The following is a 57,671-nucleotide window of genomic DNA, read 5'->3' on the forward strand; positions in this document are numbered from 1 at the left end:
TCTATCAACAAACATTGAGTGATCACCGAATAAAACCGTCAATGACAGATGGTTACGACTGTTACCAAAACGCATTAGCAGAGCGAGTAAATGGGATATTAAAGCAAGAGTTCCTCTTGTATCAATGTAAGAACATCAGGGAGCTTACTAAGCTCGTCGATGAATCGATATATATCTACAATAATATGAGACCGCATCTGAGTTTGGGTATGCAAACGCCAAATGAAGTGCATGAAAAAGGCCAGCAGCTAGCGCTACTGGCCGATCAATAAACCGTCAACGTATTTTAGGACGTGACATGTTATACGTGGGTTAGTAACAGATATTAATTGGTAATAAGCCTTGATTAGTCATAACGTTGATTAGTAATAAAAACTGACTAGCAATAAACATTGCTTGGTAATAAACACTGGCTAGCAATAAACAAAAAGGAATGGATGCATGAAAAAGTGTGACCTCGATTACACACAGTCTATCTGTGATGCTTTAAATACGCTGCGCCAACAAAAGCCACTCGTGGTAAACATTACTAATTACGTCGTCATGAATAATACCGCCAATGCTCTGCTAGCGATTGGCGCCTCTCCTATCATGGCGCATAGCCAAGAAGAAATGGCAGAGATGATGAGCTTTGCGGGCAGTTTAGTGATCAATATTGGTACCCTAGACTCAGTCTGGATTCCTCGTATGATCTACGCAGTAGAACAAGCCAACGCCAATAATAAGCCAGTCATACTCGATCCTGTCGGTTGTGGGGCAAGTGCGCTACGTACTAATACCGCACGGCAGATTGTGGCATTAGCCGATCAATTGACTATTCGTGGTAATGCATCTGAAATTATTGCTCTTGCAGGCGAACAGGCTCAATCGAAAGGCGTAGATGCACTCGATAGCAGCGATAAAGCCGTTCACGCGGCACACCATCTTGTGACACAAAATAACTGTAGCGTCGTGATCTCTGGTGCAACAGATTATATTGTTACCACAACAGCAACCATTGCGCTTAACAACGGCCATGAAATGATGCCTTATGTGACAGGTATGGGCTGCTCTCACACTGCACTTACTGGCGCATTCGCTGCAATTGGAGAGCCTACAGGCTTAGCTGCAACCGCTGTACTGGGTATTGCTGGAGAGATAGCAGCTCGTGATGCAGCAGGACCAGGTAGCTTACAAGTAAACCTATTGGATACGCTCTACCATCTTGATGAGGCTGTATTACGAGAATACATTCGCATTAATCTTGTTGAAGACGGATGTCACTAAAAGGTCATGCCATTTTCCCGACGCCAACCAAAACCGACACCGTCTATGCGTGGGGAATCGATGGCTTAAGCAAAGCCGTTAAAACCAGTAAATTACCGCTTGTCGCCATTGGTGGTATTAACAAAGAGAACATTCAAACAGTCGCCAAAACACGCGAATACAAAAAAGGCCACCCATAATAGGTAGCCTTTTCTTTATCTGTACTTACTTATTTACTTTCTCTTTATTCAGCTGATTCTGGACGAATATCTAGCTGAATACCTTGTAAGAAGTTACGTAGAATTTGATCTTTACATTCACGGTAGTGCTTGTTGTCCGGCTTGCGGAAGAACGAGCTAAGCTCATGCTTACTTACATCAAACCCTGAAAGCTTTAAGATATCAACAATATCTTCAGCCTTAAGGTTCAAGGCAATACGCAGCTTCATGAAAACCATGTTATTCGATAAACGTTTTTCAGGTTCAACTTGAGGACCTTCTTTTTTACCACGCTTAACATTGATCAAACCATTTAAGAAAGTTGCTAATTCAATATCACGAATTTTTACAAAGTCTGAATCATCATCTTTCTTCAACCAATTGCTGACCTGCTCGCGCGTCACCTCAAGTTCAGCAGCGCCGAAGATTTCAATCATCTTGCTGTCGTTAAAATCAAAGGTAAAGCGAATACGGCGCAAGATATCGTTATTGGTCACAAATATGTCCTAGTTCAATGGCAGCAGCATCAAAACGATCCACTGCAAAGTTAGTAGCCGATTATTTTAACAGATTTCACCACAACCTCACCACTTTCTCGTCTTCCATCGATTAAATTATCAAATTAATAGATAAGAAAGACGCATTACAGCTTATTGATCGCGTCAATATCTGACTGAGGTAGCTCTATCGATGTAGGTACTTCAACCAGAATAATAATAGTAGCCCAAATGCCATACAGTGCAGTAAGAAGCTAAAACTGAAAAATAAACGCACAACTTGTAAATATAAAGTTAAACGTATGTTTGAATTTGTGCCAGAATAGTGAAGGGGAAATAAATTATAGAATGGAAGCTTACTATGTCTGACTTTATTAGCGTTCAACATGACCAACATATTTACACTATTTCAATTGATCGCCCTAATGCTAAAAACGCACTCAATATCGAAATGTACACAACCTTAGCGAATATACTCATTGAGGCTAATAACGATGATAGCGTACGGGCAATATTATTAACCCACACAACCGAGGTATTCTGTAGCGGCAATGACATGCATGATTTTTTACACATGTCTCAGGGTACTTTAAACAATAGCGACAGCCGCCAACAGGTTGAACGCTTTATGGTTGCCCTACTCAACTGCCGTAAGCCCATTGTAGCAGCCGTGAATGGCGCAGCTATCGGTATTGGAACTACCCTACTCCAATATTGCGATTTTGTGTTTTGCTCGCCTCACACTCGCTTTCAGACCCCATTTACCCCACTGGGCTTATGCCCTGAATTTGCTTCTAGCATTCAGCTCGAAAAAATCATTGGCACAAGAAAAGCAAAGGCAATGCTCATGATGGGTGAGCCAATGATGGCAAGCGAAGCTGAGAGCCTCGGTTTCGTTAATCAAGTGGTTGATAGCCCATTCAACAAAGCGCAAACCTACGTCAAACAATTAGCGAGTCTTCCACCTAATGCCATGCGCAATACGAAAGCCTTATTAAACGCATCGTCAATCGAGCCATTATTAGCCTGTATTGAAATAGAAAATCAGCTGTTGTTTGATTTATTAGCACAACCGGAGGCAAAAGAAGCCATTTCGGCATTCCTTGAAAAACGCGCGCCTGACTTCAGTCAATTCTGAGCCAACACTTCTCTAACAAGGCAATTTCAGGACAAGACGTGCTGAAAGCTTAGATGCTTAGATGCTTAGATGCTTAGATGCTTAGATGCTTAGAAATAGACAAGCCGACGAATCGTCGGCTTGTTTGAATGTTATAGAGAAATAATTTAAGCCGTTGTAGCTTGCGACTTCAGCGTTGAACTACGCTGGGTTGCTGACGGTATTTTATTTGGCTCATCTTCATCTTTCACGAAAACAACCAACATACCTGCAAATACCATTGATGCCCCACCTAAGACGATTGCCATCATGGTGTCACCGTTAAATGCCCAGCGAGTAAAGAAGCCCAGAATACCTGCAGCTAGAATTTGAGGTAATACGATAAAGAAGTTAAATACCCCCATGTAGAACCCCATTTTCTTTGCAGGTAACGCACCAGCAAGGATCGCATAAGGCATACATAGAATACTTGCCCACGCTAACCCTATACCCACCATATTCAGCATTAACATGTTAGGTGATTCGACTAAAGACACCGTTGCTAAGCTGATGCCACCAATAATTAAGCTCAGGCTATGTACAAATTTACGGCTTGTACGTCTTGCAAGCCATGGCAGTGCAAAGGCAGCCAGCGCAGAAATACCGTTATAAGCCGCGAAACATAAACCCACCCAGTCAGCACCTTCGTTATAAAGTGCAGAGCTGCTATCTGTCGCACCAAAAATTTGAGAGGTTACCGCAGAGGTGGTGTAAATCCACATTGCAAATAAAGCAAACCAAGAGAAGAATTGCACCATGGCTAGTTGCATCATGGTTTTAGGCATAGCACGGAGATCAGTCAGAATCTCTTTCATACTTGCTTTTTCTTCGGGTTCAGATGCCATTTTCACATCCGAAATATCTTCACCGTTGAATACTGCTAATTCTTTCGGTGAATATTCTTTGGTGCGATAAACCGTCCATAAGATAGAACCTAGGAATACCACAGCGCCACAAAGAAACGAGATTTTAACAGACGGTGGTACTTCACCAACAGGTGCTGTATTTGCAACATTGAATACGTTACTCAGCACATATGGCATTGCAGAAGCAATAACAGAACCCACACCAATAAAGAAGGTTTGAACCGCAAAGCCTTCTGTACGTTGATCGGATGGTAGATTATCAGCAACTAACGCTCGGAACGGTTCCATCGACACGTTAATTGAGGCATCTAAGATCCACAACATACCAGCCGCGACCCAAAGATAAGGTGAATACGGCATAACGACTAGCGCTAGCGATGATGCTATTGCACCAAATAAAAAATATGGACGTCGACGCCCTAACGGCGTCCAGGTTCGATCACTAAAGTAACCAATAATAGGTTGTACAAGTAAGCCTGTAAGTGGTGCTGCAATCCATAAGATAGGGATTTGATCAATACTCGCACCAAGGGTTTCGAAAATTCGACTGACATTGGCATTTTGTAAACCAAAACCGAATTGAATCCCCATGAATCCAAAGCTCATATTCCATATTTGCCAAAAAGATAGGCGTGGCTTTTCCATTTCTCTTTCCCAAAGTAATTCCAATTCTATTAAATGATCGTCTTTTACTTTTCGAAAATCACTTAGGAGAATTGGAGCATTCCTTTCAATCTAATCACTCTTAATATTCACTTAAGTAATGATCTAACAGTAAACAAAGCTTTTTTATACTTTGGATACATAACCTGATAAAAATCATTGTATTAGAACGATTTCTTTCGGGATGCAATCCTATGACAGACACTACCCTACCAACCGTGATCAGACTCACATCAACAAGTTGCAGTTGTAATTATTTTGGTTAAATAACTACATTTATAGTAATTATTCGGCGAATTGAACGTTAAATATCCATTTGAGTGGTAAAGTTTCAACAAGGAAAGCGAGGGGAAATATTGATGATATGTAGTAAAAGTTAAGCAAACGTTCTAACTAAGGCGTGCTACAGATTTTTTTACCGCCAAATTGTTACAATTTCTTGTCAACAATCCACTGCAAAGGGTATAAATAGACTACTAAACAAATTATTTCTTAGCATGGATGACCACTAATGTTTGAAAAAATCACTGCAGCGCCTGCCGACCCTATTCTTGGCTTAACTGATGAGTTTAAAAATGATACTCGCCCAGAGAAAATTAACTTGGGTGTCGGTATCTATAAAGACGAGTCAGGAAACACGCCAGTACTTGCTACAGTAAAAAAAGCAGAAGCTATTTTGCTGGAAAAAGAAACGACTAAGTCATACTTAGGCATTCCAGGTACAGCAGAGTACGGTCTTGCCGTTCAGCAGTTATTATTTGGTGCTAACGCTACTATTATTTCAGACAAACGAGCTCAAACAGCACAAGCTCCAGGTGGTACAGGCGCACTACGTGTTGCTGCCGAGTTTATTAAACGCCAACTAGGCGATGTGAAAGTATGGATCAGTAACCCAACATGGGCTAACCACAACGGTGTATTCGCGGCTGCAGGTTTAGAAACGGCTTCTTACTCTTATTACAATGCAGAAACTAAAGACATCGATTTTGATGCCGCTTTAGCTGATCTTGCAAACGCAAATGAAGGCGATATCGTTTTACTACACGGTTGCTGCCACAACCCAACAGGTATCGACCCTGTTGAAACTCAGTGGCACCAGCTAGCGGCGTTGTGTGTAGAGAAAAAGTTACTGCCAATGTTCGACTTTGCATATCAAGGTTTCGCCGTGGGCGTTGAAGAAGATGCACAAGGTTTACGTATTTTCGCCGAGCAGTGTTCTGAATTATTGGTGGCGAGCTCTTTCTCTAAAAACTTTGGTCTATACAACGAACGTGTTGGCGCGTTCACTCTTGTAGGTACGAATGCAGAGCAAGCTGCAACAGCATTTAGCCAAGTGAAAAGTATTGCTCGTGTTATTTACTCGAACCCGCCAGCACACGGTGCAGCAATCGTTACCCTGATTCTAAATGATGAGGCATTGCGTAATGAGTGGGAACAAGAAGTCGCCGATATGCGTGATCGCATTCAAGAAATGCGCACACTTTTCGTTCAAACACTAAAAGACTGTGGTGTTGATGCTGACTTCAGCTTTATTGAACGTCAAAATGGTATGTTTTCGTTTTCTGGCCTAAACAAAGACCAAGTAAATCGCCTAAAAGAAGAGTTCGGCATTTACATTGTTGGTTCTGGCCGCATTAGTGTTGCTGGTATGACAAAGAACAACATGCTGCCATTATGTAAAGGTATTGCAGCAGTACTTTAAGAGCTCGCTATTACTCTAAATAATCGGCAAATAAAAAGGCGCTAATCAGCGCCTTTTTTACATTTTTACGAATAACCTAACTGCTTTATTATAATCGTTTTGTTGATGCGACTGCTGCGCACATTAGCCAGATTTACCTAAAGGTAGCACATTACAAAAAAGTTCCCTTTCATACTGAGTCTCTAATTGTGCTCGCCAAGGTTTTGTTGATATAGGTACTAAATAAAAAGTTTCACGTGTTGTATCTGTAACAAACGCCATGCCATGTCTCATTAACTCGTAATGAATATCATGAACAAATCCAAGCGAGAAGCTCTGCCTTCCCGTCAATTGATTAATATCATCGCGCGTTAAACATACCCCTTGCTCATCTTCAGCAAAACGATTACGAAGCCAGTCAGAAAATTCTCTAGCACTTATCATTGTCATAAAAGATTGCCTCCGAGTGTCATGGCTAGGTACCTGATAAATTTCACTTCGTTATCAATAGTTATAGCAGAGAGACAAAAAATAGTCATATTTGTGACACAGCTAAAGGTATCAATCAATAAAACAAGGAAATGAATAGAATTCTTATTCGTAAGAAATGACGAGGTAAACCGCATGATAGAAGGGACTAATAAGGATAACAAGCACAGGGATTATGCCAAAGTCTTATAAGTAAGAATAATGAAAAAAAATTGGAATTTAGACGTTAAAAAAGAGTGGGGACACCCGCTTCTTAAAATTAAGAAGCGGGGTTAGCTATAATTAAGCCGCTTTATAAAGCACTTTATTACCTGCTAATTGGATACGCTCAACTAAGCCTTCTTCAGCTAGTTTTTTAAGCGCACCAGTGGCCCATGAAGCCGCTTTCGCATCTTCTTGGCCAGCCTGAAGACCAATACCTTTCGGATTTAGACCTTCTGGATTGCTAACAACAATATCCAGCACTTGTTGCTGCTTTGGAGTTAAAGACACTTGAGCCGCAGCAGGTGCTGTAGCTTCAACTGGCTTTTGCTCTTCAACAACTTTTGACGCTGGTACAGCAGCTTTAACTGTTTCTGCAGTTGATGCTTTTTTTACAACAACTTTCTCAGCTGTTGGCTTTGCTACCGCTACAGTCGCTTTAATACGCTTTTGTAACTTAAGCTGAACTTTACGTTTGTGAGAGATTCTCATTAAATTTCCTACTCCGTTGCACTACTTTCAGTCACCACTGTTCCAGCGGGAAAAAGTAAGCGCGTGTTATACCAAGTATGTTAGAGGAATGCCAGCAAACGGTTATTTAACATGCAACAAAGCCTGACTTTACTCAAAAATAGAAGAGAAGTTCTCACTTTTAACAAAAAGATCGCTCAATTAGTGACAAAATCATTCCTACTGCTGTGATGTTTTTCTGTTGTAAAAATGATAATAAAATAGGGTAAACCATTGTGAAATGGTTAATTAATACGATAAGAATGAAGATGAATAGCCTATTAATCGACCTGTTGCATAGTTTACTTGCTTTAGAGGTTATTTCTCGAAATATTTCATCTGTAATTGAGGTTCGATTAAGCAGATATGCCAAGATTACACCATACTATTTAAAGTAGTTATTTTAATCGTATAACCATCATTAATCTCCTAAACACATGCTATCGGCTACTTTAAAAACGCTGATTCAAAGACAAGAGAACACTATTGAATACGGTATATATAAAACCACCAGTACCTAAATCAGGGGCATACTTGATGATATTTAGCCTTGTGGCATTAATGCTGCTTGGTGTTGGTGTGTTTTTATTTCCACAAGCCAATGGTGCCGCTATAGCCATTATTCTTATCATCTGCATCACACTTCTTATCGTCGCGATCAAACAATCCAATGATACCGAACTGTCTTTCACCCTTACTTTTATGCATTTGCAATACCATAGCCCAACGGGGGGATGGGTAACAAGGTGGCAGAATATTAGCGAAATTGGCCCTGCAACTATTTCAAAAGAAGGTTGGCATCAAGCCTTGCCATGGGCGGGGGTGAAGATTAAGGATTACGACGAATTTTTAAATACAATTTGCCCTCGGATCGCCAGTGAAATACTGATAGAGCAGCGAGGGCTATTGATATTGGCGTACAAGCAATTAACGCCCCCACCCCATGAAATCGAAGACATGCTTTTTGATGATACCCATTACATTACTTCCAGCGGTAAAAGAATGAAGGGGTTGTTAGCCATGCTGGCAAATAGAATGCGATACAACCGTGAATTACTCGGTTACGATTTTTTTATTTCAGAAGACGTACTCGATAGGCCAATAAATGATTTTATTGGCCTGACGCGACGGTATATTGCAGACTCTCGCTAACTAACGACTACATTTACATCTGACGTTTGTGCTTTTAAAAACGGTAACAACAGTAGCCCTACCACTGCAGCGGCACATGAAATAACCGTAAAGAAGCCAGCCCAATGGTATTGCTCCATAACTAACGCCAGAGGATACCCAGCTAAAGCCGCCCCCATGTAAGCAAAAAGGCCAACAAAGCCTGTAGCAGCGCCTACAGAGTCTTTATGCGAGCATTCTGCAGCAGCCATACCGATCAACATCTGAGGTCCGAAAACAAAAAAGCCAATCGCAAAGAAACATCCCGCTTGAAGCACAAAACCAGTCAGAGGCATTAACCACAAAGCCGCAACCGATAAAAAGATCCCAATTGCAAAGATCAGGTTCATGGGACCACGGTTTCCATCAAATAATTTATCTGAGCCCCAGCCTGCAACTAAAGAACCAACAAAACCACCAACTTCGAATAACGACAAAGCAGCATTCGCGGTGATTAGACTGTAATGATGTTGTTCAGTCAGGTAGAGATTACCCCAATCATTGATGGCGGTTCGCACGATATAAACAAGAACATAGCTAAAAGCCAGTAGCCAAATGTACTTATTATTTAAGACGTATTTCCTTAATATTTCTGTGTTAGTTAAGCCTAATCCTTCATTTTCTTGCGCTAACTCTAGCGTATCGTTACGCCAATGCCCGACAGTCGGCAACCCCAATGTCACAGGTTTATCACGCAAGCGCCAACAAAGAAATAGTCCCACAAAAACCGCTAAAATACCGGGAATAATAAACCCATATCGCCAGCCGTAATGCAGCGTTACAACACCCACAAGTAAAGGGATCAACGCCCCTCCTACATTATGTGCTGTATTCCATAAAGACCACCAAAAGCCACGTTCTGAACGGGAATACCAAGTTGTCAGCAATTTAGAACAAGAGGGCCAGCCCCACCCTTGAAACCACGCATTAACCATCCACAATAAGGTGAATATAACGATAGAGCTAGAAAAGCCAAAAAGAATATTCACGATACCCGTCATGACCAATCCTATTCCCATAAAATAGCGGGGGTTTGACCGATCAGACACGATGCCAGATAGAAACTTAGAAACACCGTAAGTAATATAAAAGAATGTACCCATTAAGCCAATATCTGACTTATCGAGCCCTAAATCAGCAATCATTGCTGGCATCGCGTAATTAAAGCTTTTGCGAGTGAAGTAAAATAAAGCATAACCCGCATACATGGTAAACATAATATGAAAGCGCCAGTACTTATAAAGCTCATCGATTTGCTTTGGATCTTTCACTGGCTGTACATGCTGTTCCGACTTTAAAAAACCGATCATATATTTAGGTCTTCATTTGAAAAATAAATAATGGTGTCGTAAGAAACGTATTGAACGTTCATGATTTAGAGCTTGGGTAATACAACATGTAATGCTGTACCGGGCTGTTGGGTGCCAGAATCACTACTAAGGGTAAATTCCCCTCCTAAGGCTTGCACCCTTTCTTTCATTCCACGTAAACCAAAACCACGTAACGTCTCTTCAGGTTTAAACCCCACACCATTATCTTTTACGGTTAAGTAGACATCTTGCTCGAAGGTTACTGTGATTCTGGCTTCAGTCGCTTGTGCATATTTCACCATATTATTTAACGCTTCTTGGCAAATTCGATAGAGTGTTACGCTGGTCGCATCGCTTAAATCTAAATCAACATCCGTCGGTTCATTCCAAATAATGGTTGTCGAAATCCCATTTGCTTCGCACTCTAACTCGCGCACTAGCTGGTGAATTGCCTCTTCTAAACCAAGGTCGTCTAACGTTTTAGGCCGTAGCTGCGTTAATAACCCTTTCGTGGTGTCATAAATATTCAATGACAGGCTTTCAATGGTTGATGCGCAACTCTCACCCATCGGGGTATTTTCAACCCGCTTTAAAATGCTGGCTTGAGTACGAATAGCGGTAATATTTTGCCCTATTTCATCATGTAGCTCTCGGGCGATATCTCGACGCACGGATTCTTCAGCTTTTACTAATTGACGGGATAAATTGTGATTGCGATTTAACTCATGCCTGAGCTTTTGATTCAATTCACGTTGGCGTTGAATACCCATACCCAGCAATATTCCCGTTAAACTTTGTGCAGACAGCGACAGTAATAAGTCTGTAATTTCCATATTACTCACGCCACTACGGGCGGCAATTAAGGCCACGCTGTTAAGCAATGTACCTAATAGTGCCCCTTGCCATCCGTAACGAAAAGCGAGCAAAATAATAGGAATGGCTAAACAAAATGGCGCAAAGCGACGTAACTCTTCAGGTAACCCAACTTGAGCTGCAATACTTAAGGCAAACAACACAACATAGATAACCACGTGTCTGCTTCTTAGCTCAATGGGTTTAGATACAAGATTAACCGTTAAGGGGATCCACGATTTCTGGAACAAATAACTCCAGATTAAATAGCAGCTTGGCACCAACATTAAACCGCCAGTCACACTCACAAGAAACACCATCCATAATGAATACAGTGGTGCTGTGATCAATGCGGCGTCTTGTGCACCCTGCATCTGTAAGCTAAGTATTTGAGAACTTAGTATTTGCGAACTAAGCATTTGTGAACTAAAGACTAATACATTCAGTAGCGCAGTTGAAAAAATGACGACGCCCATAACGCACAACCGACGCCATTGAGAACCATAATAATATTTTTGTGCAAACCAAATAATCGGCACACTTATCAAGCTGGCAGCTATCACTGACAACCATTGCGGCTGATCGAGTAAAATTGCCAATGACACCATTAACCACCATTCAGCACCGTAAACCGCAAGCCAATAACGTTTGGGGGTATGTAATACGGTGCCAAGACGCAGAGCAAAAGGGAAAAGTAAAATCGCGAGCTCTGGTTCCATGATGAAATAATAGGAAAGCACCCATAAGCAAAACCAGCTACAAGATATCAGTAACCAACCACATAAAGATGTTATGCCGTAATTTCGCATTACACTGTTTCACTCTCGAAGCATTTCGCAAGCTCTACATTGTTTTTGACATTCAACTTATCCATGGCATTAGCACGATGTACATGCACCGTTTTATGACTTAAACCAAGGCGAACAGCGACGGTTTTAACATCTAAACCTAGTGCTAGCATTTCACCTATCTGACGTTCACGTTTGGTCAGTTGCTCTATGGGTTGTCGACTGCGGTTGGGGGTCACCAATTTCATTGTAAGATCGGGCGTTAAATAACACCCCCCGCTCGCCACAGTTCGAACCGCTTGTACGAGCTCATCAGGGCTACATCGCTTGGTTAAATACCCACGCGCACCCGACTCTAGCGCTTTTTCTACAATTGCCGCTGAATCATGCACGCTTAACATAATGCAAGATATACCAGAAGGAAGATCGGCTAATAATGAAAGGCCACTTTCATCAGGCATAGAGATATCAAGAATACACACATTAGCGTCTGAACCCGGTAATCCTTTGCGTGCTTCTAAAGCAGAGCCAAACTCGCCGACAACATCAATATCTGCTTCCAGTGACAATAGTTGAGCAAACCCAGAACGGACAATAATGTGATCATCAACCAGTGCAACTTTGATCATCTGTAAATACCCAAGAAAGTGTAAAAAGGAGGCTAAACTACATCCATCCTACGTCGCAAGCAAGGTAGAAAAAATGCTAAAGAACAACCAACATGATATTTCACGGTTTTATTTATGATTGCACTTTACTGTCACGAGGGGCAGTTTATCTTTCGTAGTTACATTTTACTCAAGATAAAAAATACCCTCATACAAAAAAGCCACCCTCATAGGTGGCTTCTTTCTACGTATTATTCAAATTATGCAGCGTCTGTTACTAGCTGTTTTTGTATGCGTTTTTCACGTCGGATTTTTTTCTCTTCGGCGATGGCTACGAAAAGTAATAACACTATACAAATCGCAGCTGACGCATCTAATGCAGCAAATGTACCCTTCCAACCTGTTAGGCCAAAAATAGGCGTACCATCAGCAATCATACCTAAGCCCAATTTCGCAAAGCTATCACCAATAAGGTAAGCAAACGTACCTTTTACGCCATCAGCAACACTGATCGCTTTTTTCGGTACAAAGCCAACGGCTGCAACACCAATTAATAACTGAGGACCAAAAACCAAGAAACCAAGGGCGAATAATGAACCAAGGTACATGTATTCATTCGTTGCATGCTGGTAAAACTCAAGAGTGAAAATAATAAGCACTAATGAAACACAGGCAACGATTGCACGGCGACCGTTCGCCAAATCAGATAGGTAACCCCACATTAACGTACCGACTAATGCGCCTACTTCAAATAAGGTAAAGCCCGTAATTGCCGTTTCTTTCGATAGACCCAGTTCTTGATAAGCATAAACCGTAGACCATTGATCGATACCAATACGTACCACGTACAAGAAGATATTCGCGAAACAAAGTAGCCAAATCACTTTATTTTTCAGCACGTATTCCATGAATATTTCGCGCTTCGTCATCTGGTTTTCTTCGGCTTCTAGATCTTCAGCGCTCGCTTCTTCACCAAATAATTCTTCAGCAGTACCTAAACCATAAGCTTCAGGTGAATCGTTACCATAGCGTAAACCAATAAAACCAAGGACAATTGCAATAATGGACGGGAAGACGAACATACCCACCACGTGACCGCCGAACAGGTAGTTCGAACCAAACAGTGCAACACCAGCAGCTGCCGCGCCACCCACGTTGTGAGACATATTCCACAAACCAAGATACGAGCCACGCTTGTTACGCGGTGTCCACTTAGTGATTGTAGAATAACTTGAAGGACCACCCGTACTTTGGAAAAAGCCGCTTAAGCCATAGAAGGCAATCATCAAGAATAAGCTAACACCTGAGCCGCCCATGCTGACACTGAAGCCCAGCATTGCGATACCTGACAGAATCAACATGAATGGAAGAAATTGTTTTGTATTCTTTCCGTCAGCGTAATAAGAAACAGCGGTTTTACCAATGCCGTAAGTAATTGAGAAGCCAAGACCAATTAAACCAAGCTCTGTCATCGACAGGCCATAGGTAGAGATCATGTCATTTTGGGCAACGTTAAAGTTCTTACGAATTAAATACATTGCCATGTAGCCAATAAATACAACCAAGTATGATTGAATAAATGGTTTAAACCACATTTTACGGCGTTCTTCTACAGGCAGATCTAAGGTCGGTTTTCTGACCTGTTCCAACAATTTTAACATGTGAAACCCTCTACAAATTTGTTCAAAATAAGCCTGCTTACTGAATGTTATGAACATTACGTAGCATTCAGTAAGCAGAATCGCTGGATATCATCAGGGCAAGAAGAGTTATTATTTTGTCCAGCGATGACCAATTAAAGACAAAACACATATCGGGGGGGAAAGTGTTTCATTGTAAAAAGCCAAAAGCGATGATGAACCAGATTTGTAGAGAATTTTAAAGACTACCAAGAAGGCTGGCTTGAGAAGGCGACCTAAAACAATTAGGAATAATTCCTAGTTCTAGGTGTTTTGTCAGAAAAGCGTGAAAGTAATCACACTTTCATTAAGGATAAGTACAACAGCTACACAAATGATAAATAAGATTGATGTGAAAATAAGGAGACTCTACTGCTATCCCCTTATTCTTAGATACTTACCTAGATTGGTATTAATACAATGGCATCTCATCAGCAACAAACGGGTTAGATACACGCTCATTACCAAAAGTAGACAACGGACCATGACCCGGAACAAAAGTCACATCATTGCCAAGCGGCCACAGTTTGCCTTTGATGGAATCGATCAATGTTTGGTAATCACCTTGAGGGAAATCTGTACGCCCTACGCCACCTTTAAACAGCACATCACCCACAAATGCCACTTTTGCATCATCATTAAACAAAATAACATGACCTGGGGTATGGCCTGGTGTGTGAATAACCTGAAGCTTCTGATTACCAATAGTAATTTCATCGCCTTCAGATAGCCATTGAGTCGGCGCAAAAGCTTCTGTTAACGGGAAACCAAACATTTCACTCTGGCGAGGTAAACCTTCAAGCCAGAATGCATCATCTTTATGAGGACCAATAATAGGAACATCTAATTCAGCGGCTAATGGCGCAGTACCACCAACATGATCAAGGTGACCATGGGTCAACAACAGTTGTGTCACATTCAAACCAAGCTGCTGAGCTTTTGCTTTAAGAAGGTGGATATCGCCACCTGGATCCACAATCGCCGCTTCTTTAGTTTCATCGCACCAAACAATAGAACAATTCTGTTGGAATGGGGTAACAGGAACAATTTCAAACTGGAGACTCATACGTCCTCTTTTCCTAAACTGATGCCATTCTTGATAAGTAGATGATCAGTACTTGTCGAGATTGGCATAACATTAAAACTAGAGGCAAGAATGCCATGCTTGCTGCCAAAAGGGAATGAAGAGTGGCTATATCGAAGGCTTAAAAGTCCGAAGAAATAATAGGAGAATTAAGAGTAAAAGAAGAGTTTCAAAATAAAAAATGTATTTAAAGCGAGAGAATCCCCTCGCAATCAAGCATAAATAGGCCATATTACCAGCGGCGAACAGGGCCTGTATCAATATGAACAAAATTACTTTTAGGGTAATAACCAACACCACCGAGTTGCAAATCGATGGCTGCTTTGCGCACTTTAGATAAAGACACACCTTCTAGGTTAAAATCTATCGCTTGACCTTTCATGTGATAGCTCTTGGTTGCCACGCCACCTTTCTTTTGTAACATCTTATTGGTTGCCGGAGAGCGATAACCTGAAATAATACGAACTTGGCCTTTATGACCTAAGTTTGCTTGAATTTCAGTAATGGCATCAAAAAGACGTTTATCCATTTTAGCCACTTCATTTTGTCGGAAATCACGGCAAATATTATCAATGCGTTTTAACTCAGTTTTAATGTAGCTTTCACCGTTAAAAAACTCACTGTCTATATCTTCACCAGTGTGAATATTACACAGTGAAATCTTACGTGGATTGGTAGCTTTAAAAGGACTCGCAATCGCCATACCTGGCACTAGACATGCACCTAACGTGAGTCCACCAGCAATCAAAAGCTGACGGCGCATGTAATTAAAATCAGACATCGAAACAAAACCAAAATCAAACGAATAAAAAGGTGTACTACTTTAGTAGCTCAAGCAAGATAACGTTCAGGTAATGTTCAGTCAAATAGCAAAATGACAAAAAAACACTGCTTTTTTATCAAAGCAGTGTCTAATTATTGAGAAATAAGTAATTTAATGATTGTAAGCTGATGTATATTTTTGATCGCTTTGCGAACCACCGCTCACTTTATCGTATAAATACACATCATCACGGAAGTTTACAAGCCCACCGTCATCAACCCAAGCAGTCTGATAAATGAGGTGTACTTGCACCTTATTCCGAAGGCCTATTGTCTTGGTTTGCTTACGTCCCGAGAGCTCATAAAAACGCTGCTCTGTAACGCCAGAATAATTGAGTAGGATTAATGCCAAAACATCAGCATTCTCGACCCTTACGCACCCTGAACTAAATGCCCGGTCATCTTTATTAAATAAGCTTTTTGCTGGGGTATCATGTAAATAAATCGAATTATCGTTCGGTATAATAAATTTATACAAACCCAACGCATTCTTATTGCCAGGCTTTTGACGTAATCGATACGGAAACGTTTTTGCATACAACATGCTTGGATGAATCGTATGTATTGGAATTTGCTCTGAACTGTTCCAGCTTCGAATTACCGCATAGTTATGGCGGTACAAGTAACTTCTATCTCGACGAGCTTTAGGTAAAATGTCTTTTCGCATAATCGACTTAGGTACATTCCAATAAGGATTAAATACCACTGAATTCACCTTCGATGATATTAAAGGTGTGCGACGACTTGGACGACCTACTATCACTTTACTATCGAATACATGTTTATTATCAAGCCATAAATTAAGCTCATAACCCGGAATATTGACAATTAACACTGAATTATATTCTGCAGGCCATAAACGTACTCGTTGAGCGTTTAACGCCAAAACACGAATACGTTCTTTTGGGGTTATGGCTAGCCAATATCGCGTTTTAGGTCCAATAACGCCATCGACCTTTAATCCATGTCGTTTTTGAAATGTTTTAACCCCTAGTGAAAGTGGAATAGTCAGTGAGCGGAGTTGAGACGTCCGCATTCTATCAGCATCGTATTCTGTTATATCTCCCATTCTTTCAAGAATAGTGATGAGGCTGTCAGGATCTTTAAGGCGATCGCCTAGTCGGATAATCCCCTGCTGATAGAACCCAGGCCAATGTTCAGATTCTGATACTTCTAGTGTCTGCATTGCCAGTATCATTTTATTGTAATTGTCATTTACAGGCTTAAGCGAGGTAACAAAATAACGCATACGATTATTGTCAATCGCATCAAGCAAGCGCCCTGTTTGCATCTCGGTAGGCAACGGTAATGGTACATCGACGCCAGTTCCAAATAGCCAACCACGACCAAATTCAGGCAAATTTTCGATATAACTCATATACGCTAACAATGTATCTGTCGCCAATAAATCATACTGGCGCCAATCATTCGCTAATTTGTAATGTTTAAGTTGAGAGTAGCGGCGAGACAAATCAGAACTAACACCCGAAAGAGTGACAATACGTAATTGCTCTTCAAGTTCAGTAGCTGCAAATGCATCTTGCCAGATGGGAGTGTAAGCAATAGAGGCATAAAGCTGTGCGAGTTTATCAATATATTGAATAGATGAGAGATCATCGGCAACTTCTTTCACCCAAAGTAGCGACTTTTGCTGTTGCAATGCGGTTTCGGGTGACACCACAGGCTCAGATATAAATTGTTGCTGTGTGTTAATGCTTTGCTCAGATAGAAGAGCTGGTGTTGGCGTTAACACCGGCTCATTTGCTGACACACTTACGCTGATGATTGAGCTAAGCAGTAAAGAAATACATGATTGCCGTATCATTGCCATTACTATTTCCCCAAGGAGCACCACATAAGTATGGCAAATACGCTTGCCTTTGGGCTTAAATGTAGCTTGTACTGGCAATTTAACTTGTTTCAAAAATACAACAACGCCTGAGTGCTTACACGTTATTCTCAAGCTTAAAAGCTATCATACTGATAGATAAAGGCTCGTTTCAGCGAAAATTCTGCATCTTGAAGTATCTTGGGTATATATTAAAAACGAGGCATAAAAAACGCCCCTGCATCAGTAAAACATTTGCATATTTAAGCATTTTCTCTTCAAATAAACACCGAAAAATACATGCTGTATATATCATTGAGATGAAAATCGTTTAGTGCACTAAACTTTTTATATCAAACGAATATCGTGAAATGCATCAATATAATGGTTCTTAGCATGTCGCTATTTTAATCAAGTATATCTGAGTTATGAAAAATGTCGTCCAGAGCAAAAACTAAAGCTTCCATGTTAGTTCAGTTTGTTGTATTTTCGCGGAAATTATCTTTGGAGAGTTAAATGGACAAGCACGAAGAAGTTCTCATTGCCCTTCGACAAATCATCCGAGCAATCGACCTGCACTCAAGAAAATTGAATAAAGACGCAGGATTAACTGGGCCGCAACTTGTTTTGATGCGTGCTATCCGTGATTCCGGAGAAAAAGTCACTATTCGCCAGCTTTCAAATAACACCAATATGAGCCAGGCGACGGCAACCACCATTCTAGATCGTCTTGAAAAACGAGAATTAGTGGTACGAGAAAGAAGTAAGCTAGATAAACGAAAAGTACACGCACACCTAACTGAAAAAGGTATCGAGGTTATTGCGAAAGCCCCTCTTCCTTTACAAGACAGTTTTGTCTCTCAATATCAAGATCTTGATGATTGGGAACAATCTTTGTTGTTGTCATCAGTTCAGCGTATCTCTTCGATGATGAATGCAGAACATTTAAATGTTGCACCACTTTTAGAAGTAGGCAGCATTACGCAGCAAGAAACAACGACAGAACAATAATTAAGCCACTTAGCTTATTCCTTTTGTTCATTGTTATTGCTCAATAAAGAAGGCTGGTTATATCGGCTTTCTTTATTAACACATTTTTATACGCCAACAGTGAACGCATTACTCCCTTCAATCACAACCTCTTAAATAATAAATGCCCAAACCCTAGCTTTCAGCCTAAAGCATGATTATATTGATTCCAATAATTCAATGATTGGATAACAGTGTGCTACTTGAAGGAATCGAAACATTACTGGTGTTGGCTAAAGAAGGCACCATGAGTAAAACAGGTAGCCGTTTATATATAAGCCAATCAGCCGTCAGTAAACGTATTGCAAGACTAGAGAAGAGATTAGGAAAGAAATTAATCGAACCTGCTGGTCGCCATATCAAACTAACAGCCGATGCCATTACGCTTATTGACAATGTCGGACCAAGCTATAAAGAAATAAAAGGGCTGATTTTTGATCAACAACCTTATCAAGACCATACTCCCATTTATCTCGCCTGTTCCGAAACCTTAGTCGCTGGCTATCTGGGTAATATGATGGGGGCTTACATTCAGCACGACCCGTACATTAGCATTACGACTCACCATACCCCGTTCATCATCGAGAGAGTGCAATCTGGCGATGCAACAATTGGCTTTTGTGCCGGGCATTTAACCCCCCAGCATGGCCTGTCGACCCGTCACCTATTCAATGAGCCTTTCTCTGTTATTAGTCACCAACCATTGCGACAGCAGCCCCAGCAACTACTTGTTAATGACTTCAATAATCCATCAAATGCCAACCAAGCCAGTTTGCTTCAAAAAGCAGGCATTATTCCGTTAATGGAGATGGACTCTTATACGGCTGCAGCACAACTGGCATTAGGTGGTGTTGCACCTGCATTAGTACCTGTTTCGATCATCAAAACCTTAAAAATCGAACCAATTTACTGCCATCATTTTGAGTTTCTTGATGAGCTCACCCGTCCGGTTCATTTATGCTACCGCCCGAAGAGCTATCAATCAGAGCGTGTTAGTAAGCTTATTGAAACCATTGCGGATTCTGTTCCCAAAGCAATTTAATCGCCATTACCATCGAGATAATCACGACCATAGGTCGGATAAGTTTCTGCCCTTTAGAAATGACTACCTTGGCCCCCATACGTGCACCAATAAAGCCACCAACCGCCATCAACAACCCTATTTCCCAAATCGGTAGCCCTGCCATTATAAAGAATAATAATGCGGCAAAGTTCGACGTGAAATTAAGAATCTTGGTTCTTGCCGTTGCTTCCACCAATCCAAATTGAGCAAGAGCAACAAAACAAACCGTAAACAAAGAGCCCGCACCTGGTCCAAAAAATCCATCGTAAAATCCGATACTAGTACCAACAGTGAAAGCAAAGGCATTCTCTGACAGCTTTGGTGTGCCACCTCCCTTACCCGTTTGAGGGGCAAATAGAAAATACAACGAAATACACACCAGTAAAGCAGGGATCAAACTTGTTAGCACACCCGCATCAATGCGCTGAACAAGCACGGCACCAATGGCAGAGCCAATAAACGTAAACACAATCGCGTTACGCATTTCCTTCAAACTGACAAAACCATTTCGAACAAAATATAACGAAGCAGAAAAGCTACCAAACGAACCTTGAAGTTTATTGGTGGCCAATGCTTGAGCAGGCGGCACACCGACAGCAAGTAAAGCGGGTACGGTTATCATTCCACCACCGCCAGCGATCGCATCAATAAAACCCGCCAAACCTGCCACTAAAAAAAGTAACCCAAGAATTTCAAACGACAAGTCCATTTAATAATGTCTCTTTTAACAACCAGTAAGAGCGATGACGGTAACACTACGCACGAATAACGAATAGCGAAAGATAGGACGACAACCTATTCCACCTAGGAATTGGTAGTGGAATGTAACCAATGAAATGAAGTCACATCTTTTCCCGAAATTTAAGAGTTCGTAAACTCACCGGTATAATTGCGTCGATTCATTCACCGTTCAAGTTGCGCAATGTTTGCCATACTTGCTCACCTGCTGGGTGTAAACGAGCCTGATAGCGATAAGCATAATAGGTGATCGGTAATCGAAGATAGGGTTCACCGACAACCGCCACTTTCCCGCTCGCCAATTCTTCCTGTATAGCATAATCCGGTAACCAAGCGACTCCCTGCCCTTTGAGTACCAGTACTTTAAGTAAATCTGTCATCGATGATAAAAATACTGCCTTCAGGTTAACCTGATCACGAATAGCTTCAATTTGACGCCCCATATAAGAACTCGGACTGTATGCCAACCATGGCACTTCTTTGTCTTTGGTGAGCTGATAAAGTGGTTTCCCCTCACTATTACACGCACAAACGGGCAACAGCTCCGCCTGTCCAATTTGTAGTGATTGATAGGGTGGTAACCGAAGCAACTCATCATCAAATGCTAATAACAAATCGCAACTACCTTCTTGCAGCTCCTCAATCGCCTGATCGACATCGATCGCTTCAACACTCAATAAGGGGCTATGCTTACCTGCCAATAACTTAGGTTGAATAGACGGTACAAGGCTGGTTGCTAACGAGTGGGCTGCCGCCACCCGAACCATATTACCGCCAAGTTTTGATAAATCAGACAGCTGACCAATTCCATCCACCATTTGGTTCATCAGGCTACGGGCTGTTATCCGAAATAGTCGACCACTGGGCGTAAGAGAAACAGGTGTCTTGCTTCTGTCTACCAATTCTGTGCCCACCATATGCTCCAATGCTTTAATCCGGCGACTAAATGCTGGCTGGGTCACATTACGTATTTTTGCTGCCATAGAAAAATTTCTAACATCCGCGAGCGCCAGAAAATCTTCTAACCACTTACTTTCTATATTCATAAGATTTGAGCTAAAGATAAAAAAGTAGTATATCGAAACGAGTAAGCTATCCAGATATATTTCAAGCACTCATGATCACAGTTTTATTATTTAGTCATACGGATTCGGCATAATAGCCTCAGCAACGGCATTTCAAATCAAACCACCGTCACCTTATAGTGATTGCAGTTAATAATACTGTAGGAACAATAACATGAGCAGAAAATTAGGAATTCTTGGCGGTATGGGTCCATTAGCGACTGTTGAATTTATGCAGAAAATTATTTCACGTACCCCTGCTCATAATGATCAACAGCATATTCCGATGCTTGTTAGTAATAATCCGCAGATTCCAGATAGAACCGCGTATCTTATCAGCAACGGTGAAGATCCATATCCAGCACTAAAAGAAGGGATGGAGCAGCTACAGCAGGCAGGCGCCGAATGTATAGTCATGCCCTGTAATACTGCCCATTATTGGTACACCCGCCTAACCAATAGCTGTAACGTGCACACCATCAGCATTATTGATAGCGTTGTTGACGAAGCAAAACACCGTCGCTACCGCACCGTCGGTCTACTCGCGACCACAGCAACAATGATGGCAGGTATGTACCAAACAAAACTGGCTCAACAGCAAATCGATGCTATCGAAACAACCGATTCAGAGCAGCAAGCAATAATGAACGGGATCTATGCGGTCAAAGCGGGGAATGTGGAGCATGGTAAGCAACTTATGCAACCCGTCTTTGAAGCAATGCTTAACCGTGGTGCTGAAGCCGTTATTTTTGGTTGTACCGAAATACCTGTCGCGCTCGCAGAGCAGACAATTTCTCAACCGCAGCACTGTTTAGATTCTCTCGACATTTTAGCTGAGCAGTGTGTTCATTGGGCCCAAGCAGATGCACCAGAGCTCGTCGCATAATCTTGTCTTAGAATCGTAAATATCTAGAGAAAGTTTACAACAAGAAATTCATCAATCCCCATGTAATGTCGTAATTTTACGACATTACATTTTCCCTTCGTCATTCCCATTTTTAATCATTCAGTAAAAACACCCTAATCCGCTATTAAACACACACTTCTATTGGTGCATTGCTACAAAATTATTGTTTCCAATACTGCTCTAATCAGTTCTCAGCAAAAAGACCAGAAAAAAAGTAAGTGTTTGAAAGGTACTGAATTAATGATACAGGGTTGATTTAACATCTAAACATCAATCACAAATTGATGATTTGTCTGATGAAACCATCAATAAAAAAACATAGCGCCAATCCTCTTGATACTTAAAATATTCTACTCACGACGTCGTCATTGCAATTTCGTTAAACAAAATTACAAAACAGAAAAGACCATTCCAGCCTTCATTGCTGAGAAATGGCGTTCTATAACAATAAGATTCACGATGGAGTGAAAGTACCCATGTTAAACCTGATTATTTCGGTAGTCCCTATTTTGCTACTGATCTGGATGATGACCAAGCGTAATGCTTTACCATCCCACATTGCTTTACCCACAACAGCTGCATTTATTGGTTTACTACAACTTTTTTATTTTGGTTCAGATTTCACCCTTCTTGGTGCCAATATTATTGCTGGAACCCTGTCAGCCATTACGCCAATATCCATTATTACTGGCGCTATTTTGCTTAATCGTACTATTGCATTATCAGGTGCAGAAGACGTTATCCGTCAATGGTTGGAAACAATCAGCCGAAATCAAGTCGCCCAATTAATGATCATTGGCTGGGCTTTTGCCTTCATGATTGAAGGAGCATCTGGTTTTGGTACCCCGGCTGCGATTGCAGCACCTATTTTAGTCGGGCTTGGATTCAACCCATTAAAAGTCGCTATGCTTGCCTTGGTTATGAACTCTGTACCTGTTTCTTTCGGTGCGGTGGGTACGCCTACATGGTTTGGCTTTGGCAATCTTGGACTTACGGAAGCCGAGCTGTTAATTACAGGCCGTAATTCTGCGCTGATGCATGCTATTGCTGCTTTTGTTATTCCCGTTATTGCGCTTCGCTTTGTCGTAAGCTGGCAGCAAATTCGCCGTAATATACTGTTTATCCAATTAAGTGTGTTGGCTTGTACTATTCCGTACTTTCTACTCGCACAGTGGAACTATGAGTTCCCTGCACTCATTGGTGGTGCCATTGGTATGGCGGGTTCCATTTTACTTGCGCGTTCTAATATCGGCTTAGAAACCCAAAACGAGAGCAATCTTAATAAAATTAAGCATGTTTCACGGTCTCAAATTATCAAAGCCATGAGCCCAACACTGATTCTAATCAGTATTTTGATTGTCACCCGCATTCAACAGCTGGGTATCAAATCCATGCTGAACGATGCCACGCCATTATTCAATTTCCAGCTAGGCGCATTCGGTGACCTATCTATCAGCCAAGCCCTGATCATCAAGCTAACCAATATTTTAGGTACAGATACGGCATGGGCCTATAAGACCCTGTATGTGCCCGCCCTGATCCCTTTCTTATTGGTTGTACTGATTTCAATTCCAGTATTAAGCCTAACCAAGCCAATGGTTAAGCAAGTCTTCACCGAAACGGCAAGCCGAATAAAAATGCCATTAATCGCCCTTATTGGTGCTTTGATTATGGTCAAACTCATGATGATGGGTGGCGACAATTCACCAATAATGACAACGGGTCGCGCTTTCTCCGAACTAACGGGTGCTAACTGGCAGTATTTCGCCTCATTCTTGGGCGCACTCGGTGCCTTTTTCTCTGGTTCGGCAACCGTGTCTAACCTCACCTTTGGTGGGATCCAACAAACCATCGCTCACACTGTCGATCTACCACAAACCACCATTTTGGCACTTCAGTCAGTGGGGGGAGCGATGGGTAATATGGTCTGTATCAACAATATTATTGCCGTCTCAACCATTTTGGGAATCGCCAACAAAGAAGGTTACATCATTAAACGCACAGTCATTCCGATGATGCTTTATGGGGCGATTGTCGCGGTGGTGAGTGTGTTTATCTAACCCTACAAAATACGCACCGCTATAACAATAAATCCGGCAGCAATGACTGCCGGATAACCTACGGCCCCGAGAGTTAATCGACAAGGGCGAGTACAGCAACTTCGGTTGCCAAAACGAAACACATGGCGGATCACCGTCAACTGGAGCAATTATGAAGGTAAACTTTTTCGTCACCTGCTTATGCGATACCGTGAAAGCCGAAGTGGCTAAAAAAACGGTCATGCTACTTGAACAGCTTGGCTGCGAAGTCATTTTTCCCGAGCAACAAGGATGCTGTGGCCAACCTTCGCTAAACAGCGGGTATATCGAAAGCAGCAAGCCGGCCATGAAAAATTTAATCAAGGCATTTGAATGCAATGACCTGCCAATTGTTACGCCAGCTGGATCGTGTGCGGCATCGATCAAACGCTACCCTGAATACCTCGCCGATGAACCCGAATGGGCAGAACGAGCACAACATGTTGCCGACCGTCTGTTCGAGTTAACGCAATTTATTGTCAACCAGCTAGGAACAGTCAATGTAGGCGCTCGTCTTGAAGGCCGAGCTGTCTACCACCCATCATGCAGTTTGATCCGCAAACTCAATGTACGAGAAGAACCATTAGCCCTACTTGCTAACGTTGAAGGATTAGAGATGCTACCCATCGAAAATCAGGAAACCTGCTGCGGTTTCGGCGGCACGTTCTCCGTCAAAATGGCTGATATCTCCGCAGAAATGGTGAAAGAAAAGGTCCATCACATTTCAGCGGTTGAGCCTGATTACTTAATCGGTGCTGACATTAGCTGTTTGGTTAATATTGGTGGACGTATTAGCCGTGAAGGCAAACCTATAAAAGTATTGCACATTGTCGATGTGCTGATGAGCCGCTAAGGAGATCACACTATGTCAATGAAAACCAGCAAACTAAAATTCAAAGAACGCATCAAAGTTCAAATGAAAGATGACTTTATGCGTGAATCTGTCGCCAATGCCCAAACCCGCATGTATACCAATCGCCAGATAGCGGCTGATAAATTGGGTAACTGGGAGCAGTGGCGAGAAATGGGCATGGATATTCGCGACCATGTGCTAGAAAACCTTGATTACTACCTACACCAGCTTAGCGAGAACGTAAAAAACAATGGCGGACAAGTTTTCTTCGCCCGTACAGCCAGTGATGCTACCAACTATGTAGAAAGCATTATCAAAGCGAAAAATGCTAAAAAGGTGGTGAAGTCCAAATCAATGGTCACAGAGGAAATTAACCTTAATCAGATCATTGAACGTAATGGCTGTGAGGTCATTGAAACAGACTTGGGAGAATACATTCTACAAGTTGATGATTGCGATCCTCCATCGCACATTGTCGTACCCGCTTTACACAAAAACCGTTACCAGATCCGCGATATCTTTAAAGAAAAAATTGGCTATCAAGGCAGTGAAGACCCTGAAGAGCTGACTCGATATGTCCGTGATTATATTCGCCACGACTTCTTGCAAGCCGACATAGGGATCACTGGGTGTAACTTTGCGGTTGCCGAATCAGGCACTGTTACACTGGTGACCAACGAAGGTAATGCGCGATTAGCGACAAGCCTACCCAAAACCCATATCGCTGTTATGGGGATGGAGCGTATTGTTCCTACCTTTGAAGAACTCGATATTGTCATCAGCCTACTATGTCGTAGTGCGGTTGGTATTCCGCTCACGGGCTATGTAACTGCACTAACCGGTCCTCGTGAGGAAGAGCACCTTGATGGCCCAGAAGAGTTTCACCTTGTCATCGTCGATAATGGACGCTCTGATATTCTAGGCTCAGAATTTCGCGACATTCTACGTTGTGTACGTTGTGCAGCTTGCGTTAACACTTGCCCTGCTTATCGCCATATCGGTGGTCAGTCATATGGGTCTATATACTCAGGTCCCATTGGTGCAGTGCTGTCACCCCTATTAGGTGGCTACGATGACTTTAAAGATCTGCCCTACGCCTGTAGCTTGTGCCGAGCCTGTCATGATGTATGTCCGGTCAAAATCCCTCTTTCCGATCTGCTACTCAAACACCGCCAGAAAATGGGAGAGGAAAAAATCACCCCGCTTGCCGAGCGAGCTGCAGTAGGCGCCTTTAACATCATAAATGCTCACCCACTCTTGTGGGATAAGACGGTAAAAATAGGGGCAACCGTAGCAAGTGGTTTGATCCGAAACGGTAAACTGCCTTTGCAAATGGGGGCTATTAGCGAATGGACTGAAGCGCGTGATCTACCGCAGCCTGATGGTCAATCTTTCCGTAGCTGGTTCAAAAACCGTAACTAATTTTAGGAGTGGTAACCATGAGTCAAATTCATAACCGCGACAGCTTTCTCGATAATATAGCGAACAAACTAGGGCGCCCACGCCAAACTGAACCAGTTGAGCGTCCTAAGCTAAAGCATACTTGCCACCATGAAGTAATGGCTGAGTTTAGTACTGATGAGCTCAAAGACGTGCTCGTTAATTACACCCGCACGGCTTTAGGTTCGCAGGCTATTGAAACAACAAAAGCAGCACTTACCGCTACCCTTGCAGACGTCTGTAAAAAGTACTGTACTGATGAGGATAACAGTACTGATACCACTCAGGCACCTTGCGAGACAATAGTCTCTGCAGACTCTCGTCTGCTGGCCATATTTGACCCAGAACAACTTGATACTCCTGAGCATATTGTTCATATTTGGGATACAAAACTTGGCTATGGTCCGAATATTGAGGTTGCCGAGCGTGCAAAAGTGGGGATTGTTTTCGCCGAACAGGCTTTAGCCGAATCTGGCACCATGGTGCTATACAGCCAGCCAGCGCAAGGTCGTGCCATTAGTCTATTACCGGAAGCATCTATCTTTGTCGTGCCCAAAAGCCACCTCGTTGCACGACTCACTCAGGCCACTGCGGTTTTACATGAAAAAGCCAAGAAAGGTGAACGCCTACCTTCTTGCGTTAACTTTATTTCTGGTCCAAGCTCAACCGCCGACATTGAGCTAATCAAAGTTATTGGTGTACACGGCCCTATTTACGCAACCTACGTCATCATTGACGACATGTAAGTACGAAACTTAATCGCCTAGAACCATCAAAGACCAGACTCTTAGTTATTCATATCATAACTAGGAGCCTGACCTTTTCCTCTTTATACTTATATCAACCCCGTACTTATACAAACCCAACGACGAGAAACATCCAAATGCCTCAAATCGATGATCTGGTTCTTTTTACCCAAGTTATAGAACATGCCTCTTTTAGCAAAGTGGCTGAACTAAACAAAATCACTAAATCAGTCGTCAGCAAGCGGATCAGTAAGCTTGAAAACCAACTTGGGGTACAGTTGATTTACCGCACCACTCGTAAACTCACGCTCACCGAACCAGGCTCGATACTTTATCACCGTTCAAAAGATATTAACCAAGTTGCCCAGTCCGCCTTTGATGCCATCACCGGTTATAATGAAGCCCTATCCGGTAATATAAGAGTATCTGTTCCAACCATTTCAGGAGAACTCTTACTTGCTGAAGCTCTTTCTGATTTCTGCCAGAAGCACCCAGGGCTAACAGTTGAAATGTCGATGGATAATCACTTTGTCGATTTAGTCGCGCAAAACTATGACTTAGTAATACGCACAGGCTACCTTGAAGACTCAAGCTTAATTGCCCGCCACATATTCAATTCTCGTTGGGTTATCTGTGCTTCAGCCGATTACCTAGAAAAACATGGCGTACCGGAAACACCCAAAGCCCTGCATCACCATAACTGCTTGGGGTATACCCAGCAAAGTACTGGTCCGTTTGATTGGCTATTCGTTCGCAATAACACTGAAACTTATACGCTGAAAGTAAACGGTAACTTTTCTTCGGATAACGCCGTCGCCCTTCGTAAAGCAACATTAGCGAATAACGGGATCGCCTACTTGCCAACTTGTCTGGTATTCGATGATCTTAAATCAGGAAAGCTGATTGAAATATTACCGGAGCATTCCGGCAAAGTGGTGGGGATTTACGCTGTATATCCATATACAAAAAAGCCATCAAAGCGAATTCAAGCGCTCATTGAACATATCCGCGAGCGCTATATAACGATGAAAGAACGGTTTTAGTGCCTTGTACTACACGTGCTAAAGAAAAGATTAACTTCGGTTACGACACATTTCAGCAGGGAAAGAAAGTTGTACCATAACGTAACGTTTAAAAACATCATCATAACCTTGGTCATCAAGTGCTTTTTGCATACACAATAGCCACGCTTCTTTTTCTGCAATACCAATGGAAAGATGACGATGAGCACCAGGGATATTCATGCTGCCATATTTTTCAGCATAACGAGATGGCCCCCCCATCCAACCGGTTAAAAACGTAGTGAGCTTTTCACGAGAATCCGTAAGATCGGGCTTATGCATCGCACGTACAACCTCAGCTTCCGGCAATGTGTCCATGTAATCATAGAAAGCATCAACCAGTTTTTTAACCCCCACTTCACCGCCAGCGGCTAGCAAAGTAGCGTCTCCCATACCATAAACCGGTGCCGATTTTTGGGTTGGTGCAACACTCTCTTCTTGAGTAGAGTTTTTTGTTTCACTGATTTGTGGGCTGCTTGATTGCTCTGTTTTCATCATGGTTTCTTTTATGTTTCCGATAATATGCTCTTTATACCAAAGCATAGCGTGTTTTATTAAATACTTATTCGATTGGCATTAAAATAAAAAGAGCTGTCGAAGCAACTCTTAAGATCGTTAGAAAAATCGCTTAACTTTCAAATATTGGACCGCCAAATGCTGTTACCGGTGGCACTTCCCCTTTGAACTTCTCAATCTCTACGATAACGGTATTGGCGCTGGTTGCCTGAGCAAGCTCTGATGATCCTATATCTTGCGTAACCGTATTAGGGTCGCCATAGGTATCAATCGCACCAATTTTTTCATTTAGCGGGCCATACCAAGCGCCTTCATGAATACGAATAACACCTATTGGGTAGTTATCAGATACTTTTGCACCCGCTAACAGTTGCCCTCGATCATTAAATACGCGTACCAGATCCCCATCTTTAATGCCACGAGCTTTCGCATCTTCAGGGCTGATATAAACAGGCTCTCGACCTTGTACCGTATAGGTCGCTCGGTATTCGTCTGACTCACACATTTGCGAGTGTAAACGCTGATCAGGGTGACAAGATTGTAACCACAATGGGAATTTATCTGAATGTGGCCCACCATGAGATCGTTCTGATTTTTCAAACCACATCGGGTGGCCTTGGCAGTGCTCGTAACCATAGCGATCAATCTTACGACTGAAAATTTCGATAAAACCAGAAGGCGTACCTAATGGATTTATTTCAGGGTCTTCACGGAATCCGGCATGTTGAATGAAGGGTTTTCCGGGGCCAAATTCAACAATGCCATCAGCCCAAAACTGTTCAAACTCTGGCATTGGGAAGTTGGCTTTGTTCGCTTTTTTGCAGTCGGCGTACAACATACGCACCCACTCCATTTCACTCATACCACGTGTATATTCTTTCTGACGATCAAATCGTTGTGCTAACTCAGTGAAAATATCAAAGTCCGTTTTCGACTGGTACAGTGGATCAACCAGCTTATGCATCGCCAATATACCACTCGCCGAATACGCACCATATAAATCTATATCGTTACGTTCAAACTGCGTACAAGCAGGCAAAACGATGTCAGAAAATCGGCATGTTGCTGTCCATGCAAATTCAATCGTCACTACCGTTTGTAGCTTTTGAAATGCTTTCTTCATCCGATTACGATCTTGGTGATGATGCCAAGGGTTACAGCCGCTCACCACCAGCATCTTAGTATCCGGCAGGATCACCTTGCTGCCGTTATATTTAATTTCTTTGCCCGGCTCTAAAATCGCATCAAGCCACCGTGCGACAGGAATGGTTTTACTGTAACCATTAAAATCATCGTTATCCCATTTGGGCTTTTGACCTTCATCCACATTACGTGGAAAACCACCCGGCCCAGCAGCGCCAGTAGGAGGAATCCCTACACCACTATAATGGTGAGAATAAGACACGCCGCCCCCCGGTAAACCAATTTGCCCCAACATGGCAGCAATAACGGCCCCCATCCAGTAAGGTTGCTCACCATGTTGCTGACGTTGAATCGACCAACCGAACATTATCTGTGTACGATCTTTTGCCATGAGGCGTGCCAGTTCACGAGTCTGATCAGCCTTCACGCCACAAATTTTTTCGGCCCACTCTGGTGTTTTTTCTATGTTATCTTTCGCTTTACCAAGCACATACGGCAAGAAATCATCAAAGCCTAATGCGTAAGTCTCTAAAAACTTTTTATCATAAAGATCTTCTTTATAAAGCGTATGGGCGATGGCTAACATGAATGCCACGTCAGTTTGGGGATTCACATAAACCTGATCACAATTCAAATAGTTCTGCGTTTTTGATTTAACCGGATCAATAGAGATCACTTTGATCTCACCTTTTGCCACTTTCTCTTTTAACTGCTCATAATATTCATACGAGCCATGTGTTTCGGCTTGCCACCCTACCTGCGTATTTTTGAAGGGATCGTTCGCCCATAACACAATCGTTTTACTGTTCGATAAAATCTCTGGCCATGATGTGGCTTGCGCGTAAACCTCTGTCGAACCTAGTACATAGGGCAAAACCGTTTGACCAGCGCCGGTGGAATAATCACCGACTTTCGTCATGAAATTACCATGCATACCAACAGCACGTTGCATGTGTGATGTACAACTGTGGAACTGCCCTGTTTGTCGCCAGCCCGTCATACCCGCATGTAACGCCCAAGGGCCATAATCTTTCTGCACGCGTTCTAATTCTTGATAAAACAGGTCTAATGCTTCATCCCATGTCACCCGAATAAAGCGATTATTACCTCGTGTTTCACCGCTGTATTTGTGCTTCTTCAACCAATCAAGCCGTACCATCGGATACCGAACACGCGATGGACTGTAGATAATACCTTTAATGCCTTTCAGCATATCAGTAGGATACTTATCTATTTCTAAGGCCTTAATTTCTTGCACTTTACCGTTATAAATACGGGCGCGAAAAGCCCCCCAATGAGAACCTGATACCTTCCAGATCCCATCGGCAGTATTGGTTGTAGCTTCTGTTGCAGCGTTGGCAGCTTGCACCAAAAGGCTTGGTCCTATCACAGACACAGCGCTTGTCGTTGCTAGCCCTTTTAAAAATTTACGTCGACTCAGAGACATAAAAAATCCCTCTCTCTATTACACCACCCTAGACAAGTAACTGATTATCGACTTATCCAGAATGGTATTATTTAGTGACCAGAATCAGAAAAATCTGATGAATGTTTTTGTAGGTATTTAAGCACTAACGCTTCACTATCACGGTCGAGGTTAACGAACGCTAGCATGCCGTTAAACATACTTGGCCACGTATTGGCGTCGAAGTGGTTTTCTGCTGGCTGAGTATGACAAACACTACAGTTGGTTGTGTAAGCAGACTTAGTTTCACTCCAGATCATATCTACATTGTCTACTAACGATTCTTTTGGCATCCACAATTTCACTGTTACGCGCTGCCAAGGAAGACCGGTTAAATCATCTTCTTTTTCTTCAAATTTCTGTACTAACGTGTCATTTTTCGCAGCATCTTTGCTTAAAGCGGCAGTCGGAATATTTATCCCAAAGTCTTCAGATATAACGCGTCCAAATCCTTTCATTTTACGCCAGCCATTAATTTCAATTTGTATCGCATTGCCTTTCACTGCCACGACTTTTACTTCAGAAGCAGGATTCAGTTCTCCGCCACTTTGGGTTAATGCTTCATCTTCATACATAGGTAAGTAACGAACGCTGAAATAATTACTCCCTTCGGTGTAGCTGGTATTATGAGATTTCGACACTAACTGCGATACCATGCCACCAGAAGTATCCATATTGTCGGGTAAGCTGTGAGCAATACCTTTATGACAATCCAAACAACTTTGATCTTTCTCGGCCGCTTGCTTCATTTGCGATTGCGCCAGAGTCGACATTTCTTCCCACTTCATACTTTCGTACTGGTGGCAGTTTTTACATTCGAGAGAACCATTAGACGCAAAACGTTTCCATTCATGCTGTGCCAATTCACCCCGTTTAGCTAAGAACTTTTCGCGGGTATCAATCGTGCCAAAAATAGCGCCAAACACTTCCTTACTAGCCTGCATCTTCCTTGCAATTTTATCCGTCCAGTTATGAGGGACATGACAATCGGGGCATGTTGCTCTTACACCGGCATTATTCGACCAATGCACCGTTGTTTGTAATTCTTCGTACACGTTATCTTTCATCTCATGACAGCCAATACAAAACTTTTCTGTATTGGTAATTTCTAGTGCTGTATTAAAGCCACCCCAGAAAATCACACCTGCAACAAAGCCGCCTAACGTGAGTATGCCTAAACTAATATGCACCGCAGGACGCCAAAAAGTGCCCCACAGCTTTTTAATAAAACTCATCATAATCTTAACCTGTCTGTTTATTGACTGTGATTTGAATTAGCCGTGGCCGGGAGGACCGAGGAAGAAGATTTGTAGTGCCCAGACAATGAAGCCATAACCACCAACAAGCGCTACAGACAAAATGGGGAAGAGAAAAACAGTGATGAAAATAAATGATCGCCACTCATATTTTGATTTATCTTTATCGGCAACATTATCGACGCTACTCATTGCTAATATCCTATTCTAAATATGCCACCCACCTCACCTTACGACTCATGAGGTAACCGTTAAAAAAGTATAGTTAACAATGTTACAAACACACATATTTTGAAGCACATCCGAGCTGCATTACAGTTTTAAGCATTGTCGATTATCGTGAAAACTAACAGAAAACAAACCCTCTGAAGTTGCTTGTAAAATTCAAATCATTAATTGTTTATAAATTAACCTCTCGAAACGTCAGTTCATTTACCGTTCAGAAATGCTGTGCTTTTATGGTGAAATTTTGTGCCTATTTGGCGCAAATACAACACAAAAAAATAATAATGATGAGCACTTCTATTTATGTCGACGTTTAAAATGACAGTATTAAGTAAGTTTATTAACTATAAATTACTAAGCATTGCGGGATTATCTTTGGTCACTGTTGCGACAGTTTTATCTTTTCGTTCTAGTCCTATTCAAGACATCGAATTAGATATCGCATCATTCACATCAGTAAACCCAGCCCCCGCTTCGGGCCCTCACAACGACTCAATAAAAGACATTGTAAACCCGCCTAGCTATGAATATCAGATTCAATCAGGTGATACGCTAAGTGAGATTTTTGCAAAACTCGGCATCCCCTTATCTGATATGCAACAGGTGATGGAAGCTGACTTAGACAATTTACGTATTGATACGTTGCGACCAGGCCACCTTTTACGGTTCTGGTTAGATGACTCGGGGCAGCGCCTAGACAAATTAGAATTAGAATTTAATGCCGCTCAGCGCGTTGACTATCAACGAGTGAATGAGGGTGGGTTTGAGTTTGTTGAAATTACGTTACCAGGTACATGGAAGTCATCTGTTGCTGCCGGCAGTATTTATGGCAGCTTCTCGGTATCGGCTCAAAAAGCAGGACTGGATTTTAGTGAAATTAACGAAATCATAAACTTATTAAAAGATAAGGTTAATTTTTCGCGGGATCTTAAGGCTGGCGATACCTTTGAAGTTGTCGTTGCTAATCAATATATCGAAGGCAAAGCCACCGGATTGCACGACATTAAGGCTATTCGGCTTGAAAACCGAGGCCGAATAATATCAGCCTATCTACATGAAGACGGTAATTATTACGATGCTAACGGTGAAAGCCTGCAACGTGCCTTTTTACCTTACCCTTCCGCTAAGCGCTGGCGTATTAGTTCGAATTTTAATGCGAACCGTCGTCATCCCGTTACTGGTCGCCGGGCACCACACAATGGTGTCGATTTTGCGGCACCAAGTGGAACACCAGTATTAGCAACTGGTGATGGTTTCGTGGTAATGACCACCAACCACCCTTATGCTGGCCGTTATATTGTTATTCAACACGGGGCAAATTACCGAACCCGATATTTGCACAACAGTAAAATCTTAGTGAAAAAAGGGCAAAAAGTATCTCGTGGACAAAAAATTGCACTCTCAGGGCAAACTGGCCGAGTTACCGGTCCACATATTCATTATGAATTTTTGATTAGAAATAAACCCGTAAACCCAATGACGGCTAAGATTCCAATGGCGTCATCGGTTCCGACCAAAGAAAAAGTCCAATTTGAACAGACGGTAGCAAAGTATAATAAATTAATGCAAGTAGAAGACACAAACCCCATCGAGATTGCTAAGCAATAACGATGAATTTATATCTTTTTAAAAGTCGCTAGTCATTTTTCATAGGCTTCTTGTCACGAAAATAAGCTGTGATCAAAAAGGGCTGACTTCCATAACTCGTTAGAGTATTAGAAGTCAGCCCTTTTATGAGGAATCTATTTATCAGCGATTAAATCATGATTAAAGTGAAGCGCTATAAAGTGTTTGGCTTTGCTTATAAAGCTGTAAACGTTGCTCGAACTTAGCAATACGCTGTGTATTTACTAGCTCAGCTTTATTACTCGGCACGTCTTTTTCTAACTTACCAATTGCTGCTTTTTGTGCATTTACTGCCTTTGAAAATTCACCACATGCTGCATACGCGGCTGCAAGATTATCATAATCACCTGCATCACCTGTTCCAGTGCGACTTAAGACTTGCTTTGCTAACTTAAGAGCGCGTTCACCATCACGCATACGTTCGTCGGTGCAGGTTGCATATAACCATACTAGATTACGCTTAGATTCTAACGACCCACCATTTGATGCATCATTGAACCATTTAATCGCATTAGCACAATCAACTGAGCCCGTAGCCCCTGACGCATAATATGAGCCTAGCTCAATCATTGCTGGTACAGAACCCTCTTTTGCAGCTTCTGTATACCAATATAAAGCTTGCGACGCATCTTTAGGTACAACCTGACCTGCTTTAAATAAATCAGCAATCATAGTTTTGACTTCAGGCATATCAACAGCTGCTTTCTGTAACCAATACATACCTTTTAGTCGGTCAACCTTAAGACCATTAGTTCCTTCTAAATAAGCACGCCCGAGAAAAAGCTGCATATTTGTATCACCCTGATCAGCTTCAAGCTCAACATACTTCAATGTAGAAAGTAGGTGATTAGCTGGAGACGTGGTAACTGACGCATTGGCAGTTGAAATACCATATCCAGTTACAGCAAAGCCGAACATTGCACTGATAACAACTTTTTTTAGGGTCATAACTGCTGGCATAAAAATGTCTCTTTCAAATGACTGGGTGACGTTGAGAAGAGAAGTTATAGAACTAGCGGTCAAAAAACAACCACAAAAATACAGCATAAGTGACCACTTACCACGACATTATCGTTTAATTACAGCTTGGTCAGGAGGTTAAGCTAGCTAGTATTTTATTCTAGAATTTTAATAATGAGAGATCGATCGAATTAAATTGGACTATAATGACCCACCTTACCTGAATAACCGCTGAATAAATCACCAACAAAAAACGATATAAAAACTAAAAAGTCGAGAAACCTTAAAAGGTTTCTCGACTTTTATCTCATACAACAAATGCTCAGTTAGAAAGGCTTATAGTATTCTTGCCCACCACTAACAGATTGGTCATCATGCATAGAATCTTCATCTAGATCGATATCTAAATCAATCTGATTAGGTAAATCTGCCAACGCATTACACGCTAACATAACATCGTATGTTCCTTCTGGCACATAGCCCATTGAATACTGGCTATCAACCACTTTCGCCGTGTGAACTGGTGGGTTATCAGACCCTAAATCACCATAACCAGAGTCATCACTGTCATAAAGATACACATACGCATTATCTGCAGAATCACATGTTGCCGGATCAACATCACCATAAATAGTTGCGGCCATTAAATTATCGACTAAACGTAATCCTTTATTTTTCAAGTAATACGCATTTTCGAGCATCTGCAACATGCTTCTAAGATCAAATGTCATGGTATAAGTCGTTGGCACATCGATATTAATATCTAGCCCATCAAAAGACAGCTCATCCACCACTTCCATATATTGTTTATTTAAAGCATCACCAACATAAGAGTAATATTGTGGCTGACCAAGAGTGTCTCCTATTAGTGAATCATACGTACCCTGAATAACAGACAACGACATACCAGTATATTCGCCAGCTGCCACTAACTGATCAGAAATTAACTGAATGATATCCACATCAGTTAAGTCATGAAGATCGATCACAATAAATTTTGGGTAACCATCATTATCAACCGGAATAGAGGAATCAGCAGGAATACATTGCTTATTACTGATTTCATCTGGGTTGTTCATGCTTTTGGTTGTCCACTCTGTAATCGTGCCGGCTAAATCCGTCACACTTACAGCATCGATAGCAACACAAGCTTGCAATTCATCACCATCAGGTACTTCTGTTGGCGGTACGACGACATCAACAGAGATTGGCACATCTGCTTTCGCACCGTCACTGCTTGTTGCTGTTCCGCCACCAGAATCACCTGAATCACTATCAGAAGCCGATGTTGTACTAGAATCACCGCCGCCACCACCGCACCCAACCACCACAAACATGGTGAGCACCATTAAAATTATTTTTTTCATGTCATCACCCCTACGAGATTACAGAAATTGTTATGTTGGATGGCCGAACCCAACATTAATACCCACCTAGCAAATCAGATTGGTAATGAAATTTTAGGAGTAATTTGAGGTGTGATAAATTTATCGGGGCCGTTATTAAACATTGAGAAAATGATCTTACAAACAAGACAATACTAGGGGGAGAAAAAAGGAATTACGTGGCAGGGAGAAAGCCGAGAATATATTTGAAATATAAAAAAGGCCAGATTTCTCTGGCCTTTTCAATATATAAGCTATTATGCAGGATTCAAATCTAACATCTCTTGTATGTTTGTTTCGCTCTTTGGTTCTTGTCCAAAACCACGAAGACCCACCACATGTACGTGCTCTCGATCTTTGAAAATCTTACGCACTAACTTGTAGGTAGTTCCCTTTTCAGGGCTAATGTTTTCTGGTGCTGCAATTAATAATTGCATATCCAAACGCTCACAAAGTTCGAATAATGTCGCGATGGATTTACCATCTAAACGTGCGGCTTCATCCAAGAACAATAAGCGACATGGGATAAGATCTTTACCGCGTAAACGGCGTGATTCTTCTTCCCAGCTTTGAATCACCATCAGTAGAATTGCCTGGCCCGTACCAATGGCTTCACCCGTTGATAACGCGCCAGATTCAGCCTGTAACCAACCGTCTGTACCACGGTTTACTTCAATACTTAATTCTAGGTAGTTTCGATAATCCAGTAACTCTTCACCTAAGATTTGTGGTGAACGCTGACCCATATCAATATGAGGATTTAGGCGCTGGAACAACTTCGCAATAGCTTCAGAGAAGGTTAGGCGGTTATTACCAAATAAATCTTGGTGTTGATCTTGCTGTTCAGCCAAGCCACTCAGTAATGATTCGTGCGTCTCGCGTACTTTAACGTTTAGACGTACACCATTAACCTGACCAAAACCGATATTTTGCAACCCTTGGTTTAGCATACGAATACGGTTTTGCTCACGCTGAATCGTTTTACGAATAATATTCGCAACAGAATCAGAGCTGATAGCTAAACGTTGTTCACGTGCTGTTAGCTCTTCAGTAAGGCGCGCAAGTTCAACTTCCATCTCTTCAATCGCTTCAACCGGATCGTCGGTACGAATGATATCGTGACGAATACGTTCACGAAGGTGTTGATAAACAGCAATGTAGAACAGTACTTTTCGCTCTGGACGCGAGATATCTTCGGATGAACGTAAAGCATCACGCAAGTTTTCGTTGTCTGCTACCGCAAGACGTAAAGCACCTAATGATTTATCTGATAATGAACGTAATTCATCAGCTGACATGTACGCCATTTCACGACGGTGTAGACGGCGTTCAACATCATTTTCGCGCGCTAAACGCAATACTGCACACCAGCCAGCTTTCGCATTCACTACTAACTTACGAATATCTTGGTAGTCTTTACCGACTTTACGCAGGCGTTTCACCAGCGATTTCATTTCGAGTTCAATGGATGTAATTGCTTTTTCTAACTCGCTGCGACGGTTACGCGAACTGTGTAGACGTTCGTTAAGCTCATCACGGCGAATGCGTGCACGTTCTTCTGATTCAATATCAGCACGAACACCCAACTCTTGCAATTCACGTTCGAACTCTAGCACTGTTTCACGTTTAGCTTGATGCGAACTTTTTAACGATGCCATTAACTGGTTGTACTGATTCGCTTGTGCACGTGCTTGTTTCAGGGCATCACGGCAACGTGTACGTTCATGCTCTGCTGCTACCAATTTCGCTTTAAGCTGCTCATTAAGCTCTGAGCTTTTATTCACTAACTCAACAGAGTCGATATACGTGAAGTGATGGCGACGCTCTACCAAATCTGCCACAGCAAAAATCTGTGTCTTCAGAGCCTGTAGGCGGCTATCTGCATCAACATAACTTGTTTGTAGCGCATCAAATTGCTCAGGATCCGCATCCAGAGCAGACACTAGGCCTTCAAGCTCTGTAATGGCTTTGCCATGGCGGTCTAAGTAATTACGCGCTTCATCAAGCTGTAAAAGCTGTTGCTCTACATCTGTAAAGCGAGCTGTTAATGTCTCATCTTCTAACAGATTAACAAGCGGATTCAATTTACCTAATAATGCTAACCCTTCACGCGCAGCGACAAGCTGACTGCGTTGCTGTTGCTCTTTAGCAGCGGCATCAGCTAATTGACGGGTCGCTTGATTACGTTTTTCTCTTGCAAGCTTTAATTCTGCTTCAGGATCGGCATTGAATGCTAGCGACATGTGTGTCGCAACAAAGCTATTAAAGCTCTGATATAAACGCTGTAGCTTTTGCGAATCAAATGCCGATTTCGCGTGGTCTTCAATCAGCTGATCACGTTCTTCACGTAACTGCTCTAGACGTTGCTCACGAGCTGCTCGTCCAAACAGTGGCACCTTCGGATAGCGAGAGTAGCGCAATTGGCGATCATTCAAGTGAACGCATATCGCACCGTCTAATTCATCAACATCAAAGCCGCTATCATCAAATGAATCAACATCGCCTTCAATAATGTAAAGATCGTCTGGGCAATCCTCTAATGCGGCGAGCTTATCTTTAACATCTTTGAGGTCTGGTACAACAATAGCGTGGCGAGCAGGGCCGTACATTGCGCTGAAATATGGGGCGTCCGCTAAAGTGATGTCATCATAAATTTCAGACAACAAGCTACCACCAAGTGTCTCGGCTAAGCCACGTAAACGCGTATCATCGCTACCACCAGGTTGAGCAAGACGTTCAATATTCAACTCAAGTTGCTGCTTACGCTGGGCAAGTTGATCACGATGAGCAGAGACTTCACGTTCATTATCTAACGTTTGTTGCATATTATTCATAACAGACTGACTGTCTGTTAATTCTGCATCGACCTGATCAGACAGTTTTTCAAGTGCATCAGATGCGGCAATCCATGCGGGTGCCGATGCTTCTAAAGACTTAATTTGAGTGCCTAGTTGCTGCTCTTGACGACGTAAATCATTACGTTGTTCAACTAATGTATCTTGTTCTTGCTCAAGGCTTTCGAACGTTGCTTCATGACGAGCTTGCTCTTCAGCTAACACTAACTCGCTATCTATAACAGTTGCAAAACGCTTGCTGTAACTTTCTGCCAGCTCAACCGCTTGACGTTGATTACGCACACTACGTTCAAGATCACGATACTGACCTTTTAGCTGATCGCCTCGTTCTGAAACCGCACGAAGGCGGCGAGCATGAATGATTAATTCACGGGCTTTTTGACCAGCAGTTGCACGATCAATCGCACCCGCAATGGTCTGGACAATTTTCAGGCCTTTCTCAAATTGTTCAGCTGCCGCAGACGACATATCCAACTTGTGTTTAAGCGCCAATAAAGCGGTGGTTTGTAATTCTTGGTCACGCTTTAGTTGCGACAAATATGCAGGTGCGTTATCAGCCAATAAATCATTAGCATTAGACAGTTCACGCGCTTTTTCTAAAGCATGAACCGCTTGTTGATATTGTAAGGCACGGGTTTGCTGCATATTCAATGCTTGCTGGTAATCAGCAAGCTGCGTCTTCAAGCTATCAACTTCTTCTTCAGTTAATACGGCTTGTTCTTCAGCCATTGCAAGTTGTTCTGCCGCTTCTTCAACGACCATTACCTGCTCTTCAAGACGCTCGGTTAATTCTTCTAGATCTTCCTTATAACGTTCGATCTTTTCTTGCTGACGTACTGCATTTTGTACAAGTTGCAGATGATCAGACGCTGCTTGATGATCTTGCTCTAAAGCACTTTCACGATCATTTAATTCGTCTAGCTCGCCTGACATGTTAGTCAGTGAGTTATTTTGATCGCCCAGTATCTTGCGTGAACCTAATAATTCGCCACGTAATTTCAGCGTTATTTCTAACTTATTACGACGTTCATTAGCATGACGCATATAATCAGCCGCAACATAGTGTGTTGCTTCAGAGATCAAATGCTTAAATAAATCACGATCGCTTTGAGTCAGCTTAATCGCTTCTAATGTCATGCGGTTTTCACGCAATGCCGCTTCCATATCTTGGAAAGCTTTTTTCACACCGGAGTTATGTGGTAATAAGTAGTCACGTAACGAACGGGTAATAGCACTTGAAATACCACCGTAAAGTGATGCTTCAATTAAACGATAGAATTTAGAACGGTCTTGGGTATTACGCAATTTCTTTGGTAATACACCAAATTCAAACATTTGCGTGTGATAATCCGTAACAGAATTAAAGGCTTTAAATTGCACACCTTCATATTCACCCGCAATTTCTTTCACTTCATTAATTTGACGAACACGAGCCTGATTTTCAGACAAGGTTTCAATCAATAATTCAGTCGGTTTTACGTGTGATGGCAAACCTTGAATAAGGAACGGTTTAATATCGACTTTTTTATCGCGACCCGCTACTTGCTGCAGTTTTACACCAAAAATAATACGCTGCTTTTTCGAGTTAACAACATCCAATGCCGCATAACACGCACCCGGTTTTAACTTACCGTGCAAGCCTTTATCACGAGATGCGTTTGAACTACCCGCTTCTGTGGTATTACGAAAATGCAGAAGACTTTGATCAGGAATTAACGTCGTGATGAATGCAGCCATGGTGGTGGATTTACCCGCACCATTACCGCCAGATAATGTGGTAACCAAATTATCGATATCAAAAGTGCGAGCGAAAAAGCCGTTCCAATTGACCATTGTGAGTGATTGATACTTACCGCGTTCCATCAGATTTCACCCTCTTGCATTGTCGGCTCTGAATCATGATGTTCAGTGTCATCCGCATCAAACCCATCAAGTAAGCTTGATTGACTTGGTTCTTGTTGGTGCACAACGGCTTCACCATCACGAATTAGGCGTAATTGCGCTTCGCGCACATCATCACCCGTTCGTACATCTGCACCAAAACGGAATACCGACTCACTGATACGGAATTTACCATTTTCACCAATTGGGATAAGCATACCGATACGACGTAAACGACGAAGCGACGTTTTCACTTTGTCGTACAGTTTTTCACGATCAAGATCGGAACCCGAGGCACGGTGTGTAACAAACTTCATTAGTTTTTTTTCATCAGCTAACACTAACAGTTCATCAAACAACTCTTGATTGGTAAAAATACCTTCATGGGCAAGGCGCTCAGGGCTAAGGTATAAGAAACACAGCACTTTACCGACCAGCATGTCGATTTCAGACAAGACTGAACGACCAATCAATGACGTAGAACGTGGTCGCAGATAGAAGAACCCTTCTGGTGCGCGAATAAGTTCGGCATTGTAACGGCGGTAAAACATACCTAATTCACGCTCAAACTCGATCAGTAAAGCATGGTTATCTAAATCTTCGCTAGAAACATGACGACCAGATCGGAGCGCATTATCTAACGCCGGAAAAAGTGGGTTAGCTATCGCTTTTGCCAGTTTTTCAGGCATATATTCTTCAATATTTATCGATGACATTGGCTTGTACCTTGGCTCCATGTTCATTAATCGCTTCCCAATCAGGCTGAGTGGCATTGAAGTCAGATTCGGAATACCCAAGTCTTACTGCCTGATCAATTACAATTCGCGTTACATCAAAATGTCGCGCTTGTGGGTGTTGAGCCAAATAATCTTTCAGAAGCGAGCTCAAATTAATAGCTGCACCTGTTTCTTTATGGGCTTTTAGCATTTCAGCAACTTGATCAGAAAGCTGATCATTGACTAGGCTAAGTTCTTCAAATTCCATTTCTTCAGGTACGATACCTGTTACTTCATCATCACGTAAAACTAAGGTTTCATCGCGCATATCAAGTAATCGTTCGGCATCGGCATATGTAAGAAGCCATGGGGTGTCGAAGTAATCTGTTACCGATTGGCGTAAACGCTGGCTAAATGCCCGGTTCTTATCCATATCGATAGCTGTTCGAATAAATTTATGTACGTGGCGATCATAACCAATCCACAAATCAATCGCTTGCTGACCCCAATTAATAATACGGTCTAGCTTCGTTTGTAGAATAAAGATCATACCATCAACGAAATCCAGCTCAATATTGCCTTGTATTTCTTCTTGAATGATCAATAACTGCGTTTGTAATTGGTCACCTGCAGCTTGCAAGGTATCTTGCAATTCACGTAACGTGCTTGATGTTTCGTTAAGCAATGCTTCACAGTTGGTAATTGCCGCACGCCAATCTTGAGTCAACAATTCAGCGATATTGGTTTTCACCTGCTGTTGCTGCTCATCCATTGTGCGTTGGTTTAAATCAATGCGGTCAAAAATTTCTGCCACTGAATATTTCAATACTGCGTGAACATTCAGTCGCCAGTGCTTCTCGTCACCGCCTTTTTGTGCGGCATCTGCTGCTTTGTTAATTTCATCAGCAACCATCGCTAATTGAATTGACAATTTCAGCGTCGAATACTCACGTTGACGTACGTAGTAGTCTGTTATACCTAGCGCTAATGGACTTAAACGGTAAATACTTGCACCGTCGTTCATCTCACTGGTAAAGCGCGTAATTAAGCGCTGACGTACTAATTCATTTATGGCGTTGTTGGCACGAAAGGCTAGAGTTTCTTTTGATTGATCAAATAAATCGCTCACAATACGGAACGCATCAATCAACTCTCCTTCCCCTAATTCTTCATCAAAGCGATCGCCACTTAATACAGCAATCGCCAACAAGAACGCCAGCCGTTCGGTTGGTAAGTTAAGCGAGAAATCATGCTGCTTAACCCAAGTCACCAACTCAGGAACGGTCTGGGAAACTTCACTCATCCGTTGTCCTTAGTGCTGTTATGTTCTTTTCTATGGGTAATATGTTCTTTTATAAGGGTAAATAGTGCTTATTCACAGTTACTGCCGTTCACTTGCATCTCTTCGCACAAGGGTTTACGTGCATAAACGTGAATATAGCGCCCCAAAGACAAATAAGGTTCCTGACGACAAAGCTTTTGCTCCATCTCAAGAACTTGTTCAAAACTGTAATCACCAACCATCGCATTTTGCATGTAATCGTGAAAAGTGCGTACGCCAGTTTTGCCTAAAATAGTTAATCCAGCGTTTATCAGGCAACTATACACCTCATCAGGCTTAATACCTTGCTGCGGCTGTAGCTTAAAACGCTTACGATGAGGCATACCTTGTTCTATGTGCGTCAAATTACCACAAATTAGGTTTTTAAATAGCAACCCATTGTAGTTATAAAACATCACTGAAATGACACCGCCAGGTCTGACTTGTTTCAATAATTGATCAAGTACCGTTATTGGGTCCGATAGCCACTCCATCACTGCATGAAAAAGCACCAAATCGACAGGTTCATCAAGATGGTCACCAATATGCTGAACAGGACTATGAACTAAGCGATATTGCTTAAGAAGTCCATTTTTAGCAATTTCCTGCTCGGCTAGTGTCAGCATTTCACCAGAAAGATCACATAAAGTGACATGATGGCCTAACTCTGCAACTTTTTGTGACAATTGTCCTATACCCCCACCAGCGTCTAAAATACGCAGCGGAATATCACCGTCGAACCCAGATAGAATCTGCTCTATATCCTGCCAGACAACTGTTTGTCGGATCTGCCCTTTGGCAGTGCCATATATGTTTTTCGCAAATTTTTGCGCTAAATCATCAAAATTTCGATCTTCGATCACGGCAACTTTACGTTATGATAGTGGTTCAAAAAAAGTGAAGCTTATTTTCTCACAAGCGTTATAGGAATAAAGGCTTGTGATGCTTTTTCAAGCTTGATTGCTGAAATTTCGGACGACATTACATGTTTGAACTAAAAAAAATGATATCTGCCTTACTTATGCCCCTACCCGCGATGCTTATTCTTGGGTTTATCGGGTTATTGATTTTATGGTTTACCCGTCGAAAAGGACTTGCTTCTTGCTTTATCGCTTTTGCGTTCTTAGGAATTTTCATGGTCTCTTTCCAACCGATTGCGACTAGCTTATTACGCCCATTAGAAACAGAAAACCAACCATTTGTCCCGTCGTCAACGCCTGTTGATTACATAATGGTACTTGGAAGTGGGCATGTTATTGACAAGGCAATGCCAATAACATCCGAATTATCTCGTACTGCCCTAATGCGCCTATCTGAAGGCATGCGCATTTATCGGCTCTTTCCTGGATCTAAATTGATTCTATCCGGTTATGGTGGAGGCAGTGATATAAGCCAAGCACGTATGATGGCAAAAGTCGCATTAGCGCTAGGGGTGAACAAATCTGATATTTTATTACTTGAAACTGCCCGTGATACTTGGGAAGAAGCGTTTCAAGCAGCCTCTGTTGTGGGTGATAAGAATATGGTGCTCGTTACCTCTGCAAGCCATATGACACGCGCATTGTATGAGTTTAATCAGGCAGGGCTAACCCCAACCCCCGCACCCACGAATTTCTTAGCCAGTAATAAGATTAAGCAACCATGGGATAGATACGCGCCTAAAGCAAAGTACCTAGAGCAGACTGAGCGCTATTGGCATGAAACCATGGGGCAGATTTGGCAAAGAATACGCGATACAGCAGCAAACGTTGAAAAAGACAAAGCGGATGAAGCCAATAAAAATGCTGATATCAACCCAGTCGAAATTTTAAGTGAAGACGATAGCAGTACTACGCTTTAAAGCGTCTTAGTAAAATTGCGTTAATATTTAGTAAAAAACGAACCATACAATCTGCTGCAACAAATAAACATAAGGCCAGCATTCATTGCTGGCCTTTTTTATTCACCAAGCAAATACTTCTTTTATTTCGCTTTTCTGATTGAAGCGCACATCACGGCCCTTATTACTAAAAGTTTTATTATGTGCGATTTTTACATAGCAAATTCACCTAAAAGTACTAACGGTTTTGCGACTCACGTCATATTATCTACGCCCTAAGCATATTGATGCTTCTGTCGGTATTTCTTAAACATTTTTAGACACAACCCTTTTAATAAGTAAGTAAACGGACTTACGACTTAATTTCTCTTTTTTAGGATTCCATCCATGATTTATCCCATTATCAACTTGGCATTTTTTGCCCTACTCATTGCTTTATTGCTAAAGCAGCAGCGCACTGAACAAACTCTTTCTAAGCGCGTATTTACAAGCCTTGGTTTAGGGGTACTTTTTGGTGGTGCATTACAACTTATTTATGGTGGTGGTAGCCAGATAGTTGCAGACACACTTGAGTACGTGAACATTGTTGGTGCGGGTTATGTCAGCCTACTGAAAATGATCATCATGCCGCTAATCATGGTGTCTATCATTGGCGCTATCGTGAAAGTGAAAGACTCAGGTTCACTGGGTAAAATCTCAGGGTTAACCATTGGTATTCTGTTGGCAACAACAGCGGCTTCAGCGTTAATTGGTATTCTTGTTAGCAATATGTTTGGCTTATCTGCTGATGGTATTGTGCAAGGCGCACGAGAAATTGCACGTGGTGAAATGCTTGAATCACGCTTAACGAACATTGAAGCTGTGTCGTTTGCTGACATGGTTATTTCTTTTTTTCCTGGTAATCCATTTGCTGACTTAGCAGGTAGCCGTGCAACATCCACCATTGCCGTTGTTATCTTCTCTGCTTTCATTGGTGTAGCAAGCCTGAGTGTTATGCGCACTCACCCTGACTTGGGTGCAAGCTTCGAAAAGTTCATTAACGTTGCTCAAGAAATTGTTCGCACATTAGTACGTATGGTACTTAGCCTAACGCCTTACGGTGTTCTTGCGTTAATGACCAAGGTTGTCGCAGGCTCTAACTATGCTGATATTCTAAGCCTAATTAATTTTGTGATCGCGTCTTACGTTGGCTTAGCACTGATCCTTGTTATGCATTTGGTTCTTGTTTCATTCGTCGGCGTTAACCCAATTCGTTTCTTGAAGAAAATTCTTCCGGTACTGCTATTTGCTTTCACTTCGCGTTCAAGCGCTGGCACTATCCCACTGAATATTGATACACAAGTTAAGCAACTGGGTAACGGTGAAGGTGTTTCAAACTTCTCGGCATCATTCGGAGCAACAATGGGCCAGAATGGCTGTGCAGGTTTATACCCTGCGATGCTTGCAGTAATGATTGCACCCACCATTGGCATTAACCCACTAGACCCTGGTTTCATTGCAACGCTTATTGCAATTGTAACAATCAGTTCATTTGGCATTGCAGGTGTAGGTGGTGGCGCAACATTTGCTGCTCTAATTGTTCTTTCTGCACTTGATATGCCAGTTGCGCTTGCTGGTCTGCTTATTTCAATCGAACCATTGATTGATATGGGCCGTACTGCTGTAAACGTTAGTGGTGCAATGACGGCCGGTACCATTACTTCTCGTGTACTGGGTCAAGCTGATGACACCATCTTCAATCAAGACCTTGAAACAGATACAACGGCTGATACTGCGAAAGTGTAATCTGTTTTAAAGTTGGCTTTTCAAAAGATAAGATAAAAAAAGACCACTCGCTTGAGTGGTCTTTTTATTTGTCTATCAACGTCTTATTGATAAACAAATGAAACGTGGATAACGGCTATTTACAGCTAACGATGAACGTTTACGACTCTTAGCCAATTAATGCACGTACTTTCTCTAAATCTTCCGGTGTATCAACACCCGCGGGAGGCGCATCAATAGCAACAGCAACATGGATTTTTTCGCCATACCAAAGTACGCGAAGCTGTTCTAATGCTTCCACTTTTTCAAGGGCGCTTGGTTCCCAGTTGATGTAAGTATTTATAAACCCGGCACGATAAGCGTAAATACCGACATGACGTAATAAATTATGATGAATTTCCTTTGGTGATTTCGCATAGTTATCACGATCCCAAGGAATAGATGCTCGGCTGAAATACATCGCATAGCCATCTTTATCCAACACAACTTTTACCGCATTTGGATTAAACACTTCATCTTCGTGATCAATCTCGACACCTAGCGTTGCCATTGGTGCATTGTTGTTTGCTAGATTATCTGCGACTTGTCGAATAATGGTGTCAGGAATTAATGGTTCATCACCTTGTACATTAACGACAATATGATCATCGGCTAACTGATATTTTTCAACCACTTCAGCAAGGCGCTCTGTGCCTGATTCATGATCATCTCGCGTTAAACAAACTTCTCCGCCGAAGGCTTTAACGGCATCTACAATACGTTGGTCATCCGTTGCTACGATCACTAGATCTGCACCGGCTTTACTAGCCTGCTCGTACACCCACTGAACCATTGGCTTGCCACCAATATCAGCCAAAGGCTTACCTGGCAGACGGGTTGATTGATAACGCGCTGGAATAACTACCGTAAATGACATTACTTTACCTCGTCTGAACTCAGCGTTCGCGCTTCAGGTTCAATCAATACAGGGATACCATCTTGAATAGGATAAGCTAGACGATCAAACTTACAAATCAGTTCATTTTTTTCTTTATCGTAGTTCAATTTACCCTTACATACTGGGCATGCTACGATTTCAAGCAGACGGTGATCCATATTCTTCCTTTACCTTAATTATTCGATTAATAATGGCAGTCGCATTCGATGTGGGTATCACTGCATCTACAGGTACATACCACCAATTCGACTGCGCAAAAGCGTGGCATTTAACCGCATCTTTTTCTGTCATTACTAAATGTTGTCCCTGTTGGGCCAAATGTTTTAATTCCGTTTCTGAGAATGCCTGATGGTCAGTAAATGGCTGACAATGTACAGGTGTTACTCCCAGTTCTTCTAATGTTTTAAAAAAACGGGGTGGATGACCAATGCCGGCCATTGCCACAATATTCTCTAATTCATTAATTGAACATCGCTCGCCCGTTTTAACATTAATTAATGCTGAGGGCTGCAGGTGCATCGGTGCTTCGTTTTTTTTCGCCTTTCCACCGTTACAAATCAAGAAATCAACTTCGGCTAAGCGATCACACGTTTCACGTAATGGTCCTAATGGCAGTAATTGCTGATTGCCAAAGCGGCGTTGACCATCAATAACAACAAATTCGATGTCTCTTGCGAGTGCATAATGCTGTAGACCGTCATCGGTAATAATCACATCAACATCATGTTCGAGTAACATCATTACTGCATCAGATCGGATGGGTGATACCGCAACAGGTGCACCCGTTCTTCGACGAATCAATACAGGTTCATCACCGACGAGCTCAGTGGAAGTATTACCTTCCACCAAATAAGGGTAATGTGGCGCTTTACCACCATAACCACGAGAAACAACCCCCGGTTTAAGCCCTTTCGCTTGTAGCTGTTCAACGAGCCATACAACAACAGGCGTCTTACCATTGCCCCCTGCTGTAATATTACCAACAACAACAACAGGCACTGGTGCCCGATAAGCGACCTTTTCACCCGTTTGGTACTTATTACGGCGACGAACACTGATAAAACCAAAGAGTTTACTCAATGGCCAAAACACTGGCCAAAAAAGTACATTCAGTAACAGCATCAAACCTTTCGGATGATGCCCAAACCAAAACTTTTCAATAAGTGCAGCCATTAATCACCAAACTGAATACGGTGAAGTTGCGCGTAAGCACCATCATGTTTGATCAATTCACCATGCGTACCACGTTCGATGATTTCACCATCATCAACCACTAAGATTTGGTCGGCACCTTCAATGGTTGATAAGCGGTGAGCAATCACTAATACAGTGCGATCTTTTTGCAATTCATCCAATGCCGACTGAATAGCACGTTCAGATTCAGTATCAAGGGCCGATGTAGCTTCATCTAAAATCAACACTGGCGCATTACGTAATAATGCGCGAGCAATGGCTAAACGTTGACGTTGACCACCTGAAAGGCTAACACCGTTTTCACCAATAATTGTGTCTAAGCCTTGTGGCATGTCTTTAATGAAATCCATCGCATAAGCAAGCTCTGCGGCTTTTTCAATATCAGCACGACTGAAGCTGTCACCGCTTGCGTAAGCAATGTTATTTGCAATGGTATCGTTAAAAAGGTGCACATTTTGAGAAACGACTGCAACCTGATCGCGTAGGTTTGATAATTGATAATCTTTAACCTCGCGACCATCTAATATCAATTCGCCTGAATCAATATCGTAAAAGCGCGTTAATAGATTCGCAATCGTACTCTTACCCGAACCCGAACGTCCAACAAGTGCCAGTGTTTTACCTGCAGGTAAATCAAACGACACATTACGCAATGCTGGCGTATCTTTGGTTGGATAAGTGAACGTAACATCTTTAACTTGAATATCACCGTTTACACGCGCAACTTCATGCTTGCCGTTATCTTTTTCAGTTTCAAGATCCATCAATTCAAACAAGGTTTGACAAGCAGCCATACCGCGTTGGAATTGCGAAGTAACATTGGTTAATGCTTTCAAAGGACGCATCAAACCAAACATTGCACCAAAGACAACAGCGAATGTACCAGGAGTAAGCTCAGCACGTAATGCTTCAGAGTTAGCCAAGACTAATACAACCACTAAAGCAAACGATGCAATTACCTGAATCACAGGGTTGGCAATCGCCTGCGCAGACACTAACTTCATTGTTTGCTGGCGCATATTATTACTAACAGAATCAAAACGTTTCTTTTCAACATCTTGACCACCGTAACTTAATACGACTTTGTGCCCTTTTAGCATTTGCTCTGCAGATGATGTAACAGAACCCATTGCATCTTGCATATTTTTTGAAATTTTACGAAAGCGCTTAGACACAAGGCGAATACTGAATGCGACAACAGGAGCGATAACCAATAAAATGGCCGAAAGCTGCCAGCTGTTCCAGAACATCAATCCCATTAAGCCAATGATAGATGCACCTTCACGTACCATGCTAACTAGCGCGCTACTTGTCGCAGAAGCAACTTGTTCTGAATCATAAGTAATTCGAGAAAGTAAGGCACCAGAAGATTCTTTATCAAAAAAGCTCACTGGCATTTTCATGAAGTGATTAAACAAGCCACGGCGTAAATTCATTACAACTTTGCCAGACACCCAAGACAAGCAGTATGTTGATACAAAGCCACTCGCGCCACGCAGTATCATTAATCCGACTAAATAATATGGCATCATAGAAAGAAAGTCTGATTCGATATTCTCTAATCCACCGAAGCTTTCATCAAGAAGTGGCTTAATCATCGATAACATTAGGGTATCACCCAATGCATTAATGATTAGCGCAACGACCGCGACTGATAAGCCAGCCTTATAGAAACTGATATACGGCCAAAGTCGTTTATACGTATCCAATGTTGATTGTTCAGTAGGTTGCGTCATTAATATTCATTTATTTTAGAAACAATTCGTATCATTCTACTCTGATACGAGGATTGCGCCAAATAAGTTAAGCCATTGATGCATGCCTTATCTACTTTTTGCTCATTGATTATACAGCTGTATTTGTTCTAAAAAGCCTACCGACATTATCAGCCTAACTTCTTGCATCTTCACGCCTAAAAAGCATCATTCATCCGCAAATAAACGTCGATACCAAGTATCGTCAATATCTTGTCGATAGCGTTGCGTTTTTCTGCTGCCAGCTTCTATAGCAATGGAAACTTGTCCGGTTTGTGCGGTATCTAACCACCTGGTGCCTTTATCTATATAACGCTGCTTGATTTGTGTTGATGGTAAATTCCAAGGGTTATATTTAGCACTTGATACAAGTGCAAGTTCAGGAGACATACCTGCCAGCCACGTATTGGTCGACGAAGTTTTACTGCCATGATGAGGAACAAATAAGATATCAGGCGCAAGATCTGGGTATTGGCGAGCCAAAAGTAATTCAGATATCGCATCAATATCACCTGTCAGTAGTACGTTGGTTGGTTTCACTGTATGAATATTCCGATCGCTTATTTGCACGACACAAGAATGAGGATTAGCCGCCCGTTTAACGATTTTAGGTGGCCACAACACCTCGAAGTTGAGCCCTTCCCATTGCCAGAGGGCTCCTTGCATACAGGGAAGAAAACCATCTCGACGATCACTGCTACGCTTCCAAATTGGTTCAAACTGCTGAGATATAATATCGAAACCACCAGCATGATCACTGTCTGCATGGCTCAAAATTACCCCGTCTAACTGATTAATGCCTTTCTTTCTCAGCACGGGTTCTATGACAGATGTAGCAATACTGCCTTGTTGCCAACGGTTTCCCGTATCATATAAAACCGCTTTCCCGTTACGCTCAATTAACACTGCAAGACCATGCCCAACATCCAACATATTGACTGTCCATAGCGGTGAAGCAACATCACCTATTGAAGATTCATCATGGCTTATATCAACATCATTAGCTAAAAACGACTGATTAAAAGTCACCAACGTAGACATCGCTTGCTGGAAAAATATAGGGATCCCCCAAGATACGAAGACAATCAAAATTGAGATGTGTATCCATTTGAAGTTACGCCAAGAAATAAACCACCCTAGCGCTGCCCACGCCATTCCCCCGATAAGGAAAGGTAACCACGCAGATGATAACGATAACCACGTGCCAACAGATTGCTCAGCCAACCAAATAACAGGATATAAGGTCCAATCGGCTAATTGCCAAAAAACATTCGATAACCAAGGAAACCACACCGTCGCAATGGCAGCTAAAACCAAAGGCACAGTCAATGTACTCACCCAAGGGACAGAGACAAAATTGATGAATGGTGCAAGTAGCGATATCCCACCAAACCAATACCATTGAAGCGGTAACATAAATAGCAATAACACACACTGTAACTGTGCTAATACTTTCATCTTTTCCCACAATAGGTCTTTCTGATAGTGAATATTGTTTTCAGTCGGAACTGTGTGCTGTTGCCTTACACCACTCAAATTCGCAAGATATAAAATGAAGACTGCAGTAAAAGACATCCAAAAGCCCGCGGCATAAGACGCTAACGGGTTGAGTATTAAACAAATAGCCAGAGCAACCATAAAAATTTTCCAGCCTGGCCACTGAATGCGTAACCTGATTAAAATCATCACAATTGCACACATTAATACTGCGCGTACCGTCGGCAAACTAAAACCCGCTAACCATGCGTACCCCAGCGCACACGCAAAACCACTCCATAACGGTAACCATATAAAGCGATGAAGCTCCGGCAAAAGCGCACATATTTTACTGCCAAGCCACCAGCCTAATAACATCGCCAAACCGATATGTAGACCTGAAATTGCCATTAAATGGGCTAAACCACTGTCTCTTAGCCGTTGCCAATCATGAAGCTCTAACGCATCCCGTACGCCAAAGCCTAAAGCCATTAAATAAGCTTTATGGGTTTTATCAGCCAACTCTGTCATTGCCTGAGTGAAAATACGCTGCCGTAAGGTAATAACCGAACTATTGTTACTCGGTGTTCGTGCTGTTTGTTCTACACTAAGGCTATCGATGTAAGAGCTGTCTACAATCGTTCCGCTTAAAACGGTGCCTCGCCCATGAATACCGTTTGCAACGAAATACTTTTCAGCGTCAAAACCTGCACTATTCAATCGCCCATACGGACGGCGAAGCTTCACTGTTAGCTGCCAAATTTGACCTTGATACATCTCAGGAGGCTGTAGCCAATTTAAGCGGACGTTTAAAGGATAAGGTGAATCTATTGGATAAGAATTAAGCATTAAGAGTTTGAAATCTATTGTATTAGTGGGGATATCACTATTAAGTAGACTACTTACCTTAGCAACTATGGTAATATTCTCGCGGTCAATGGGCATTTCTTTTACTGAGTTTGTATAAACATTTACACTTAAAGCTGCCATAGCGGCACCTAACGCAATCCAGATCAATAAATGAATACGTAAAAAATAAGAAACTATGGCTCCTAGCATTATGGCTGTCACAAACCAGAGATAATCTGGAATGGCATGCCACCAATGAAGAAACAAAAGCCCTATTGCAATGCCAGTAACCGCTTGGTTCATTGTGTATTGCCTTAAGCCTGTTGATTTAAAATAGTATTTTCATGCTTTATGTTTTAATACTTAGTATTCGCAATTAATGACTTTCAGCTCATTGTTTTCAAAGCGTATGTATATCGATGCCAAGACAACTTATTAAACGTTTTTTACCAAATCACGAAACAATTAAGCGCCAAAAAGCTCTTAAAATTTTCGGTAATGTGCTTTATAACCCGAACCTATGGTGTCTTAATCGCCGCTCTGCTTCGGGGGCTTTTGCTGTGGGTTTGTTTATGGCGTTTGTTCCACTGCCCAGCCAGATGATAATGGCGGCCGGACTCGCCATTCTATTTGGTGTAAACCTCCCTCTTTCTATTGTATTAGTTTGGATTAGCAACCCTATTACGATGCCCGTGTTATTTTATGGTGCATATAAGGTAGGGGCTTGGTTGATGAACTCCCCTCAACAGCCATTTCATTTTGAGCTGTCTTGGGAGTTTTTACTTCATCAAATGAGCCAGATAGGTCCACCTTTTATGCTTGGCTGCTTTACTACTGGCATTATTTTTTCTTTAATCGGTTACTTTGGTATTCGCGGTTTATGGCGTTACTCGGTAGTAAGAAGCTGGAAGAAACGTAAATTTCGCAGCTGAGACTCATTTAGAAACCCAATAAGCATTGAATGCAGCATTTCACTAAAACCTCGCTCGCGAGGTTTTTTTACGTTTATATAAATAATGCAGCAAGCAAAAAAGCACCCATTCCCTTAAAAATGAGAGTGACCACATTTACCTTGAATATGTTTGTTTTCACTACAATTATATTTTAGAGCGAGTTCACGACTGTCTATGGTTCTCCAACTCAAACACCTCAATGGTTACTATTTACACTCAAATACTTCATTCTATTGCAGCCCGCCCCATAAACAGATTGCTTTTATTTTCAAACTTGAGTAAAAGACATGAGGCTTTCTTTTCTGGGCAATTATTTTGCGTAAAATATTAAACTATTTGTTACTCAGTACTTTTTTAGTATTGTCGATAACAGTTAATATTGCGGAAGTAACCAAGCAAACGGTTAACAGCCAAGTCATTTTTGCACACGCTTTCGTTCAGAATGATAATCACGAAACCTATATTCCACCCCAACGCAGCCTCCGTGTTGAACAAAAACGACAATGGCGAACCCTCCCTACATCGTTACATGATATTCAGTACTATCTCTACTTTGCCACTCTATTGTCAGCGACAAACAAAGTAGCAGAACAAGCTCTCACAAAGTTGTTCGCTTTGTCTGAGCGGCGATATGTACTTAACAGCCAGCATTTTAACAATCTACAGTACAAATTCATTCATACACGAACATAACAATACCTTTCAACTCGCTATTTATTTATATATTTAATTAATAACAGAAAGGTAACCCGTATGTTCGAGTCATTCATGGCTATTTTCTCGGCACTATGGCATCAAAATTTTAGTATTCTAGAAAACCCTGAAAGCATCGCAATGATCTATTTTTGCGTAACATTTGTCATTTTCTTAGAAAGCGCGTTCTTACCTGCAGCACCCTTGCCGTGCGACAGTATCGTCATTTTAGCTGGCACATTAGGTGCGATGGGAATCATTGATTTTAAAGTTATTGTTTTACTGCTTACGCTCGCGGCAGCTATTGGAAGCTGGGTCGCTTATATGCAGGGACGATGGCTAAAGCATTTGCCTAAAGTACAGTCTTGGGTAAATTTAGTCCCTGCACAAAAAATGAAAACCGTTGATAACCTACTTTTTCGTCACGGTTTAATTGCACTCTTTATAGCCCGCTTTATTCCTGTCGTGCGTTCTCTATTGCCTTTGATGATGGGGATACGGATTAAGAACCAAGTGCACTTTTTTCGCTTTGCTTGGTTAAGTGCCATCGCCTGGGTGTTACTGCTCACAGGTATCGGCTACTCGCTCACCTTCTTACCTGAAAAGGTGGCACGCATTACAACGGTAGCTCTTATGTTAGCGCCCCTTGCAACCCTAGGGTTGGGCATTATGACTCTTATTATCAGTTGGTTTTTTAAGAAAGATAAGAAGCCCACTTCAATCTGAAGAGATTAAGCTACCTTCCCTTAAAACAAAAAAACCGTCGCAATGACGGTTTTTTACTTATAGCAACCTAGATGAGTATTACGAGCTAAAACAGCATGCTACTTTGCGCTCAACACCAGTGCTGGTTGTAAGGCGCTTGCCCTGCGTGCGGGATACCAGGTCGCAAGTAAACTTAAAATAATGGCCGTTATAGCAACAACCGCAACATCCTTAATCTCTAACTCGGTTGGTAAGAAATCCACAAAGTAGATGTCACCAGATAAAAACTGGTGTCCGATCAGCGTTTCGAGTCCTTTAACCAAGCTCGTCAGGTTTACCGCCACGAAAGAACCAATAATCGATCCAACAAGGCTACCGACAACACCTGATAATAAGCCATGCCAAATGAAGATGGATTTCACTAACCCATCAGTGGCACCCATTGTCCGTAAAATAGCAATGTCTGGCGCCCGATCTTTTACAGCCATCATCAAGGTTGAGATAATATTAAAGCAAGCAACACCAATCACTAACACCATGACTAAATACATAATGGTACGCACCATCTGAATATCTCGATACAGGTAGCCATATTTCTGTGTCCAGCTTTTTAAATAGACATACACAGGCAAAGTAAAGCCGACTTCTCTAACAATAGATTGAGCATCGAGCACATTATCGACATTCAACGAAATTCCCGAGACTCCCTCGCCCATCGACAAATACTGCTGAGCATCAGCTAACGGTATAATCGCAAAGTTATGATCAATCTGACCACCAAGTGCTAATAAGCCAGACACTTGTAAACGAATACGATGTGGTGCACGTAGCTTTTTTTCTGAGTCGGCATTTGGGATCATTGCTGTAATCCAATCACCCACTCCAATCTGTAATTTTTGAGCAACGCCTTGCCCTAAAATAATCTGCTTGTTGCCCGCAGAAAAACGCTGCCAAGCGTTATCTTTTACATACTGTGGTAACGCACTGACTTGTATTTCCTCTTCAGGGTTTACACCACGCACTGCTACCGCTTTTAGATTGCTGCCTTTTTCAAGCAGAGCAGTAAATGAAACATACGGTGCAGCACCCGTTACTCGTGGGTGTTTTTTTACCGTTTCAAGTATGGGTTGCCACTCAGTCAACGGTGCTTTTACAGCTTCTAGTTCACCATGAGGAATAACAGCCAATACGCGATTTTGTAATTCACGTTCAAAACCATTCATAGCCGATAACCCTATGATGATGACTGCTACACCAACGGCAATCCCCAAAATAGAAGAAATAGAAATGAACGATACCATGCGGTTTCGTTGTTTCGCTCGGCTAAAACGGCTACCGATATAAAGAGATAAAGGTCGAAACATTAAGCTACCTCAACCTGAACCAAGTTACCGTCTTGCATATGCATACAACGATCTAACTTCGCCGCTAATTCATTGTCATGAGTGACCACTAAAAAGGCTGTGCCCGACTCTTTATTTAACTTGCACATCAGATCATAGATTTCGAGTGCCGTTTTATGATCTAAATTA

At 42.1% G+C, this 57,671-nt stretch carries 49 protein-coding genes and 1 pseudogene (1 of these 50 running past the window's edge); 20 read left to right on the forward strand and 30 right to left on the reverse strand.

Annotation, left to right across the window (positions count from 1 at the left end; translation table 11 throughout):
- The 3 genes and pseudogenes from C9J12_RS10760 to C9J12_RS10770 all read left to right on the forward strand — a co-directional run.
- On the forward strand, window positions 1–272 hold a 272-nt coding region (locus tag C9J12_RS10760; protein ID WP_146150082.1), incomplete at its 5' end, for an integrase core domain-containing protein.
- 169 nt (window positions 273–441) lie between these two features.
- Window positions 442–1,266: a hydroxyethylthiazole kinase gene (thiM, locus tag C9J12_RS10765; RefSeq protein WP_107242718.1), complete on the forward strand. Its 825-nt coding sequence runs from the start codon at window positions 442–444 to the stop codon at window positions 1,264–1,266.
- Window positions 1,267–1,274: 8 nt separating this feature from the next.
- Window positions 1,275–1,418 (forward strand): annotated as a pseudogene (locus C9J12_RS10770) (thiamine phosphate synthase); the annotation flags it as partial.
- 71 nt (window positions 1,419–1,489) lie between these two features.
- Here C9J12_RS10770 and C9J12_RS10775 read toward each other — a convergent pair.
- Window positions 1,490–1,960 carry a YehS family protein gene (locus C9J12_RS10775; RefSeq protein WP_011219011.1) on the reverse strand — a complete coding sequence of 157 codons (471 nt, stop codon included), beginning with the start codon at window positions 1,958–1,960 and terminating at the stop codon, window positions 1,490–1,492.
- 361 nt (window positions 1,961–2,321) lie between these two features.
- Here C9J12_RS10775 and C9J12_RS10780 point away from each other — a divergent pair, with 361 nt between their 5' ends.
- Window positions 2,322–3,098, forward strand: a complete 777-nt coding sequence (locus C9J12_RS10780) for an enoyl-CoA hydratase (RefSeq protein WP_107242719.1) — start codon at window positions 2,322–2,324, stop codon at window positions 3,096–3,098.
- A 146-nt stretch (window positions 3,099–3,244) separates the two neighbouring features.
- Here the strand turns inward: C9J12_RS10780 and C9J12_RS10785 are convergent, their stop codons facing one another.
- A complete protein-coding gene (locus C9J12_RS10785) occupies window positions 3,245–4,627 on the reverse strand; it encodes an MFS transporter (RefSeq protein WP_107242720.1) in 1,383 nt (460 codons plus the stop codon).
- A 529-nt stretch (window positions 4,628–5,156) separates the two neighbouring features.
- On the opposite strand from C9J12_RS10785, the gene C9J12_RS10790 reads away from it, so the two are divergent.
- Window positions 5,157–6,347 carry an amino acid aminotransferase gene (locus tag C9J12_RS10790; protein ID WP_107242721.1) on the forward strand — a complete coding sequence of 397 codons (1,191 nt, stop codon included), beginning with the start codon at window positions 5,157–5,159 and terminating at the stop codon, window positions 6,345–6,347.
- A gap of 123 nt (window positions 6,348–6,470) precedes the next feature.
- Here the strand turns inward: C9J12_RS10790 and C9J12_RS10795 are convergent, their stop codons facing one another.
- Together C9J12_RS10795 and C9J12_RS10800 are read right to left on the reverse strand one after the other, a co-directional pair.
- The gene (locus C9J12_RS10795; protein ID WP_006233675.1) at window positions 6,471–6,776 is read right to left on the reverse strand and encodes a hypothetical protein; all 306 of its coding nucleotides are present in this window, start codon (window positions 6,774–6,776) and stop codon (window positions 6,471–6,473) included.
- 321 nt (window positions 6,777–7,097) lie between these two features.
- A complete protein-coding gene (locus tag C9J12_RS10800; RefSeq protein ID WP_107242722.1) occupies window positions 7,098–7,508 on the reverse strand; it encodes a MarR family transcriptional regulator in 411 nt (136 codons plus the stop codon).
- Between the two features lie 555 nt (window positions 7,509–8,063).
- Between C9J12_RS10800 and C9J12_RS10805 the strand changes: the two genes are divergently transcribed.
- The gene (locus C9J12_RS10805) at window positions 8,064–8,678 is read left to right on the forward strand and encodes a DUF2982 domain-containing protein (protein WP_107242723.1); all 615 of its coding nucleotides are present in this window, start codon (window positions 8,064–8,066) and stop codon (window positions 8,676–8,678) included.
- On the opposite strand, the gene uhpC is transcribed toward C9J12_RS10805, so the two are convergent.
- From uhpC to C9J12_RS10840, 7 genes are all read right to left on the reverse strand, one after another.
- Window positions 8,675–10,006, reverse strand: coding sequence for an MFS transporter (gene uhpC / locus C9J12_RS10810; protein ID WP_107242724.1), 1,332 nt, complete (start codon window positions 10,004–10,006; stop codon window positions 8,675–8,677). The genes C9J12_RS10805 and uhpC overlap by 4 nt on opposite strands.
- 65 nt (window positions 10,007–10,071) lie before the next feature.
- On the reverse strand, window positions 10,072–11,667 hold the full coding sequence (uhpB, locus tag C9J12_RS10815) for a signal transduction histidine-protein kinase/phosphatase UhpB (RefSeq protein WP_107242725.1): 1,596 nt from the start codon (window positions 11,665–11,667) through the stop codon (window positions 10,072–10,074).
- On the reverse strand, window positions 11,667–12,275 hold the full coding sequence (gene uhpA, locus C9J12_RS10820; protein ID WP_107242726.1) for a transcriptional regulator UhpA: 609 nt from the start codon (window positions 12,273–12,275) through the stop codon (window positions 11,667–11,669). The genes uhpB and uhpA overlap by 1 nt, the downstream gene beginning before the upstream one ends.
- A 239-nt stretch (window positions 12,276–12,514) precedes the next feature.
- Window positions 12,515–13,915, reverse strand: a complete 1,401-nt coding sequence (gene uhpT / locus C9J12_RS10825; RefSeq protein WP_107242727.1) for a hexose-6-phosphate:phosphate antiporter — start codon at window positions 13,913–13,915, stop codon at window positions 12,515–12,517.
- A gap of 430 nt (window positions 13,916–14,345) precedes the next feature.
- Window positions 14,346–14,999, reverse strand: coding sequence for an MBL fold metallo-hydrolase (locus C9J12_RS10830; RefSeq protein ID WP_107242728.1), 654 nt, complete (start codon window positions 14,997–14,999; stop codon window positions 14,346–14,348).
- A gap of 250 nt (window positions 15,000–15,249) precedes the next feature.
- Entirely contained in the window at window positions 15,250–15,798 is a 549-nt protein-coding gene (locus C9J12_RS10835; protein WP_011219023.1) for a YcbK family protein, read from the reverse strand.
- Window positions 15,799–15,951: 153 nt separating this feature from the next.
- Window positions 15,952–17,670 carry a L,D-transpeptidase family protein gene (locus C9J12_RS10840; RefSeq protein ID WP_107242729.1) on the reverse strand — a complete coding sequence of 573 codons (1,719 nt, stop codon included), beginning with the start codon at window positions 17,668–17,670 and terminating at the stop codon, window positions 15,952–15,954.
- 513 nt (window positions 17,671–18,183) lie between these two features.
- Here C9J12_RS10840 and C9J12_RS10845 point away from each other — a divergent pair.
- Window positions 18,184–18,678, forward strand: a complete 495-nt coding sequence (locus tag C9J12_RS10845) for a MarR family winged helix-turn-helix transcriptional regulator (RefSeq protein ID WP_107242730.1) — start codon at window positions 18,184–18,186, stop codon at window positions 18,676–18,678.
- Between the two features lie 214 nt (window positions 18,679–18,892).
- Window positions 18,893–19,738, forward strand: coding sequence for a LysR family transcriptional regulator (locus C9J12_RS10850; RefSeq protein WP_107242731.1), 846 nt, complete (start codon window positions 18,893–18,895; stop codon window positions 19,736–19,738).
- Here C9J12_RS10850 and C9J12_RS10855 read toward each other — a convergent pair.
- A complete protein-coding gene (locus C9J12_RS10855) occupies window positions 19,698–20,468 on the reverse strand; it encodes a TSUP family transporter (protein ID WP_107242732.1) in 771 nt (256 codons plus the stop codon). The two genes, C9J12_RS10850 and C9J12_RS10855, sit on opposite strands and share 41 nt — an antisense overlap.
- Before the next feature lie 190 nt (window positions 20,469–20,658).
- A complete protein-coding gene (locus tag C9J12_RS10860) occupies window positions 20,659–21,543 on the reverse strand; it encodes a LysR substrate-binding domain-containing protein (protein WP_107242733.1) in 885 nt (294 codons plus the stop codon).
- Window positions 21,544–21,736: 193 nt separating this feature from the next.
- Between C9J12_RS10860 and cuyB the strand changes: the two genes are divergently transcribed.
- The 6 genes from cuyB (at window position 21,737) to C9J12_RS10890 (ending at window position 28,628) form a co-directional block, all read left to right on the forward strand.
- Window positions 21,737–22,447 carry a cysteate racemase gene (gene cuyB / locus C9J12_RS10865; protein ID WP_107242734.1) on the forward strand — a complete coding sequence of 237 codons (711 nt, stop codon included), beginning with the start codon at window positions 21,737–21,739 and terminating at the stop codon, window positions 22,445–22,447.
- Window positions 22,448–22,944: 497 nt separating this feature from the next.
- The gene (locus C9J12_RS10870; RefSeq protein ID WP_107242735.1) at window positions 22,945–24,528 is read left to right on the forward strand and encodes an L-lactate permease; all 1,584 of its coding nucleotides are present in this window, start codon (window positions 22,945–22,947) and stop codon (window positions 24,526–24,528) included.
- A 151-nt stretch (window positions 24,529–24,679) separates the two neighbouring features.
- Window positions 24,680–25,399 carry a (Fe-S)-binding protein gene (locus C9J12_RS10875; RefSeq protein WP_107242736.1) on the forward strand — a complete coding sequence of 240 codons (720 nt, stop codon included), beginning with the start codon at window positions 24,680–24,682 and terminating at the stop codon, window positions 25,397–25,399.
- A gap of 12 nt (window positions 25,400–25,411) precedes the next feature.
- Entirely contained in the window at window positions 25,412–26,821 is a 1,410-nt protein-coding gene (locus C9J12_RS10880) for a LutB/LldF family L-lactate oxidation iron-sulfur protein (protein ID WP_107242737.1), read from the forward strand.
- A 17-nt stretch (window positions 26,822–26,838) separates the two neighbouring features.
- On the forward strand, window positions 26,839–27,585 hold the full coding sequence (locus tag C9J12_RS10885) for a LutC/YkgG family protein (protein WP_107242738.1): 747 nt from the start codon (window positions 26,839–26,841) through the stop codon (window positions 27,583–27,585).
- A 137-nt stretch (window positions 27,586–27,722) separates the two neighbouring features.
- Complete coding sequence (locus tag C9J12_RS10890) at window positions 27,723–28,628, forward strand: LysR family transcriptional regulator (RefSeq protein WP_107242739.1); 906 nt, start codon at window positions 27,723–27,725, stop codon at window positions 28,626–28,628.
- Window positions 28,629–28,658: 30 nt separating this feature from the next.
- Here the strand turns inward: C9J12_RS10890 and C9J12_RS10895 are convergent, their stop codons facing one another.
- The 4 genes from C9J12_RS10895 to torE form a co-directional block, all read right to left on the reverse strand.
- Window positions 28,659–29,189: a group II truncated hemoglobin gene (locus tag C9J12_RS10895; RefSeq protein ID WP_227876329.1), complete on the reverse strand. Its 531-nt coding sequence runs from the start codon at window positions 29,187–29,189 to the stop codon at window positions 28,659–28,661.
- A gap of 85 nt (window positions 29,190–29,274) precedes the next feature.
- Window positions 29,275–31,752, reverse strand: coding sequence for a trimethylamine-N-oxide reductase TorA (torA, locus tag C9J12_RS10900; protein ID WP_107242741.1), 2,478 nt, complete (start codon window positions 31,750–31,752; stop codon window positions 29,275–29,277).
- 71 nt (window positions 31,753–31,823) lie between these two features.
- Window positions 31,824–33,008, reverse strand: a complete 1,185-nt coding sequence (torC, locus tag C9J12_RS10905) for a pentaheme c-type cytochrome TorC (RefSeq protein ID WP_107242742.1) — start codon at window positions 33,006–33,008, stop codon at window positions 31,824–31,826.
- Between the two features lie 36 nt (window positions 33,009–33,044).
- Window positions 33,045–33,218 (reverse strand): trimethylamine N-oxide reductase system protein TorE, encoded by a 174-nt coding sequence (gene torE, locus C9J12_RS10910; protein ID WP_006233652.1) that lies wholly within the window; start codon window positions 33,216–33,218, stop codon window positions 33,045–33,047.
- Between the two features lie 336 nt (window positions 33,219–33,554).
- Between torE and C9J12_RS10915 the strand changes: the two genes are divergently transcribed.
- Window positions 33,555–34,859 (forward strand): peptidoglycan DD-metalloendopeptidase family protein, encoded by a 1,305-nt coding sequence (locus C9J12_RS10915; protein ID WP_107242743.1) that lies wholly within the window; start codon window positions 33,555–33,557, stop codon window positions 34,857–34,859.
- Between the two features lie 159 nt (window positions 34,860–35,018).
- On the opposite strand, the gene C9J12_RS10920 is transcribed toward C9J12_RS10915, so the two are convergent.
- The 6 genes from C9J12_RS10920 to cmoM form a co-directional block, all read right to left on the reverse strand.
- Entirely contained in the window at window positions 35,019–35,837 is an 819-nt protein-coding gene (locus C9J12_RS10920; RefSeq protein WP_107242744.1) for a tetratricopeptide repeat protein, read from the reverse strand.
- A 326-nt stretch (window positions 35,838–36,163) separates the two neighbouring features.
- Entirely contained in the window at window positions 36,164–37,204 is a 1,041-nt protein-coding gene (locus tag C9J12_RS10925; protein WP_107242745.1) for a hypothetical protein, read from the reverse strand.
- Window positions 37,205–37,479: 275 nt separating this feature from the next.
- Entirely contained in the window at window positions 37,480–41,940 is a 4,461-nt protein-coding gene (gene mukB / locus C9J12_RS10930; RefSeq protein WP_107242746.1) for a chromosome partition protein MukB, read from the reverse strand.
- Complete coding sequence (gene mukE, locus C9J12_RS10935; protein WP_107242747.1) at window positions 41,940–42,674, reverse strand: chromosome partition protein MukE; 735 nt, start codon at window positions 42,672–42,674, stop codon at window positions 41,940–41,942. Before mukE ends, mukB begins: the two co-directional genes overlap by 1 nt.
- Entirely contained in the window at window positions 42,655–43,977 is a 1,323-nt protein-coding gene (gene mukF, locus C9J12_RS10940) for a chromosome partition protein MukF (protein WP_107242748.1), read from the reverse strand. Before mukF ends, mukE begins: the two co-directional genes overlap by 20 nt.
- Window positions 43,978–44,045: 68 nt before the next feature.
- Window positions 44,046–44,858: a tRNA uridine 5-oxyacetic acid(34) methyltransferase CmoM gene (cmoM, locus tag C9J12_RS10945; protein ID WP_107242749.1), complete on the reverse strand. Its 813-nt coding sequence runs from the start codon at window positions 44,856–44,858 to the stop codon at window positions 44,046–44,048.
- A gap of 122 nt (window positions 44,859–44,980) precedes the next feature.
- Between cmoM and elyC the strand changes: the two genes are divergently transcribed.
- Window positions 44,981–45,835, forward strand: coding sequence for an envelope biogenesis factor ElyC (gene elyC / locus C9J12_RS10950; protein ID WP_107242750.1), 855 nt, complete (start codon window positions 44,981–44,983; stop codon window positions 45,833–45,835).
- A 366-nt stretch (window positions 45,836–46,201) separates the two neighbouring features.
- Window positions 46,202–47,599, forward strand: a complete 1,398-nt coding sequence (locus C9J12_RS10955) for an L-cystine transporter (RefSeq protein ID WP_107242751.1) — start codon at window positions 46,202–46,204, stop codon at window positions 47,597–47,599.
- A gap of 148 nt (window positions 47,600–47,747) precedes the next feature.
- Here C9J12_RS10955 and kdsB read toward each other — a convergent pair whose 3' ends face one another.
- The 5 genes from kdsB to C9J12_RS10980 form a co-directional block, all read right to left on the reverse strand.
- Entirely contained in the window at window positions 47,748–48,494 is a 747-nt protein-coding gene (gene kdsB / locus C9J12_RS10960; protein ID WP_011219052.1) for a 3-deoxy-manno-octulosonate cytidylyltransferase, read from the reverse strand.
- On the reverse strand, window positions 48,494–48,673 hold the full coding sequence (locus C9J12_RS10965) for a Trm112 family protein (RefSeq protein ID WP_006233570.1): 180 nt from the start codon (window positions 48,671–48,673) through the stop codon (window positions 48,494–48,496). The genes kdsB and C9J12_RS10965 overlap by 1 nt, the downstream gene beginning before the upstream one ends.
- Window positions 48,654–49,688, reverse strand: coding sequence for a tetraacyldisaccharide 4'-kinase (gene lpxK, locus C9J12_RS10970; protein ID WP_107242752.1), 1,035 nt, complete (start codon window positions 49,686–49,688; stop codon window positions 48,654–48,656). The genes C9J12_RS10965 and lpxK overlap by 20 nt, the downstream gene beginning before the upstream one ends.
- The gene (gene msbA / locus C9J12_RS10975) at window positions 49,688–51,445 is read right to left on the reverse strand and encodes a lipid A ABC transporter ATP-binding protein/permease MsbA (protein WP_107242753.1); all 1,758 of its coding nucleotides are present in this window, start codon (window positions 51,443–51,445) and stop codon (window positions 49,688–49,690) included. The genes lpxK and msbA overlap by 1 nt, the downstream gene beginning before the upstream one ends.
- Window positions 51,446–51,631: 186 nt before the next feature.
- Complete coding sequence (locus C9J12_RS10980; RefSeq protein WP_107242754.1) at window positions 51,632–54,091, reverse strand: DNA internalization-related competence protein ComEC/Rec2; 2,460 nt, start codon at window positions 54,089–54,091, stop codon at window positions 51,632–51,634.
- A gap of 116 nt (window positions 54,092–54,207) precedes the next feature.
- Between C9J12_RS10980 and C9J12_RS10985 the strand changes: the two genes are divergently transcribed.
- From C9J12_RS10985 to C9J12_RS10995, 3 genes are all read left to right on the forward strand, one after another.
- Window positions 54,208–54,720, forward strand: coding sequence for a DUF2062 domain-containing protein (locus C9J12_RS10985; protein ID WP_107242755.1), 513 nt, complete (start codon window positions 54,208–54,210; stop codon window positions 54,718–54,720).
- Between the two features lie 336 nt (window positions 54,721–55,056).
- Window positions 55,057–55,434 carry a hypothetical protein gene (locus C9J12_RS10990; RefSeq protein WP_107242756.1) on the forward strand — a complete coding sequence of 126 codons (378 nt, stop codon included), beginning with the start codon at window positions 55,057–55,059 and terminating at the stop codon, window positions 55,432–55,434.
- A 60-nt stretch (window positions 55,435–55,494) separates the two neighbouring features.
- Window positions 55,495–56,160, forward strand: coding sequence for a DedA family protein (locus C9J12_RS10995; RefSeq protein ID WP_107242757.1), 666 nt, complete (start codon window positions 55,495–55,497; stop codon window positions 56,158–56,160).
- 98 nt (window positions 56,161–56,258) lie between these two features.
- On the opposite strand, the gene lolE is transcribed toward C9J12_RS10995, so the two are convergent.
- Both lolE and lolD read right to left on the reverse strand, forming a co-directional pair.
- On the reverse strand, window positions 56,259–57,503 hold the full coding sequence (lolE, locus tag C9J12_RS11000; protein WP_107242758.1) for a lipoprotein-releasing ABC transporter permease subunit LolE: 1,245 nt from the start codon (window positions 57,501–57,503) through the stop codon (window positions 56,259–56,261).
- Window positions 57,503–57,671 carry the 3' portion of a lipoprotein-releasing ABC transporter ATP-binding protein LolD gene (gene lolD, locus C9J12_RS11005; protein ID WP_107242759.1) on the reverse strand. 521 nt of this gene lie beyond the right edge of the window, so only the last 169 of its 690 coding nucleotides appear in the window; the start codon falls outside the window, past its right edge; its stop codon occupies window positions 57,503–57,505. Before lolD ends, lolE begins: the two co-directional genes overlap by 1 nt.

Source organism: Photobacterium frigidiphilum (assembly GCF_003025615.1).
Classification (GTDB): Bacteria; Pseudomonadota; Gammaproteobacteria; order Enterobacterales; family Vibrionaceae; genus Photobacterium; species Photobacterium frigidiphilum.

Bases quoted from the DNA above. Each gene is read 5' to 3' on its own strand.
- C9J12_RS10895 (WP_227876329.1), bottom strand. From the start codon at position 29,189: ATGCTTTGGTATAAAGAGCATATTATCGGAAACATAAAAGAAACCATG.
- uhpB (WP_107242725.1), bottom strand. From the start codon at position 11,667: ATGCGAAATTACGGCATAACATCTTTATGTGGTTGGTTACTGATATCT.
- kdsB (WP_011219052.1), bottom strand. From the start codon at position 48,494: ATGTCATTTACGGTAGTTATTCCAGCGCGTTATCAATCAACCCGTCTG.
- torA (WP_107242741.1), bottom strand. From the start codon at position 31,752: ATGTCTCTGAGTCGACGTAAATTTTTAAAAGGGCTAGCAACGACAAGC.
- mukB (WP_107242746.1), bottom strand. From the start codon at position 41,940: ATGGAACGCGGTAAGTATCAATCACTCACAATGGTCAATTGGAACGGC.
- cuyB (WP_107242734.1), top strand. From the start codon at position 21,737: ATGAGCAGAAAATTAGGAATTCTTGGCGGTATGGGTCCATTAGCGACT.
- C9J12_RS10855 (WP_107242732.1), bottom strand. From the start codon at position 20,468: ATGGACTTGTCGTTTGAAATTCTTGGGTTACTTTTTTTAGTGGCAGGT.
- C9J12_RS10985 (WP_107242755.1), top strand. From the start codon at position 54,208: ATGCCAAGACAACTTATTAAACGTTTTTTACCAAATCACGAAACAATT.
- C9J12_RS10845 (WP_107242730.1), top strand. From the start codon at position 18,184: ATGGACAAGCACGAAGAAGTTCTCATTGCCCTTCGACAAATCATCCGA.
- C9J12_RS10920 (WP_107242744.1), bottom strand. From the start codon at position 35,837: ATGCCAGCAGTTATGACCCTAAAAAAAGTTGTTATCAGTGCAATGTTC.
- C9J12_RS10835 (WP_011219023.1), bottom strand. From the start codon at position 15,798: ATGTCTGATTTTAATTACATGCGCCGTCAGCTTTTGATTGCTGGTGGA.
- C9J12_RS10790 (WP_107242721.1), top strand. From the start codon at position 5,157: ATGTTTGAAAAAATCACTGCAGCGCCTGCCGACCCTATTCTTGGCTTA.
- torE (WP_006233652.1), bottom strand. From the start codon at position 33,218: ATGAGTAGCGTCGATAATGTTGCCGATAAAGATAAATCAAAATATGAG.
- C9J12_RS10840 (WP_107242729.1), bottom strand. From the start codon at position 17,670: ATGGCAATGATACGGCAATCATGTATTTCTTTACTGCTTAGCTCAATC.
- C9J12_RS10860 (WP_107242733.1), bottom strand. From the start codon at position 21,543: ATGAATATAGAAAGTAAGTGGTTAGAAGATTTTCTGGCGCTCGCGGAT.
- lolE (WP_107242758.1), bottom strand. From the start codon at position 57,503: ATGTTTCGACCTTTATCTCTTTATATCGGTAGCCGTTTTAGCCGAGCG.
- C9J12_RS10890 (WP_107242739.1), top strand. From the start codon at position 27,723: ATGCCTCAAATCGATGATCTGGTTCTTTTTACCCAAGTTATAGAACAT.
- C9J12_RS10785 (WP_107242720.1), bottom strand. From the start codon at position 4,627: ATGGAAAAGCCACGCCTATCTTTTTGGCAAATATGGAATATGAGCTTT.
- C9J12_RS10965 (WP_006233570.1), bottom strand. From the start codon at position 48,673: ATGGATCACCGTCTGCTTGAAATCGTAGCATGCCCAGTATGTAAGGGT.
- C9J12_RS10805 (WP_107242723.1), top strand. From the start codon at position 8,064: ATGATATTTAGCCTTGTGGCATTAATGCTGCTTGGTGTTGGTGTGTTT.
- mukF (WP_107242748.1), bottom strand. From the start codon at position 43,977: ATGAGTGAAGTTTCCCAGACCGTTCCTGAGTTGGTGACTTGGGTTAAG.
- C9J12_RS10980 (WP_107242754.1), bottom strand. From the start codon at position 54,091: ATGAACCAAGCGGTTACTGGCATTGCAATAGGGCTTTTGTTTCTTCAT.
- thiM (WP_107242718.1), top strand. From the start codon at position 442: ATGAAAAAGTGTGACCTCGATTACACACAGTCTATCTGTGATGCTTTA.
- C9J12_RS10800 (WP_107242722.1), bottom strand. From the start codon at position 7,508: ATGAGAATCTCTCACAAACGTAAAGTTCAGCTTAAGTTACAAAAGCGT.
- C9J12_RS10780 (WP_107242719.1), top strand. From the start codon at position 2,322: ATGTCTGACTTTATTAGCGTTCAACATGACCAACATATTTACACTATT.
- elyC (WP_107242750.1), top strand. From the start codon at position 44,981: ATGTTTGAACTAAAAAAAATGATATCTGCCTTACTTATGCCCCTACCC.
- C9J12_RS10830 (WP_107242728.1), bottom strand. From the start codon at position 14,999: ATGAGTCTCCAGTTTGAAATTGTTCCTGTTACCCCATTCCAACAGAAT.
- C9J12_RS10875 (WP_107242736.1), top strand. From the start codon at position 24,680: ATGAAGGTAAACTTTTTCGTCACCTGCTTATGCGATACCGTGAAAGCC.
- torC (WP_107242742.1), bottom strand. From the start codon at position 33,008: ATGATGAGTTTTATTAAAAAGCTGTGGGGCACTTTTTGGCGTCCTGCG.
- C9J12_RS10955 (WP_107242751.1), top strand. From the start codon at position 46,202: ATGATTTATCCCATTATCAACTTGGCATTTTTTGCCCTACTCATTGCT.
- uhpC (WP_107242724.1), bottom strand. From the start codon at position 10,006: ATGATCGGTTTTTTAAAGTCGGAACAGCATGTACAGCCAGTGAAAGAT.
- C9J12_RS10795 (WP_006233675.1), bottom strand. From the start codon at position 6,776: ATGACAATGATAAGTGCTAGAGAATTTTCTGACTGGCTTCGTAATCGT.
- mukE (WP_107242747.1), bottom strand. From the start codon at position 42,674: ATGTCATCGATAAATATTGAAGAATATATGCCTGAAAAACTGGCAAAA.
- C9J12_RS10915 (WP_107242743.1), top strand. From the start codon at position 33,555: ATGTCGACGTTTAAAATGACAGTATTAAGTAAGTTTATTAACTATAAA.
- lpxK (WP_107242752.1), bottom strand. From the start codon at position 49,688: ATGGCTGCACTTATTGAAAAGTTTTGGTTTGGGCATCATCCGAAAGGT.
- uhpA (WP_107242726.1), bottom strand. From the start codon at position 12,275: ATGATCAAAGTTGCACTGGTTGATGATCACATTATTGTCCGTTCTGGG.
- C9J12_RS10870 (WP_107242735.1), top strand. From the start codon at position 22,945: ATGTTAAACCTGATTATTTCGGTAGTCCCTATTTTGCTACTGATCTGG.
- C9J12_RS10925 (WP_107242745.1), bottom strand. From the start codon at position 37,204: ATGAAAAAAATAATTTTAATGGTGCTCACCATGTTTGTGGTGGTTGGG.
- C9J12_RS10880 (WP_107242737.1), top strand. From the start codon at position 25,412: ATGTCAATGAAAACCAGCAAACTAAAATTCAAAGAACGCATCAAAGTT.
- C9J12_RS10885 (WP_107242738.1), top strand. From the start codon at position 26,839: ATGAGTCAAATTCATAACCGCGACAGCTTTCTCGATAATATAGCGAAC.
- msbA (WP_107242753.1), bottom strand. From the start codon at position 51,445: ATGACGCAACCTACTGAACAATCAACATTGGATACGTATAAACGACTT.
- C9J12_RS10995 (WP_107242757.1), top strand. From the start codon at position 55,495: ATGTTCGAGTCATTCATGGCTATTTTCTCGGCACTATGGCATCAAAAT.
- uhpT (WP_107242727.1), bottom strand. From the start codon at position 13,915: ATGTTAAAATTGTTGGAACAGGTCAGAAAACCGACCTTAGATCTGCCT.